At 66.5% G+C, this 57,671-nt stretch carries 43 protein-coding genes, 2 pseudogenes and 1 other annotated feature (2 of these 46 running past the window's edge); of the genes and pseudogenes, 16 read left to right on the top strand and 29 right to left on the bottom strand.

Annotated features, from left to right (window positions below):
* From GA0070624_RS16090 to GA0070624_RS34040, 8 genes and pseudogenes are all read right to left on the bottom strand, one after another.
* On the bottom strand, positions 1 to 261 hold the 5' portion of the coding sequence (locus tag GA0070624_RS16090; RefSeq protein ID WP_176731716.1) for an AAA family ATPase. The gene continues 3,039 nt to the left of window position 1, outside the view; the window shows 261 of its 3,300 coding nt (coding positions 1-261); the start codon lies at positions 259 to 261; its stop codon lies beyond the left edge, outside the window.
* A gap of 19 nt (positions 262 to 280) precedes the next feature.
* On the bottom strand, positions 281 to 1,435 hold the full coding sequence (locus tag GA0070624_RS16085) for an exonuclease SbcCD subunit D (protein WP_091341960.1): 1,155 nt from the start codon (positions 1,433 to 1,435) through the stop codon (positions 281 to 283).
* Positions 1,436 to 1,457: 22 nt separating this feature from the next.
* The gene (locus tag GA0070624_RS16080; RefSeq protein ID WP_091341958.1) at positions 1,458 to 2,774 is read right to left on the bottom strand and encodes an AAA domain-containing protein; all 1,317 of its coding nucleotides are present in this window, start codon (positions 2,772 to 2,774) and stop codon (positions 1,458 to 1,460) included.
* Entirely contained in the window at positions 2,765 to 4,249 is a 1,485-nt protein-coding gene (locus GA0070624_RS16075) for a hypothetical protein (protein ID WP_091341955.1), read from the bottom strand. The genes GA0070624_RS16080 and GA0070624_RS16075 overlap by 10 nt, the downstream gene beginning before the upstream one ends.
* Entirely contained in the window at positions 4,246 to 5,352 is a 1,107-nt protein-coding gene (locus tag GA0070624_RS16070; protein WP_091341952.1) for a hypothetical protein, read from the bottom strand. The genes GA0070624_RS16075 and GA0070624_RS16070 overlap by 4 nt, the downstream gene beginning before the upstream one ends.
* 38 nt (positions 5,353 to 5,390) lie before the next feature.
* Positions 5,391 to 6,176, bottom strand: a complete 786-nt coding sequence (locus tag GA0070624_RS16065) for a hypothetical protein (RefSeq protein ID WP_091341950.1) — start codon at positions 6,174 to 6,176, stop codon at positions 5,391 to 5,393.
* Positions 6,177 to 6,388: 212 nt separating this feature from the next.
* Positions 6,389 to 6,722, bottom strand: a pseudogene (locus GA0070624_RS16060) (zinc-binding dehydrogenase); the annotation flags it as partial.
* A 131-nt stretch (positions 6,723 to 6,853) separates the two neighbouring features.
* A complete protein-coding gene (locus GA0070624_RS34040) occupies positions 6,854 to 7,888 on the bottom strand; it encodes an HIRAN domain-containing protein (RefSeq protein WP_141715042.1) in 1,035 nt (344 codons plus the stop codon).
* Between the two features lie 668 nt (positions 7,889 to 8,556).
* Here GA0070624_RS34040 and GA0070624_RS34035 point away from each other — a divergent pair.
* The 4 genes from GA0070624_RS34035 to GA0070624_RS16050 all read left to right on the top strand — a co-directional run bounded on the left by GA0070624_RS34035 (position 8,557) and on the right by GA0070624_RS16050 (position 11,173).
* A complete protein-coding gene (locus GA0070624_RS34035; RefSeq protein ID WP_141715041.1) occupies positions 8,557 to 8,736 on the top strand; it encodes a hypothetical protein in 180 nt (59 codons plus the stop codon).
* On the top strand, positions 8,733 to 9,074 hold the full coding sequence (locus GA0070624_RS16055) for a hypothetical protein (RefSeq protein ID WP_091341948.1): 342 nt from the start codon (positions 8,733 to 8,735) through the stop codon (positions 9,072 to 9,074). Before GA0070624_RS34035 ends, GA0070624_RS16055 begins: the two co-directional genes overlap by 4 nt.
* Positions 9,075 to 9,172: 98 nt before the next feature.
* Positions 9,173 to 9,328, top strand: coding sequence for a hypothetical protein (locus tag GA0070624_RS34770; RefSeq protein ID WP_176731715.1), 156 nt, complete (start codon positions 9,173 to 9,175; stop codon positions 9,326 to 9,328).
* Between the two features lie 264 nt (positions 9,329 to 9,592).
* Positions 9,593 to 11,173 (top strand): pentapeptide repeat-containing protein, encoded by a 1,581-nt coding sequence (locus GA0070624_RS16050; RefSeq protein WP_176731714.1) that lies wholly within the window; start codon positions 9,593 to 9,595, stop codon positions 11,171 to 11,173.
* 103 nt (positions 11,174 to 11,276) lie between these two features.
* Here the strand turns inward: GA0070624_RS16050 and GA0070624_RS16045 are convergent, their stop codons facing one another.
* The 3 genes from GA0070624_RS16045 to GA0070624_RS16035 all read right to left on the bottom strand — a co-directional run bounded on the left by GA0070624_RS16045 (position 11,277) and on the right by GA0070624_RS16035 (position 20,471).
* Entirely contained in the window at positions 11,277 to 15,773 is a 4,497-nt protein-coding gene (locus GA0070624_RS16045) for a sacsin N-terminal ATP-binding-like domain-containing protein (protein ID WP_091341944.1), read from the bottom strand.
* Positions 15,770 to 18,802 carry a helicase-related protein gene (locus GA0070624_RS16040; protein WP_091341942.1) on the bottom strand — a complete coding sequence of 1,011 codons (3,033 nt, stop codon included), beginning with the start codon at positions 18,800 to 18,802 and terminating at the stop codon, positions 15,770 to 15,772. The genes GA0070624_RS16045 and GA0070624_RS16040 overlap by 4 nt, the downstream gene beginning before the upstream one ends.
* Before the next feature lie 187 nt (positions 18,803 to 18,989).
* Positions 18,990 to 20,471 (bottom strand): ADP-ribosylglycohydrolase family protein, encoded by a 1,482-nt coding sequence (locus tag GA0070624_RS16035; RefSeq protein ID WP_091348935.1) that lies wholly within the window; start codon positions 20,469 to 20,471, stop codon positions 18,990 to 18,992.
* Between the two features lie 278 nt (positions 20,472 to 20,749).
* Between GA0070624_RS16035 and GA0070624_RS16030 the strand changes: the two genes are divergently transcribed.
* Together GA0070624_RS16030 and GA0070624_RS16025 are read left to right on the top strand one after the other, a co-directional pair.
* Positions 20,750 to 22,033 (top strand): vWA domain-containing protein, encoded by a 1,284-nt coding sequence (locus GA0070624_RS16030; protein WP_091341940.1) that lies wholly within the window; start codon positions 20,750 to 20,752, stop codon positions 22,031 to 22,033.
* Positions 22,034 to 22,571: 538 nt separating this feature from the next.
* Complete coding sequence (locus tag GA0070624_RS16025; protein ID WP_091341938.1) at positions 22,572 to 23,567, top strand: hypothetical protein; 996 nt, start codon at positions 22,572 to 22,574, stop codon at positions 23,565 to 23,567.
* Between the two features lie 311 nt (positions 23,568 to 23,878).
* Here the strand turns inward: GA0070624_RS16025 and GA0070624_RS16020 are convergent, their stop codons facing one another.
* Entirely contained in the window at positions 23,879 to 26,197 is a 2,319-nt protein-coding gene (locus GA0070624_RS16020; protein ID WP_091341935.1) for an AAA family ATPase, read from the bottom strand.
* Between the two features lie 337 nt (positions 26,198 to 26,534).
* Between GA0070624_RS16020 and GA0070624_RS16015 the strand changes: the two genes are divergently transcribed.
* From GA0070624_RS16015 to GA0070624_RS35750, 6 genes are all read left to right on the top strand, one after another.
* Positions 26,535 to 27,467 (top strand): type II toxin-antitoxin system Phd/YefM family antitoxin, encoded by a 933-nt coding sequence (locus tag GA0070624_RS16015; protein WP_141715040.1) that lies wholly within the window; start codon positions 26,535 to 26,537, stop codon positions 27,465 to 27,467.
* 242 nt (positions 27,468 to 27,709) lie between these two features.
* Positions 27,710 to 29,008, top strand: coding sequence for a hypothetical protein (locus tag GA0070624_RS16010; protein ID WP_141715039.1), 1,299 nt, complete (start codon positions 27,710 to 27,712; stop codon positions 29,006 to 29,008).
* Positions 29,005 to 31,008, top strand: a complete 2,004-nt coding sequence (locus GA0070624_RS16005) for a phospholipase D-like domain-containing protein (RefSeq protein ID WP_091341927.1) — start codon at positions 29,005 to 29,007, stop codon at positions 31,006 to 31,008. The genes GA0070624_RS16010 and GA0070624_RS16005 overlap by 4 nt, the downstream gene beginning before the upstream one ends.
* Positions 30,996 to 33,806 (top strand): DEAD/DEAH box helicase, encoded by a 2,811-nt coding sequence (locus tag GA0070624_RS16000; protein ID WP_091341925.1) that lies wholly within the window; start codon positions 30,996 to 30,998, stop codon positions 33,804 to 33,806. The genes GA0070624_RS16005 and GA0070624_RS16000 overlap by 13 nt, the downstream gene beginning before the upstream one ends.
* A gap of 488 nt (positions 33,807 to 34,294) precedes the next feature.
* Positions 34,295 to 34,552, top strand: coding sequence for a hypothetical protein (locus GA0070624_RS35755; protein ID WP_245718816.1), 258 nt, complete (start codon positions 34,295 to 34,297; stop codon positions 34,550 to 34,552).
* Positions 34,530 to 34,784 (top strand): hypothetical protein, encoded by a 255-nt coding sequence (locus tag GA0070624_RS35750; protein WP_245718815.1) that lies wholly within the window; start codon positions 34,530 to 34,532, stop codon positions 34,782 to 34,784. Before GA0070624_RS35755 ends, GA0070624_RS35750 begins: the two co-directional genes overlap by 23 nt.
* On the opposite strand, the pseudogene GA0070624_RS36845 reads toward GA0070624_RS35750, so the two are convergent.
* From GA0070624_RS36845 to GA0070624_RS15950, 9 genes and pseudogenes are all read right to left on the bottom strand, one after another.
* Positions 34,766 to 35,230, bottom strand: a pseudogene (locus GA0070624_RS36845) (IS3 family transposase); the annotation flags it as partial. The gene GA0070624_RS35750 and the pseudogene GA0070624_RS36845 sit on opposite strands and share 19 nt — an antisense overlap.
* Positions 35,168 to 35,269 (bottom strand) — a sequence feature (AL1L pseudoknot). Its footprint overlaps the pseudogene before it by 63 nt.
* A gap of 10 nt (positions 35,270 to 35,279) precedes the next feature.
* On the bottom strand, positions 35,280 to 35,546 hold the full coding sequence (locus GA0070624_RS15985; RefSeq protein ID WP_091341922.1) for a transposase: 267 nt from the start codon (positions 35,544 to 35,546) through the stop codon (positions 35,280 to 35,282).
* Positions 35,547 to 35,624: 78 nt separating this feature from the next.
* Entirely contained in the window at positions 35,625 to 37,748 is a 2,124-nt protein-coding gene (gene brxL / locus GA0070624_RS15980; protein ID WP_091341919.1) for a BREX system Lon protease-like protein BrxL, read from the bottom strand.
* Between the two features lie 16 nt (positions 37,749 to 37,764).
* The gene (pglZ, locus tag GA0070624_RS15975; RefSeq protein WP_091341917.1) at positions 37,765 to 40,263 is read right to left on the bottom strand and encodes a BREX-1 system phosphatase PglZ type A; all 2,499 of its coding nucleotides are present in this window, start codon (positions 40,261 to 40,263) and stop codon (positions 37,765 to 37,767) included.
* Positions 40,256 to 43,729 (bottom strand): BREX-1 system adenine-specific DNA-methyltransferase PglX, encoded by a 3,474-nt coding sequence (gene pglX / locus GA0070624_RS15970; RefSeq protein WP_091341914.1) that lies wholly within the window; start codon positions 43,727 to 43,729, stop codon positions 40,256 to 40,258. The genes pglZ and pglX overlap by 8 nt, the downstream gene beginning before the upstream one ends.
* Entirely contained in the window at positions 43,729 to 47,190 is a 3,462-nt protein-coding gene (gene brxC / locus GA0070624_RS15965; protein WP_091348932.1) for a BREX system P-loop protein BrxC, read from the bottom strand. Before brxC ends, pglX begins: the two co-directional genes overlap by 1 nt.
* Before the next feature lie 5 nt (positions 47,191 to 47,195).
* Positions 47,196 to 47,795 carry a DUF1788 domain-containing protein gene (locus GA0070624_RS15960; protein WP_245718814.1) on the bottom strand — a complete coding sequence of 200 codons (600 nt, stop codon included), beginning with the start codon at positions 47,793 to 47,795 and terminating at the stop codon, positions 47,196 to 47,198.
* Positions 47,792 to 48,418 carry a DUF1819 family protein gene (locus tag GA0070624_RS15955; RefSeq protein ID WP_245718813.1) on the bottom strand — a complete coding sequence of 209 codons (627 nt, stop codon included), beginning with the start codon at positions 48,416 to 48,418 and terminating at the stop codon, positions 47,792 to 47,794. The genes GA0070624_RS15960 and GA0070624_RS15955 overlap by 4 nt, the downstream gene beginning before the upstream one ends.
* A gap of 86 nt (positions 48,419 to 48,504) precedes the next feature.
* Positions 48,505 to 48,705 carry a helix-turn-helix domain-containing protein gene (locus GA0070624_RS15950; RefSeq protein WP_091341912.1) on the bottom strand — a complete coding sequence of 67 codons (201 nt, stop codon included), beginning with the start codon at positions 48,703 to 48,705 and terminating at the stop codon, positions 48,505 to 48,507.
* Positions 48,706 to 48,860: 155 nt separating this feature from the next.
* Between GA0070624_RS15950 and GA0070624_RS34020 the strand changes: the two genes are divergently transcribed.
* On the top strand, positions 48,861 to 49,142 hold the full coding sequence (locus tag GA0070624_RS34020) for a hypothetical protein (protein WP_141715037.1): 282 nt from the start codon (positions 48,861 to 48,863) through the stop codon (positions 49,140 to 49,142).
* 427 nt (positions 49,143 to 49,569) lie between these two features.
* Here GA0070624_RS34020 and GA0070624_RS34765 read toward each other — a convergent pair whose 3' ends face one another.
* From GA0070624_RS34765 to GA0070624_RS15940, 3 genes are all read right to left on the bottom strand, one after another.
* Complete coding sequence (locus GA0070624_RS34765) at positions 49,570 to 49,710, bottom strand: hypothetical protein (RefSeq protein ID WP_176731713.1); 141 nt, start codon at positions 49,708 to 49,710, stop codon at positions 49,570 to 49,572.
* 263 nt (positions 49,711 to 49,973) lie between these two features.
* On the bottom strand, positions 49,974 to 50,264 hold the full coding sequence (locus GA0070624_RS15945) for a hypothetical protein (protein WP_245718812.1): 291 nt from the start codon (positions 50,262 to 50,264) through the stop codon (positions 49,974 to 49,976).
* A gap of 73 nt (positions 50,265 to 50,337) precedes the next feature.
* Positions 50,338 to 50,535 carry a hypothetical protein gene (locus GA0070624_RS15940; RefSeq protein WP_091348924.1) on the bottom strand — a complete coding sequence of 66 codons (198 nt, stop codon included), beginning with the start codon at positions 50,533 to 50,535 and terminating at the stop codon, positions 50,338 to 50,340.
* A gap of 365 nt (positions 50,536 to 50,900) precedes the next feature.
* On the opposite strand from GA0070624_RS15940, the gene GA0070624_RS15935 reads away from it, so the two are divergent.
* A complete protein-coding gene (locus tag GA0070624_RS15935) occupies positions 50,901 to 51,959 on the top strand; it encodes an ATP-dependent DNA ligase (RefSeq protein WP_245718811.1) in 1,059 nt (352 codons plus the stop codon).
* Positions 51,960 to 52,611: 652 nt separating this feature from the next.
* On the opposite strand, the gene GA0070624_RS15930 is transcribed toward GA0070624_RS15935, so the two are convergent.
* The 5 genes from GA0070624_RS15930 to GA0070624_RS15910 form a co-directional block, all read right to left on the bottom strand.
* A complete protein-coding gene (locus tag GA0070624_RS15930; protein WP_091341910.1) occupies positions 52,612 to 52,803 on the bottom strand; it encodes a helix-turn-helix transcriptional regulator in 192 nt (63 codons plus the stop codon).
* An 831-nt stretch (positions 52,804 to 53,634) separates the two neighbouring features.
* Complete coding sequence (locus GA0070624_RS15925) at positions 53,635 to 54,177, bottom strand: phosphatase PAP2 family protein (RefSeq protein WP_245718810.1); 543 nt, start codon at positions 54,175 to 54,177, stop codon at positions 53,635 to 53,637.
* A gap of 95 nt (positions 54,178 to 54,272) precedes the next feature.
* A complete protein-coding gene (locus GA0070624_RS15920; protein WP_091341908.1) occupies positions 54,273 to 54,794 on the bottom strand; it encodes a hypothetical protein in 522 nt (173 codons plus the stop codon).
* Complete coding sequence (locus GA0070624_RS15915) at positions 54,791 to 56,032, bottom strand: MAB_1171c family putative transporter (RefSeq protein WP_342672747.1); 1,242 nt, start codon at positions 56,030 to 56,032, stop codon at positions 54,791 to 54,793. The genes GA0070624_RS15920 and GA0070624_RS15915 overlap by 4 nt, the downstream gene beginning before the upstream one ends.
* A 100-nt stretch (positions 56,033 to 56,132) precedes the next feature.
* Entirely contained in the window at positions 56,133 to 56,582 is a 450-nt protein-coding gene (locus GA0070624_RS15910) for a helix-turn-helix domain-containing protein (protein WP_218105158.1), read from the bottom strand.
* A gap of 703 nt (positions 56,583 to 57,285) precedes the next feature.
* Here GA0070624_RS15910 and GA0070624_RS15905 point away from each other — a divergent pair.
* Both GA0070624_RS15905 and GA0070624_RS34005 read left to right on the top strand, forming a co-directional pair.
* On the top strand, positions 57,286 to 57,576 hold the full coding sequence (locus GA0070624_RS15905; protein ID WP_091341903.1) for a hypothetical protein: 291 nt from the start codon (positions 57,286 to 57,288) through the stop codon (positions 57,574 to 57,576).
* Positions 57,577 to 57,598: 22 nt separating this feature from the next.
* Positions 57,599 to 57,671, top strand: the start of a protein-coding gene (locus GA0070624_RS34005; RefSeq protein WP_141715033.1) for a hypothetical protein. The gene runs 824 nt beyond the window's last position; the window shows 73 of its 897 coding nt (coding positions 1-73); the start codon lies at positions 57,599 to 57,601; its stop codon lies beyond the right edge, outside the window.

Raw genomic sequence — 57,671 nt, 5'->3', positions numbered from 1 at the left:
GCGCGCGGCGACGTACCGGCTGGCACCCACGTCGAAGACCAGGCGCACGACTCCCCTATTCACCGCGGGTGACAGCGCCAGCGAGACGGTTCGCCGGTCGTCCCAGCGTGGCACCGATCCATACAGTGCGAAGGTCATCGCGTCGATGACGGTTGATTTGCCGGCGCCCGTTGGGCCGACGAGGGCGAAGAAGTCCGCGTCGTTGAAGTCGACCGTCGCCGGCTCACGGAACGATCCGAAGCCTGTCATCTCCAGAAGCACTGGCCGCATCACTTGCCCCTTATGACTCGGAGGTTGCGTCGTGCAGGCGCGCGAAGAGTGCCGCCAGCCGTGGGTCGTCCATGTTCTTGGTGGCGCAGTACTCGGCGAACAATTCCGTCGGGGTGCGCTCGATGCCGCTGCTCGCCGGCCGACTGGTGGCGTTCCGGGCGGCGAAGGCCGGATCAATGCGGATGTCGAGAGCGTTTGGCAGGAGGTCGCGAACCTCCTCGAGCAGACCGGCACGCGCCGGCTCCTTGATCTGAACGCGGAGGAACGCATCGCCGGCGCCACGCGCCCGGCTCTCAATCTCGGCGAGTGTGCCCCGGAGCGTCATCAACCGGCGACCGCTTTTGATCGGGATGTCGGTGACCTTCGCCGGCGCCGACGGTGTCGCCTCCACCAGGCACACGACACTCTCATTGTCCTGCTCTCCGAAGTCGATCGAGATCGGCGAGCCGCTGTAGTGCACCGGACACGGCGCGCCGATCGCCTGCCTGCGGTGCAGATGCCCAAGCGCCACGTACTGCGCCTCAGCCGGGAACGCGCTAGCCGGCACGTGATATTCGAAGACTGACTGGGAGTCGCGCTCACCGCCGCCGAACTTGCCTCCGGTCACGGTGAGGTGTGCCATCAGGATGTTGACGGCATCCGGCCGGAAAGCGCGGGCTAAGACCGTCAGCATGTCTTCGACGCGTTGGGCGTAGCTGATGGAGTTCATTACGGGCGTGTTGGCGATGAGCTCGGCTGCGCGGATGACGGTGCGCTGGGAGACGAAGGGCAACGTCGCGATCACCGCGGACTCGCCGGTCGAGCGGGCGGTTATCTCAATCGCTCCGTCTGAGCCGGCCCCGGGGGTGCCGACGAGGTGGATGCCGACCTCGCCCATCAGCGGTCGGTACGCGTCGAAGGTCGGAGCGTGGTCATGGTTGCCGGCGATGGCGATCACCGGCACCCCGGAATTGCGGATCTCGAGCAAGGTCCGGACGAGAAGTTGCTGAGCCTCGGCCGACGGCGCCGCCGAGTCGTAGATGTCGCCCGCGATGAGGACGGCATCCACCTCGTACTGCCGGACAACGCCGACGATCTCCTCCATAACCGCGCTCTGCTCGGCCAGGCGGTTGTGGCCCTTCAGGGTCTTGCCGATGTGCCAGTCGGAGGTATGCAGGAACCTCATGTCCGGCTCCTTTCAAGAGATGTCAGGCCACGACGCGGTGCGCGTACAGGTGATTCATGACGGTCTGGTTGGCCGCCCATCCGTCCGGGAATTTCACCGGCTCGTGTAGATGAACCGGCTCGCTGGATGGATGTGCGTCGAGCAGTTCCCGGATGCCGGCCCGCCCGACGACGACGCAGGCCTGTCGATGGCGGGAAGTGAGTACGCACAGGCGTCCGGCCTCGAGATGGAACGCCGTGGCGTCGCGTCGTCCCGACAACGGATGCAGTACCACGGTCAGGTCGTATTCTCGGCCCTGCAAGCGATTCGCCGTGTCGACCGTGACGTCCGGCAGGTCGGACAGCGCTTCGCGAAGGGCGGCCGCTTGATCGCGATGCGCGGCGCCGACCGCGATTCGCTGCGCGGTGATCGGCCGAGAGTCGTTCCCCGACCGCGCGATCGCTCCGCGTTCGAGAAATCTCCGAACCACCTCGGCGACCGTGGAAACCGCTTCGGCGTCTGTCCGAAGGGTGTGTCGCGCGGGCAGTTCGTAGAAGCCCCAGCCGGTGGTCGCCGCCTCGGCCAGCAGGGCGTCCAGGGCAGAGCGCCCGAAGGCGCGGGTGCCAAAGGTGAGTTCACGGTCTCCCGGTTCGGCGCCGGTCCGAAACCCGGTGTACGGGTAGAAGGCGGTGGCCACGACCTTTTCGGCGCTCGCGGGCAGCCGCCACGAGACGGGCAGCCGATGAACCGGCAGGTCGGGGTTAGTGCGCAGCAGCCCGGCCACCGCGCTCTGCATCGGGTCCCAGCTGAGCCCGCGCCAACGGTCGTTCTCGACCACGGAGAATGGATCCAGCTGGCCCGGGTCGCCGACGAACAGGGCCCGCTCGAACCGCGGGGCAATGGCGAGCAGGGAGTCCGAACGCATCTGGTAGGCCTCGTCGACAATCGCCCACGGCCAGCAGCGGTCCTTCACGTAGGCCCAGCGGGCGGCCGTCGCGATGACGATCTCACAGCTCAGCAGGTTGCCGAGATCCTTGTCGAACAGCACGTTGGTCAGAGCCGCGAGGCGCGCGGGCCGCACGTACGTGGAACTCGCCAGCCGTCCGATCATGAGACCGGTTGGCAGGGCGGCGGAGAGGTTGGTGGTCAGGTCGTCGACCTGCTCATTGGTTTGGGCGACAATTATCAGCCGCTCGCCGGCCGAGGCGAGCGCGACCGCGGTCCGGACCACGAGGGTCGACTTCCCCGCCCCGGGTGGGGAATCGACGACCACGCCACGGTGCCGGCCGGATCGGAAGTCGGCGAGGATCTCGGCGATAACGCGTTCGGCTTCGGCTGCTGGGTCGATGGTCATTCCCATGCCTCCTGGGCGTCGTCATCGGTCGGTACGTACGGTCGGGGCGGTCCGCCGTGGGTCCACGGTGTTTGGTCGGTCGGCGGCAGGTCGGGCGCGCGGATCGCGTCAGGGTAGACGCTGGTGTAGGTGATCTCGTGGCCAACCTCGGGCACGCTGCCCGGCGCGGGAGCCGCCGCCCGGCCCATACCTCCGTCGAGCTCGAGGCTGACCAGCACACCGTCAGCCGATCGTGCGATTTCGGTGATCCGGGCGTTCTGTTTCATGCGCTCCGGCGCCCGTAACGCCTTGCCGACCGGCAGATGCACAGGATCGCCGGTGCTGACCACGATCAGTGGCCGGGTGACCCGGCGGCCCTTCTCACTCAGGATGCGCCGATCACGGTCGACCGAAACGACGGTCCCCTGGAACGCCTCGCCGTTGACCCGGTAGCTCGCCATGACGAGCGGATCGTCCAGGGCTCGGCTGGCGTCGTAGGTCGTCTGCTCCCGCTCGAGGGACTGGAGTCGCCGAGCCGCGGCCACCGCGCCGTCCCGACGGGCCTGCGGACGGCCATCGGTGGTGAGGTAGTCGTGGTAGCGGCTGAAATCTCGGCGGTCCGCTGCCCAGCGAGTCTCGACCGTTGCTGCGGCCGGCAACTGCCGAAGAACCTCGATAGCGCGCCACATCAACCGCCAGGTTGGCTCCAACTGGCCACGGAGCTCGCGCTCGAGGGTTTCCACCGCGCGCAGCCGTTTCGGGCTGTCGGGCGCAGCGCTCTCATACGCCCGGATGGCGGGCGCCAGCACCTCGTTGTCGAAGGCGGGGTCGGTTGACGGGCCGGCTGGCGGCCAGACGAGCGGATCCTCGGCCGCAAGCGCGGCCTCCGGCCCGGAGACTCCCTCGGGCGGGTCGATCCAGCCGAGCAGTGCGGCCAGGTTCGCGTCCTCCACAGCGCTCTGCCCGCTGGCCCAATGCAGGTTCAGGGCCTGAGTCATCGCGAGCATGGTCGAGGAGCCGGGGTGCTCGGATCGCTCGCCCAGGTAGGTCAGCCACCGGCCTAGCAGCGGCACCCCGTGCGCTACCGGGAACGGCCCGTGGGTGCGCCGGAAGCGGGTGGATCGGCCGAGCAGCTTGACGAAACCGAGGCCGGCCGCGTTCGGAACCAGCAATTGGGGAGCATCGAGGAACACCTTGTTCGCGCCGACCACCTCGAACCTCGCAGTGCAGGAGCGCACATAGGCCAGCACGACGTCGGCCAACGAGGCGGCGAAGTCGAAGCGGAGGTCGCGGTTCCGCGGCTGGGGCACGACCAACAGGGCCGGGTTGTGCTGGTCAGTGCCGATCATCGCGGCCAGCGGCGCATTTGCCTCGCCCGCCAGCGCCAGCGGGACTAACACCAGCGGCCGGTCGGACAGATGGACATGGCGACGTGTTGCGATCGGAATGGCCCTGCCAGCGGCCACGGCCAGCGCTTTGGCGTACGAGGAGATGGCGCTCATGCCGCCACCGAGCCGAAGATCTTGGCGGTCGTGCGGAGCATCGCCGCCGCTTCGGCCTGGTCGTCGCTCGCCACCAGGGTGCCGTCGGCCAGGCCGAGCGCCTCAGCGACGGTCTCCACACCGCCGAGCTCCTCGCGCACGCTAAGTCCTAGAGCCGCGGTGCAGCCAGTAGCCTCGTGCCGGCAGAAGAAGGCCATCTCGCATTTGGCGAGGCAGTCGGGTGCATAACGCGCCTCGATCTCGCCGAGTGCGAATATCACGTCGGCGGCCGGGCGGCTCGGTCTGCCGTCGTCGTCCGGCGCGAGGTCGAGCGTCAGCGTCGGCGGCAACGCCGCGAGTAGGCGCTCGATGCGGATGAGCCGGGACAGCTGATGGTTCAGCACGATGAGCTGCTTTCGGACGTCGACCTTGGTGGCCACCGGCTGGTTCGAGAAGTCCTTCGGGCAAACCAACACAACCTCGTCGGCGACCTTGTCGTCGCCGAGCAGCCGCCGAAGGGCAAGCACATAGACGGCGGACTGCGTGGCCGCAGCGGCGACCTTCCGGGCATCGGCCTGATCGTCGATCACCGCGAACGACTTGATCTCGACCACGTGAAAAACACCGTCGTGGTGGAAGGCGACCAGATCCGGCTCGAGGTAGACCTCGTTCCCGCCGACATCAAGGCGCAGGAGTGGGTGGTCGTAGAAGGTGGCAGAAGCATTCGGGTCGGCCGCGGCGCTGGTGAGCTTCCGTCGCGACCGGGCGTGCCGGACCTCCTGCCCGGTGTTGCCACCGACGTCCTCCAGGTCGATGCTTCCGACTTCTTGGATCTCGAGGCCCAAGGTCTCGCGCAGCAGGCGGAGCAGTTCGGCGTATCCGTTCGCCTTAACTTGAGCCTCGAAGGCGTTGCCGCGGGTGATCGCGAACTGGGACTGGCCGAACTTCGCCGGGAATCCGACGTGGCGCGCCAAGGCGTCCTTGTCGACGCCGGCGGCGTCGAGCACGGCGCGGCGTGCGCATCCGGGGTTACCGGTCAGCGCGGCGACCGTACGGGCGTTGTGGCGTTTCGCGGCGCCGGCGCCGCGGATACGGCGCAGCCGGTCCTGGGTGTCGTTGTCCATCGAGTCGTCCTTCGCGGAAGACGAAGTGCTATCAGGGGTTAAGAGCCGGCCGCGGAGATGCTCCGCAGCCGGCTGCCGAAGAGCTGCTCGACGTCGTCGAGCTGCTCGCGGGCCCGCTTCGCGGCCGCTTCGCGGTGCGACCGGTCGGCGTCCCGGTGGATCTCGAGCTCGGCCTCGGCCGCCTCGGCGACGGCCGCAGCGGTCATCGCGTCGGCGCTGGCGGCGGCGCCGGGGATGTTGGCGGCGAACCGCCACAGCAGCCGCCGGGCTTGCGGACCGGGATCGGGGATCCGGTCCAGATGTTCGGCCAGGCGGGTGGCCGAGGTGAGGAAATCAACGCGCGGGCTCAGCGGCCCGATCACTCGGGTGACCATCGGCCAGGTGGAAACGGCGAGCAGGCCGCGGGCCGGCGCGAGCAAGTCGGCGGTCAGGGCAGCGCAGAGATAGTACGGCCGGGAATGCGGCGCCGAGCGGAAGGACCGTTCCTCGTCGCGACGCAGGCTGGTGAGCCGGGCCGGGATCATCTCCCCCATGTGGAACGCCTCGTGCACGGCGATGATCAGCTTCGGTGCGGCGGGCGCACCCAGCAGGTTCAGCGCCTGGTGGACCTGCTCACGCAGCGGCAGGAGCGGGCCGGTCTGCCGGCGGACCGCGACGGGCTGCTCAGCGAGCTCGTCGAGCACCTCCTCCCACTGCCGCTCGGCCTTGCGCAGCTCACCGCGCAGCACCTTGGCGCGCTCCCGTTCCCCGGCGGTCACCGCCTTGCGGACGGCGGCGCGCAGCTCGTCGATGCGGCGTTCGAGGGCTTCGGCAGAGGAGGTCACGGGAGCATCTTACGGCATTCCAGCCTCTTCCAGCAATTGCCAGTTTGTGGCATCGTTGGTGGCGAGGACACCCATCACCTTTCGGCCCCGGGAGAGGCAGATGACCAGGGATCAGGCACTACCTCAGATGCGAGCCGTGCTCAGATGCGAGCCGTGCTCGCCAAAGGCTGACCGCCGTTACTGGCCGACATCCTGCGGTCCCAGCCTCTGCGTCAGATGGTGATGACCACTTTGGCCCGCCGGTGTTCGGTTTCGAGGTACTGGATGGATTCGGGCACGTCGTGGAGCGGATAGGTCCGGTCGATTACCGGGGTGAGGCGGTCGGTCTCGGCGTGGGTGCGGAGCGGGTCAAGGTGTTGCCGGCTGGGTGCCGTGGTGAGAAGTGACGATGGGGTGTGGAACGAAGGATGCCAGCAGCCGCCCGCGCGCGAGTAGCCAGATCGGTCCGATGAGGCTACCGCCGCTGTAGACGCCGCCGACGGAGAGCACCAGGGTCCCGGTCGGGGCCAGTGCCCGCCGGAGCGCGGTGAGTGAGCGGTGCCGTACGTGGCCGCCCGGAACCTGTCAAGATCGTTGAGCTGGTGCAGCTCGGCTCGGCGGCTGGCGTTGCTGGACTTCGCTGCTATACATCGGCGCTCGCTCGGAGCCTGCAAAGCGACGCCACCATCCGCCCGCCTTCACTTCCAGACCGGGACCCACCATTGCCACCCATCCGGCGCGAGTGGCCAGCTCGGGTCCGGCTGCCAGCCGGCTGGCGGAATCCAGCCTTCGGGCGGTGACGGCCAACCAGGGGGAACCTCGAACTTGATTCCACTCGGCGGTGGAGGGATCGGGCCGTGCGCTCGCGGCGCTGCCGGGATGACCGGAGCCGACTGATCAACCGGATCGGTCACGGGAACCAACGGGGCGGCGGTGGGTCGAGACGAAGCGGCGTCACCGAGCCAGCTCTCCGGGAGTTCATGTGCTCGCGCGACGTAGAGGACTACCTCGGTCTTGATTCTGTTGCCCTTTACGACGGCCCGGGCCGCCGCGGTGGCGCCTTGCTGCTCGAGGTGCCGCATTGCCGGCAGAAGCTCACTGCTCATCTTCGGAGTGAGCTGCCCGACGCAAGCACCGTCGATACGGACCTCCACTACCGTCCGGGTACTACGTGCCAACTGCTCGACGATCTCGTGAAGGCTGACGTGCACCCAGCATTCGCCCTCGGGCCGCAGGAAGGGCGCCAGGCTAGCCAGGTACTTCTCCTCGCCCGTCACCTGGATCGCGTTGCCGGTCGGCAACATCCGGCAATCGCCACTCGGCGGCATGTTGGCTGGGACAAGCATGTGTGGTTCGGCGAGGTCCAACCGGACAGACCCTTGGAAGGTGCCCGGTTTGCCGTCATAGTCGGACCACTCCGAGCCCCATACCGTCGCAGAGACCTGCGGTAGCCAGCCTTGGGCCGTGAGTGCCGAGAGAACTGGCGCGTACCGGACCGCATCCTCGCGCGGTAGGTAGCCAATCTGGGCACCGCCCACCCAGACGCCGACTGCGTTGCGATCGTGCTTGTTGCGCGGCTCGGGTATCAGGTGGGCCGTCAGTACGACCTCGGTGCCGCTCGCCGTAAAATCCTTGCCAAACAGTCCACGAATCGCGCGTCGGTAGTGCGACTCGCCAGCCACGTCGACGCTGGCCCAACCGCGCTGGCCCCAAAGATCAAGCGGGATCGACATGCAGACAAGGTAGCCATGCCGGGCAACCTAGGTGACTACCCGTATGGCTTGCAGGCAACGCCAGCAGCACAGACCTCCGGGCCGATCGGACCTAGTAGTACCGAGGCTGACGTTATGTAGACCCTCGTCGGGACCCGTCGCCGAGGTGCGCGACAAGCTGGCAACCGTGCTGCGGGCAGTGACGTCGCCGCCGTGCTCGCATACCTACGCCGGTGGCTGCCCACCGCGTCGCCGGGTAGACAACGGGACTGTGGACTCAACGGCTGCTCTCTTTCTCAAGCGGTTCGGATCAGAGAGTCTCCGTTAGCGAGGTAACCCCTCACCATGGGCTGCGGCGACGCCTGCCCCGTCTTTCCGGCAAGCGCTACGAGGACTGAAAGCTCGAAGGCCCCGCCGGCAAGGGCGTCGAGGCCGTCCGCCCAATCGCGACCAGATCCGCTCCCGGGTCGAGAAGCTGCTCACCGAGCTGCCACCCACCGCCTGACCCATCCTCCAAGCCGCCCGCCGGTCCCTACCCGCGGGCCAGTCGGGCCAACGAATGTCGCGAGTGGCCGAGTGCCACGAACCCGCACATCGTTTTGCATCTAGTTCGGACACAGTGGTTGCCGAGCCGTGTGGGGCGGTCCCTGATGCGCGGCGGAACTCGACGGCCCCGATCTGCTCGGCTGGTGGATGCGGCAGCGGAACCGGCGGGGCCGCCTGCGGACGCGGCGCCCGGCAACATCAAATCCCTGGGTATCCGGTTCGCCTTCTACGGCCGGATGTCGACCTGGGAGTTCCAGTATCGGTTGTCGTCGGGCGGTGGCAGCGCGACTTCGCCGAGGACCTTCTCGACGGCCGGGGCATGATCGTGGCCGAGTTCTTCGACGTGGGCTACTTGCGGCAGCTGCCGTGGCCACGTCGCCCGCAGGCCGCGCGACTGCTGGCAGCGCTCGCCGACCCCGGCCGCGGATTCGACGCGGTGGTAGTGGGAGAGTTCGAGCGAGCCTTCTACGGCAACCAGTTCCGCGACCTCGCTCCGCTGTTCAAACTGTATGGCGTCGAGCTGTGGCTGCCCGAGCTCAACGGCCCGGTCGACGCCAGCAACGACTCCACCTGTCGCTGCTGGCCCTGCTCGGTGTGCACTCCAGACGAGAGGTCCAGCGCTCGCGGTTTCGGGCTAAGGCGGCCATGTGCGCCCAGGTGATCGAGCAAGGCCGTCATCTCGGCGGCCGGCCGCCGTACGGGTATCGGCTGGTCGCGGCAGGGCCGCGCCCGAACCGGGCACACGCTAGGTGGGGACGCATGGCCCGTCGGCTGGAGGCCGACCCGTTCACCGCGCCGCATGTGCAGTGGATGTTCGCTCAGCGCCTCGCCGGGCGCAGCATCGCGGGGATCGCCCGTGACCTCAACGAGCGCACCATCACGCCGCTGCCCGTCCTCACGGACCAGCCGACCTGACCAGGGTGTTGGACGGGTTGATCGGCTTTTGCGGGCGGAGCACATCCGGATGGAAAGCCTCTACAAAATCCGGCGCGGTTCACTGATTGTCGGATCAACGTCTTGCCCAGCACTCTTGTGCCTCGTCAACTGTCGCCGAACACTACATGGGACAGTCGAAAGCCCCTCGGGTCCGGGAGAGCTATGGCAGAGCGACGGAAACGAGTAGTTCGAGCGTGGCTTTGGGGCCTTTCCGGCTTCGTTGGGGTGCTTCTACTCCTGTTCGTGTTTGTCGTGGGCCCGTGGCTGTTCACGCGGCATCCGCAGAGGGGCTTGGACCCAGACCAGGTGCTGAAGGCCAGGAACGATGTCCGCACCACCCTTGTGCAGGCCCTCGCTGGACTCGCCGTGGCTGGCGGCTTGGTGGTCACCTACTGCACGTTCCGACAGAACCAGACTGAGCAGGACCGGACCTACGCGCTGCGGCAGAATGAACAGGTCAACGAGCTCTACACGAAAGCCGTTGAGCAGCTGGGCCATGACGAGGCGCCGGTCCGGCTCGGTGCTCTGTACTCTCTCGTGCATCTCGCTCAGGCCAACCCTGAACAGCGGCAGACCGTAGTCGATGTGCTCTGCGCCTACCTGCGCATGCCGTACACGCCTCCGCGTGCTCCCAAACCGGTTGCTTCGAAGCGCGATCCTACTCAAGAGCTTCAGGTCCGCCTGACCGCCCAACGGCTCCTCGGGGACCATCTTCGTCGTCCCAGGGGCGTCTCTGGAACGGACGCCCAGCGGCTCCCGCCCTCGCCGGACGAGACCTTCCGGCCGGGCATCCACCTCGACCTCACCGGAGCGGTGCTCTTTCAGGGACTTCATCTGGAGCACACGTCCGTCACCTACGCCCTGTTCGCTGAGGCGATTTTCGTGGACGGTGTCTGGATGGAGGGGGCGACCTTTAACGAGGATGCTGTCTTCCATGGGGCGACCTTTTCTCACGACTGCAACTTCAACGGGGTTACCTTCAACAGCGGCGCCATCTTTACTGAGGCGAGCTTCCACGGCGACGCTTGGTTCCGAGAATCGACGTTCACCGGACGGGCCTTATTCGATCAGGTGACCTTCGAGGGCGACACCTCGTTCGCCAGCACGACCTTTGCAGGCGTCGCCACCTTCGGGGACGCGACCTTCGGCGGCAACTCCTTGTTCCGCGAGGGGGCCTTTACAGGGGATGGCACATTCACCGGCGCGACCTTCCGCGGCGACGCGGTGTTCAACGATGCGAGGTTCACCGGCTCTGTCATGTTCGATGAGGCGACCTTCACCGGCCACGCCTCGTTTAACCGCGTGACCTTTGCCGGTGGGGCCGAGTTCAGCAGGGCGCTTTTCGGCTCGATTGCCAACTTCGATGAGGTGACCTGCCCCGCGAGCGCATTCTTCGTCGGAGCTGCGTTCGCATACGTCGCCCAGTTTCGAAACTCGACTTTCGCGTTCGCTGTGTTCAACGGCGCCAGCTTTTCCGGCGGTGCCTACTTCGGTAAGACTTCCTTCGTCAAGCTCGGCTCCTTCGGTGGAGTTACCTTTGGTCGCGACGCCGTTTTCCGCGAGACCACCTTCGGCTATTCATTCTTCGACGAGGCGCGTGTGCTACATCTCCAGAACTCGGCACATCTTCTCTGGCCGGAAAAGTGGACAGTCCAGCCAGATGCGGATGACCTAACCCGAGGGACACTGGTTTATCAATCCTCGGGCAACTGGGAGGAGGATGGATTAATGTCCATGCCATTCGACGATGAAGAGATTCCCCCTGAGGTTCTCCTACCAATTTTCAGGGCACAGTCCAAGCTCCAGGAAGAAGCAGGGGAATGATGGATCACGAGCCGAGGCTTCGCGCCGCCTGGGGTATGGCCCTCGCCTCTGAATCCCCGCACCGCCCTGTGGTAGCAGCACGAACACACTGGGCCAGGTTCGATTAGCCCGCAGTCGCCCCCGTCGCCACGTAGAAGTCCACCATCTTCTTGAGGTGCGGCGGAAGCGGGATATCGAGGTAGATGTGGTCGATTCGGTAGCCGATCTTGAGCATTTCGGTGCGTGAGAAGGGTGAGTGCCGGTGCACCTTCCAGTCGGCGTCCCAATACTTGGACGCCCACAGGTCGTCTCCGGGTTCAAGCTCCGCTAGGTCGACGAGCCGTTCTCCCTGCTCGACAGCATCCATCTTGATCTTTCTGAGTGAGATCCAGCCATGGCAGCCGATCGGGGCCGGAGAGGCGGCCACGGCCAGCCTGTGCAGGCTCTCGCCCCATATTTTGAGCGTATGGTTGTAGAGGTAGCCCATGTGCCGCTCGACCACGGAACCGCCGTCGGTTGGCGGACGGGCTACAGAGATCGCCTCGCGGGTGTGGGGGTTGTCAGGGCGCGGCACGAGGTTCACGATCACCGGCACCCTCGCCTCGGCCCGATTGTCAGCCTCGACGACATCGGTGAACTGCTCGACGCGTGCCAGAGCGTCCAGCACGAAGCCCCTCATTGCAGCCAGCGAATCGTCCCGCACGCCGAAGTTCGCCGGATGCGGCGATTGGACCGGTGGGATCACCACCATCTCGTGCGCTGGGTCGTAGGCGATAGGACCGTAGACCCGCGGATCCCGTTTGAGCGCCTCCCGTGCTGCTGCATTCCGCATCGCAGTACGCTTCCGGTTCGCAGCCGCGCTTTTCTCCCGCTCCGCGTCTCGTTTCGCGGAATACGGATGTAGATCGGCGACGGCCGCCGCCTTTTCTGCGTCTGTGTCCGCCCAGCTTCTGTAGCCGCATGAGCACTCTACGAAGTGAAGCTTGCTGCCGCCCGCGCTTGCGGTGATGACCTCGGCGACATGCGGCCCCTCCGGCTTGCCCTTCCACATGAGGGATGGCGGCCGTGGCTCTCGCCGCACATGAGCGTCGGCGTACGCGAAAGCTTGGTCGGCATCGTCCAGCGGCTGGCTCTCCAATCCGCAGGAGCACCGGACTAGGTGGAGATGGCCGCCGGCGGCTACGGCGATCACCATCTCCGTGACGTGCTTGCCGCGGGCCGGGCCCGGAGCCCCTGCTGCCGATCGGGGCTGAACGAGGTGTTCCGGCGCCGCCGGGCGTTCCACCGAGCTCTTGCTGGGTGCCGCTGGGCGATGCGCACGCCCCGACGAAGGCGGCGAGGCGGTTGCGGGACCCGGGGCAGCGGAGGTCTGAGCCGATGTGGTTGCCACGCCTCGTAACACGTCGGGTGGGAGCGGGCCCTCCGGCTCGTCGTCCTCCCTCTGGACGCCTTTCGTTGCCGACAGCGCAGCCTGGAGGTCGATGGCGTGCTTGCCGACGAAACGGATCATCGCGGCCTCGCCGGCGAGCATCAAACCGATGGTGATGCTGCTTTGTCCGCCGACGGGGTGGGCGAGCAGTGCTGCCCGCAGGTCTTCCAGCGGCATGTCCCGGGCGTGGCGGTACATGGCCGCGCACGTCGGGCACAGTGCGAGGCGGTTCTCGTGCAGGTCGCGGGTGCTGTCCTTGACGAACTGGACCGCCTCGAAATAATAGTCGCCGCCGACCTTAAAGGGCATGGCCGAGGTGCACACCTGGCAGACCATGACGCCTTCGTCATTGGTGTACATCTGGGTCAGGTAGGCCCTCGCGGCACTCTGGAGGCCCGGCACCTGGATCTGGACGGTGCGCATGCGCTTCTCGGACCGGCGCTCAGGTGCATCCGCCGCGTTCTCGCCCGCGCGTCGGGCCCGCTGTTCCGGGTCGGCCGAGGCACCTTCCGGCAGTGTCAGGTTTTTCCGCTCACGTAGCCAGGCCCGCATGCTTTCCGGGTCCGCCTGGTACGCCTCGGCGATCTCGAGCAGAACGTCGACGGATTCGAAGCCGAGTGCCTTGGCTTGCAGTTCGCGTTCTCGGCGTTCCTCAACGGCGATAGCCGCGTTCCTGCCGAAGCCGACGTGCTGCAGCATCGGTGAGGCGTCGGGAACGATAAGGCCTTCCGCCAGTTCGTTGACGGTGATGTCGGTGGGGAGCCGAAGGTTGCCGTCGCTGTCGAGGACCCACGGTGTGTGGCGCAGGCTTTGCAGCAGTTGCGACTCGAGGGCGTAGCGGGGGCTGGTCATGTTCGCCTGGAACTCGGCCTCTGCGAAGGATGCCTTGGCGAAGACGACTGTCCGCCAAAGGGAGCGCAACAGGTCCTCGTCCTCGGTCGCGACGATCAGTTCGAAGTTGGGAATCTGCCAGTCCCGCGCGACCCGGGTATACGCCCGCTGTCTGCTTCGCGACCACGACTTCTGAAATTTCGGGTTGTCTGAGATGTCTGCGGGCCTGACCGAGAGCCCGCGCATGACATCGAGCGAATCGGCGAGGCCTGTGACATCGAAGTTCTCAGACGCGTACGCGGGGTCGAGCCGGCCGGGTGGGGTGCCCCGGTACTGATGCGATTGATAGAGGGCGGCGAGGCCGGACGCGATGAACGGTTGGTCAAGGTAGACGTCGCGGGGTGCTGCCCAGTAGCGTTCGCCGTCGCGCCGTACGGCGACGAGGAAGGCAAGGCCTTCGAAGGCCTTCGCCTCGACGACGTCGTCGTCGAGCAGCCGCTTCAGCTGACGCAGGTCGTCGACGTGTCGTGTGGTCACAGATGCGGGATGGAGGTCGTAGGCCTCGAACCGGGCCCGCAGTTGGGCTGCGGCATCCCATAGCTGGACCTCGGCATGTTCATAGAAGTCGCGCAGGGCTCGACGCGCACCCTTGGTCACGTCCTTCGTCGCCTCGTCGCCGTCATCGTCTGGAACCAGCAGCGAGTCCGGCACGAGGCCGTCAACGTGCAGGCCCGGCGCCGTAGGGAGATAGGCTTCTTTGCCTGGCACGTGCCGGGCCATGGCGCCGTCCCGAACGCGGAGTAGGGGCGCCTTGGCCAGCGTGAGGTTGTAGGGGTGGCTCGCCTTGAGCCTGGCGGCGAGGGTGCCCAACGCGATGTAGAAAGCCCGGAGCCGCTCATCGGGCTTGGCTTCAATCCACTTCGTCCAGCCCTGCCACGTCTCGTACTGCTTCACGAGGTGCCACGGCACGTTGCGGAGGTTGGAACCGTATTGAGCGGCGTTCTCGTGTGCGCGAGCTGCTCGGCCCAGCGCGTGTGAAAGCTCGTAGGGGCCGAAGTCGACCGCATCGAGCGAGTCGAGGAACGCCCGTGCTCTACCCTCCCGGGCTAGCATCCAGCCCGTGATGGCCTCGTCGTCATCAAGTGCGGCAAGACTGAGAAGGAAGCGCACGTCCTTGACCGTGAGCGCTTCGCGAAGGCTGCGGTCCGACCTGAGCAACCGCTTCCCCGGCGCGTGTCCGCCGCCGGCCATCGGCGTGAGCGGCTCGTTGTCGAACGCCTCGATGATTCGCTCGCGCAGGACCTCGTACCGCGCCGGCAGATCATCGTCAGCGTTCGGGAGCGCACTGAGCAGGCCGTCGGTGAGCAGGGCGGCATCGCGCATGGCCGGCAGTGCTTGTGCGATGAGGCTGCCGATCCCGTCGATGAGAGCGTCGTTACCCGGATCGTCGCGGACACTGTCGCGGGCGACGGTCGAGGCGAACGGTGCGTGAAGGTGAAATCTCAGCCCCGACGTCTCCTTGACGGCGGGAAAGTAGATCGATACCTGGCCGTCGACCGGCGCCACCGCGTAGCCCTTGGACCGTGTCTTTGGCTTCTCTGCGGTGTCAGGTTTCGCGGGTGGCGCCTCGAGAGCGAACGCCCCCGCTACCGGGAAGGAGCGTCCGTCGACCTCGACGTCGCCGGCGATTCGGTACCATCGCGCCGGCCCAGCCATGTCGTGGGAGCTGGCGATCTCGATCACGTTGCCATCGATCGCACGCCGATCAAGGCGCAGCGGTTCCTCGCCGAACACGGAGCTGGCGATCGACGTGATGTTGTTCAGGAACAGCAGCGTCGTCCCCGACAGCTCGCGCAGCGCGTGCGCGACTTCGGCCGCCGCACGGTCTGCCGGCTTATCGGGACGGTCGAACGGGAACCAGAACGTGGTCCACCCCGGCCGCCCGCCACCGGGTACGACGACGGGGACGAATAGATCGCGAATGGCGAACGAGTGCATGCCCGAGTGGATGACGGGTGTCTGCGTGTAGGCGAAAACAGCCTTGAATCCGACGCCGAACTTGCCGATGCTCGTCGCGTCGTCCGCCTTCGTCGACTGTCCGATGCTTGTGATCGACTCGATGTCACGCAGATCGAACAGGCGGACGCCGTCGTGCTCGACAAGCAGGCCATCACCTCTTAGATCGAAGACCACGTGGCGGGCGCCGGCGTCCTCCGCGTTCTGCAGCAGCTCGTAGATGAAGTGGGCGTTGTCCGGGTAGAGGTCGGCGAGAAGCCGGCGCAGCCCTTCCTCGAATCCGTTCTCACGCGCCGCCACCACATAGGCGCTGCGCCGCGCGGACAGCGCGTCGAACGTGGTCACGGTGCTTCGACATCCAGGGCCACGGTTACCAGATGACGGGTGATGAGGTCGGCGCCGCTGACCGCACGTTCGTGCTTTGCGATGAGCCGGTCGAACCTGTCCCTGGCTGAGATCAGCTCGCTCTGGCGCATCTTCACGATTTTGGGTTCGCTCACCTTGTCGGCGTTTTCCTGGATGGCGCGAAGCTGCCGGTCTCGCTGCGCCCGTAGTGATGCCACCCGCTGGGCGCCGGCGGTTTTCGCCCGAACAACATGCTGCTCGCGGGCCACCTCCCACTCCCGCTGGTGCCGCTTCTCAAGCGCATCCACATCGGACTCATGGGGGGCCAGGCTCCCGTCGCCGTCGACGGCAAGCGCCAGGAGGCTGTCCGCGGCGGCCTCCACAGCCGGATCCGTGCTGATGTAGCGGAGCGTGAGGCTGTCACGAGCGTCGAGTCTCGTCCAGGCGTGGACCGCGATCGGGTACCTGCCGGGTGGCACGACGTCGGAGCGAACCCGCAACGACGCCATCGGTGCGCCCGGCAGCGCCGCGTGCTGTGCGGCGAGTAGCACCAGTGGGTGAGTCGCGCTGAGCAGCTCCACGTCAGTCTCGTCGGCGGCCAGCTCGGGATCTGTGGTGGCCCGTAGGACCGCCGGTTTGCGGCGCAGCTGCCTCTCCAGTCGGGCGTCGCCGCCGACTGCGGCATGAAGGTCGCCGCTCACGCGGGCCGCGGCGTTCTCGTCGAGGCGCACCACGGCGACCTTGCCGGGCCTCAGTGCCAGCCGGCGGCCAGGTAGGACGGCCTCAAGGTAGGCCCGGACGAGGTCGCCGATCTTCTCGTCGGAGAACCACTCACTGCTCGCCTCCGCGACCCGCGATGCGAACGACTCGGTGGTCAGCCCGAGCAGCGCTCCCTGTTGGTCCTCGAGCCGCTCCAGCTCCTGGATGCGCGCCACCTCGTTGTCGGCGATCTGGCGTAGCCGTTCCTCCCGGTCTGCGGCGGAAAGAGACAGATCGTCCGCGATCCTGCGCAGCTCGGTTGTCAGGTCACCGAGGATCCTCTCGCTGCCTCCGAGTGCGCGGTGGAAGACGCCGATACGCAGTAGGCAGCGGTCGTAGATCTCCGCCTCGACGGTCCCCTCGGTGAGGATGTTGATGATCGCGACCGACTCGCTCTGCTGCCCACGTCGGTCGATGCGGCCGATGCGCTGCTCGATGCGCATCGGATTCCACGGGATGTCGTAGTTCACCAGGGTGTTGCAGAACTGGTAGTCCAGGCCCTCGGTGCCGACCTCCGAGCAGAGCATCAAGTCGATCGCGTCAGGATTGCTCTTCGGCAGCTTGAAGCGCCGGCGCAGTGAATGCCGGTCCTGGTCCGGGACGGCCCCGTGGACCACACCTACTCGCACACCCCACGCGCTGGCCTTCTCGTGGAGGTAGCGCAGCGTGTGACGGAAGGTGCTGAACAGCAGGACCTTGTTGTTCTCCTCCGCCTGCTTGTCGGTGACGAGCTGCCGGAGGACGTCGACCTTTGGGTCGGAAAGACCGTTGAGGCCCTCGGCCAGCTGCCCGATGGCGCGGATCTCCGCCCGGAGCTCGCCCAGCGACGAGGGGATGTCGTCCGGCGTGTCCTCACCGATTTCGGAGAACTCGACCTTGTCGAGCCGGTTCTCTAGCACCTGCTCTACCAGCGGCGCCAGGCCACTGATCGAGCTGGCCGCCTGGCGCCGAAGCATGGACAACAGGAAGGCCACGGGCATGCCCGGCGTCTGGAGCTCGACGATGCGCCGTCCCAGATCGATGACCGCGTTGTAGACGACCTCCTGCTCGGGAGTGAAGGACACAACCGGCGCGCTGGGCTTGCGTGTGGTGAACGTTCCGATGTCGCGCCTACGGGTACGGCTGACGATGGAGGAGAAGGTGTTGAGCTCCTCAAGCGTGCGCACGACGCGGACGCGTGCCCGCGCGTCCACGGGGTCTTCGGTCAGCAGTTCACGGAGCAATTCCACTCGCGGGTCCACCGCCGTCACGGCGCGTCCCCATGTTGTGAAGAGCGCACCGTCGAGGGCTTGCCGGGCCTCGTCCTGCCATCCGTCCTGCCCGCCACGGGCGGCCTCGATGGCCTCGTAGAGGTGGTGGTTCGGCTCAAGCATCTGGGCGAAGTCGCGCTCGGTCGGGACAAGGTCGTCGCGTAGCAGGTTAACCAGCGTGAACAGGTCCCGGCTCTGCGTCTGCAGCGGTGTGGCGGAAAGCAGCACGACCGCCTCGGCCGACCCGCTTAGGCGCTTCACGTTCTGGTAGGCGAAGGTGGCGCGGTTGCGGATGTGGTGCGCCTCATCGACGATCACCAGGTCAAATCGCGGACCGGGGGCAAGATCAGCAAGCCCGGCCTGCCGCAGCCGGCCGTTGGCGTCATTGCCCACGAGCAGGCGCTCGTCGAGCAGTGAGTAGGGAACGATCGCCTTCGCGAACCGAGCCGGCCACTCCCCTTCGCGCAGGGCCTCCTCGATACAGAAGCGTAGGTCCGAGCCGTCAAGGTGCACGAAGTCCTCGTCGAACCGCTTGAGCTCGTTGCGCCACTTCTCATCGACCACCAGCGGCTTCGGACAGATGATCAGAACCGAACGGACGCGGTGGCGTGCTTGGAGCTCCTTGAGAATGAGGCAGGCCTCGATCGTCTTGCCCACGCCGACGTCGTCGGCGATGAGGATGCGTGGGCGGTCCGCCTGCACGATCTTCAGAACCGGTCGGAACTGGTAGGGCTCGTAGTCGATGCGTCCGACGTTGCGGGCGTGCAAGTAGCCGGTGTTCTTATCCCGGATCAGCTCAGACGTCAGACCCGCCCGCAGAGCTGCCGCGGAGATCGTCTGTTCCTTCGAGTTCTGCAGCACCACCTCGATCTGGGAGCCGAAATAGCCGTGCATCCGGTTGTCGTGAAACACGTCGTAACGAAGCACGCCGCCGATCTCCCGGGAACCGGTGATCACGCCGATCACATCCGGCCGTGCAAGAAGTCGCACCGTGACTCCTGGGGCGAACTCCGTGGTCATGCAGCTGACCCCTCCGCTGGGTGGCGCGAGCCTGGAAGACCGGAATGGTCACGAAGTCCACGCACTCCGCAGCGCGGGCGAGCGACGGAACGAGAACAAGCCCCCTTAATGAGGCCTGTGCAGCTACCGTGTACGACCGGCAGTGGAATCGGCGAGTATCGGCGAGCGGGAGCCGTGGCGTGACATGTCATAGCTCTTCGACGACCTGCCGCAGTTGCGGGTTGAGCGTCCAGCCGTGCGTGTCGAGCAGTCCGCGCAGCTCGGCCAGCGCGGAGCGCGCCGGGATGCCGGTGGTCAAGGTCGTGTAGCGGGCGGCGACCGCCGGCGTACGACTCTGACCGGCGGCGCAGTGCAGCAGCACTACATGGCGCTCCTTGCGCAACTCGACCAGCATCCGGGCGGCCTGATCGACCACGAAATGCGTGTCTGCGTTGGCGCCGGGCTGGTCGACCAGCCACACCGACACCCGGTCGGCTACGGCCACGTCGTCGAAGTCGTCGCAGCCAACCCGGCACAGGGATACCACCGCGGTGGCGCCCGCCGCGGCCACGTCGGTGTGAAGGTTGCCGAGGAGCACCCCGGGATCGTGCGGATGCGCCAGCATCAACGGCGCAACCGCAGGTCGCGGTGCGCGGGCGCAGCCCGGCCAACCGCCCTGGCCGGCATGGCCGCCTTGGGCCGTCAACAAGGCCAGGCGGATCAGGTCCGCCGCGCGCCGCCTCGGCCAGCCGTGCACGACGCGCTGCCAGGGCAGGGGCACCGCGGAGGAGCCCCACCGGGCGCCGAGCAGGGCCCCGGCTATCGCCGCGACGGTGTCGGTGTCGTCGCCGACACGGACCGCCGCGGTCAGGGCGCGTTCGAGATGCTGGCAGGGGAAACTGCTCTGGCCCGGGTCGTGGTCCGGGACGTCGGTGTGGTTGATCGCCGACCAGGCGGCCTGCAACGCGGCGACAACGAACCCGTTGGGACGGAACTGCTCCGGCGGCTTGGACTCCGCCTCGGCCAACCAGCCCGACCATCGGTCACGGCGTTGCGCGGGCAGCAGGTCCAGACCGTCGCGCACCCCGTGGAAGGTCCCGTCGAGAACCGCCCGGCGGATGCCCGCGCACCACAGCACACACGCGTCCCCGGCCAGCGGGTCGTGATGGGTCAACTCACTGACCGCCCGGGCGGCCTCGGCGAGCGCGTCCGGCTGGCCGAGATAGGCCAGCGCAACCGGCGCGGTGCGCATCAGGGACCCGTTACCCGCGCTGCGGCCAGTCCGCCGGTGCAGGTCCGCGGCTGCGTCTCGCATCGCCGCGGCGGCGCCCGCTCCCCTCACCTGTGAGACCGCGTCGAGGACCTGCCGGGTCTGGGCCCCAATATCGCTGGCGCCCTCCCGTCTCCACCGGAGGAAGTTGCCGGCGATGCGGTCGAGGGCGTCGCTGCTGCGCAGATCCGCCCCGCTGGCGGACACCTCCGCGATGCACATCGCCATCTGGGTGTCGTCGCTGTACTCACCCGGCGCGTACGGGCCGAGCCCACCACCGCGCATCTCAGGCTGCTCGCTCGGCGAAAGCGGCGGCCCGAACTCGTACGGCACGCCTAGCGCGTCACCGCACGCCGCTCCGAGGAGAACACCCGCAGCCCGGTCGCTCTGGATCGCATTCAACGGCACAGTCGCTGCCATCAACTCCCCCACCGTCGCCAACTTCCCACGCCCGCATCGGCCCGGGCCAGCCCGACGACCATACGGCGACAGCACGGCTGCAGCATCCTCAACCCGGCCGGGTTGCCGCCCGCCGAACCGGCACTGCCGCAGCCGTCACGCTCAAATCGCCGCCGAGTGTTCGCCATGGGAGGCGCCGAACCTCGGCAGCGACCATCGAAGTGTCACACCGCGGTGATTCACTACCGTCCGCGAGGCAAGCCCTGCTGGGTATATGCCGTGCCGCTGAAGGAGACAACATGCACATCTCTGCACATCTGGATGTCGACGTGCTGGCACTCGAGACCGACGACCAACTGTCCGTGCTCGTCGAACTGACCGCACCCACGGCGTCGACCCGCGACGCGGCCCGCCCAGCATCCACACTGCAGGTGGTGCTCGACCGCAGCGGCTCGATGCACGGTGGCCGCCTCGACGGCGCGAAGACCGCACTGCTCGGCCTGATCGACAAACTCGATCCCGGCGACAACTTCGGGCTGGTCGCCTTCGACGACCGGGTCGAGGTAGCGGTCGCAGCCGGCCCCCTGTCGGACAAGCCGGCGGTGAAACGCGCGATCGCCAAGCTCGACGCGCGTGGTAGCACGGACCTGTCCGCCGGCTACCTGCGCGGCCTGCAGGAAGCCGCCCGCGTCGCCGGCCCGGCCGGAGCGACCGTGCTGCTCATCTCCGACGGGCACGCCAACGCCGGCGTCACCGACCCCGACACACTGGGCGGCATCGCCGCCAAAGCCCACGCCGACAACATCACCACCTCCACGCTCGGCTACGGACTCGGCTACGACGAACGGCTCATGTCGGCGATTGCCCGCGGCGGGGCCGGCAACGAACACTTCGCCGAGGAACCCGACACCGCCGGCGCGCTCATCGCCGGCGAGGTCGACGGCCTGCTATCCCAGACCGCCCAGGCGGCGTCGCTGCTGATCCAGCCCTCCCCCCACGTACGCACGGTCCAGATCGTCAACGACCTGCCGGTCACCACCACCGGCGACGGGCTACTCGCCGAACTCGGCACCTTCTACGCCGACGAGACCCGCAAACTGCTGATCACCTTCGACATCCCCGCCATCGCCACCCTCGGGCTAGCCCAGGTCGCCACCTGCCAGTTCACCTGGGTCGAACTGCCCACCCTCGCCCAGCACTCGCTCACCGTGCCCCTGCACGTCAACGTCGTCCCCGGCGACCAGGCCGCCGGTCGGGTACCCGACCCGACCGTCCGCACCGAACTGGCCTACCTTCACGTACAGCAGGCTAAACGCCGCGCTTCCGGCCACCTCAGCGCCGGTGCCCCCGACGCAGCGCTCGCCGAACTCCGTCAGGCGCAGGACGCCCTCTCCGACGCCCTACCAGTAGCGCCGGCCCACCTGCATGACGACCTGGCCGAAGAGGCCACCGCCCTGGCCTACCTTTCCGACCAGACACAAAGCGGAATGATCGCCCGAGCGGCGAAATACTCCTCCATGGACGCCGCCTACAAATCGGCCAAGCGCGGCCGAACCCGCCCACCGTCAAGCGGACCGAACTGACCGCAGACCAGCCGCGCATCGGCGTAGAGCTCACCACCGAAGGCAACCAATGTCGATGCCAGCGGGGATGGGATGGAACTGGGCGAGCGGGCCGCGCACTGCGGCTATCAACCGATGGCCGCGATGGCCACGATGTCGTCGCTGCGCCAGTCTGCGCGCCGTTCTTAGGCCACCGCGTGACGGGCTGCGCCGGTGAGGTACCGGCGGCGCGCAGCATTTCCTGCTACTGGCCAGCTACGGCAGACCCCTTCCAGACCAGGCCCCCAGCCTGCTACCGGGCCTTTTGGCACTACCCGGACCGGACCTTGCGCCAGCCGGCGATGAGGTTACAACCTGCGACAACGACGACACTTACCTCCAGGTCCGCTGGGCCGTACGAAAGGCCGACCTTCAACTGCCGCCGCTCATGATCCACCGTCCGGCGGATGCGTTAGAACCTGTTGGCGGGCACGGCAGCCTCCAAGGTGGCGGTGGACCAGACTCAGAACAGCTGCGAACCGGCCGAAAGCCGGGAGCGAACCTAAGCAGGGAGAACGGCATGGACGGCGAGCTCGTGTATGAGATTGCGCGCTACAGCCCCCGGGGCGAGGAAGAGCGCTTGTGCGAGCGGGCGCAGGTACTCCGGAGAGGGGAGACGCTGTGGCGACGCGGCGCCGACGGGTTGGAGGTCGCCTGTCCTGGCGGTGAGGTAGCCGCACTGATCAGCGCCGACCCATCCCTCGGTGAGGTCCACCCGAATGAGGTCACCCGGGTCCAGGCAAACCAGGAGGCGCTGCGGAACTTGCCGCTGGTGCTTTCTGCCCCCGGTGGCGGGGAAGCCGTTGACCGGAGCCTGTGGTCCGACGGCATGTGGGAGAAGCACATCGAAGAGGCCGAGAGCGCACAGGAGAGAGGAGTGCACCGTGTGCTGTACGTCAACGGCGCTCGCTGGCCTGTCTTCTCCACATCCGAAGGTGAGCGGTTCCTGCCCGAGGACCCCGACTGGTGGGGAACGGAGCCGCTTCTATCCCCCAGGTGGGGCGAGTTGAGGTTCACCGAAACGGACAGTCGAACGTCCGGCACCGATCGGACAGCGATCGGGCTTGTTACCCCCGGCGTCGTGGCCTGCATTACTCGGTTTGACGAATCCCAACCCGAGGACGTCGAGCTCGCGCGACGCGGTGACGACGCCGCGGCGTTCGTCGGCTGGCTCTTGGACGGCTCACTATCAACGAACTTTTCTGTTGGGGAGGAGCTGCTGGCGCAACTGTTCGTCGAGGCGAGTACAGGGGGCCACAACGGCGAGGCCGTTCCTGGGAGCCGGCTCGTCGAGGTTGACCAGGAGAATCCGATCTTCGGTTGCTACGACAGCAGCGAGTGGACGCTACAACTGGAGCTGGAACCGCCGATGGTGGATGCCATCCTCGACGTGCTCGCCGACCGTAGCCCCCGAATCGCGGAGATCGTGGAGGCTGCCCGCAATCCCGAATCACCCGCTGGCCTCGCCAGGAAAGCCTGGCTGGAGCAGTGGGAGCAAGATCGCGAAGCGGCTTAGCAGCGTTGCACTTGCCGAAAACCTCGTCCGCGCAGGTCACACAGCTGGTTCGTACTCGTGGAGGGCGTCGCCGAGGCGGTCGCGTCTTCAGATGTCGAGGCGGGCCAGGTTGTCTGGATCGGCGACCTGCGCGGGCGATGGGTACAGGGGCGGCGTTAGCGATGCCTTGGCGCGGTGCCTGTTGTAGAACTATTCGAACTCGCGCCGGGCGTGGAGCAGGCGCCGAGCGTTCCAGAATCAGGGTCTGGTCAACAATTGCTTCTGCCGTCTGCACCGCTGACGCGTCCTTCCGACGCCGTGGATGGCATTGCTCAGTGAGCGGGCCCGGCCACGGGCTGTTCTGGCCACCGCCCGGCGGCGGCCTTCCGCTCCACCTCACGCACAACCTTCGTGAGTTCCGCGCCGGCAGGAAGGCCCTCCTGGACCATCCGCTCCACCACCTGGCGCACCCGGTCGGTACGTGTCAGGTCGACGCCGAACCTCTTCTCCAGCCACGGCTTGAAACTCGGTCGCTCTGCTGGGGGCTGCGCTTGTCGCAGATGCCCACTGACCGCACCAAACTCGCGCGTCACCGTCGTCCAGCCAGCAAATCCGGGCTCGTCGACGCGAATCGCGTCCTCGTTGAGGTACGCGACGACATCCGGCCGACTCAAGCCGAAGTAGGTCATCGGGCGTCGGTTCTTCCGACAGGCACGGCGTAGGTGTCGTAGCGCCTGCTCTTCCTCGCGGAGCTCACTCGTGGGTATGCGGTTGTCGTCCACCTTCTCGAGACGGGTGAAGTCGAGGAGGACACCGATCGGCACGTCGAGGTGACGTTCGATGAAGTCCATCTGCACGGTCGCCAGCAGGTTGCGCGTGCCATGCATCCGGATGATCGCTACACCCGCGTCGTGGAGGCGAGCCCCGTACAGTTCCTCCAGCAGGAGACGATCGTGTTCGCCCTCGACGATCAGCAGGAATGACACCCGGGTCAGTAGCTCGCCCCGAGTGAGTCCCATCTGACCGGCCAGGGCCTTGCGCGCGTCGAGGTCGGCCGCGGCCAGCGTAGACATGGTGGTGCCCTCCGGCGTGCGTTGGACGTGCACGAGCCGCCAGTCGGGTAGATCCAGGAAGTGGGGACTGTGCGATGCCAGCACGACATTCTCGCCGCGCAATCGAAGCCGGTCCAGCGCGACCGCGATCGTGCGCTGCGCCTGCGGATGAAGGTGGCTTTCCGGTTCATCGAACACCCGCACCACCGTCTGGGGACGAAGGCTGGACAACCCCGCGCTCTGCTCGGTAAGGCCACGGCCGAATGAGCTGTCGTCCTCCGACAGCCTCCCGCGAGCGGCGGCCAACAGTTGGCCTTCCAGGGCACTCAGCAGGCGCTCCTTCGCTTCCGCCGTCCAGAAGCCCGCCTGGTCCACCAGGCTTTGCACCGACTCGCTGACCCCGACCAACGACTCGATCACCATCGCCTCATCAATCTCGGGCAGCAGTATGCCCTGCCACTCTGCCCTGGCAGCGAACCGGTCCACGGCCCGGGCTGCGGTGGCCAGCGCCTCGTCCACCCAGCGGCGCTCGCCCGCGGAAAACCGCTCCAAGGCGTCAGCGGCGCGCGTATGGCCAATGCAGATCGGCTTCTGGCCGCGGATATCGAGGAACTCGAGGTCCGCGTCCTCCCCCGTCAGCTGAACCCGAACATGGTCGAGCGTGACGGCCAGCTCTGCGGACGCGGCCTCCGCCGCTACCTCATGCGCCCACCAGCGTCCGTCTGGATCGAAGTCGCCGACAGCCGCCGGCAGGTCCGCCAGACTCGCCGCGAGCCGCTCGGCCGGCTCCTCCGCAGCCTCCATCCGGGAACGTAGGTGCTCGTACACCTCCCCGCTGCGCCGGCTGCGTGGCAACCACTCAAGCTGCGCCGGCGGCTCGGTGGCGTCTGGCAACGCCAGGATGTCGAGGTACCCGTCCGGTCCAGTCGGGGGCGCTGCCAGGGCGGTGCGGAGCGGCGCGAACACGTCTGGCAGGCGGTCCGCGAGGCGTTTCACGACCTCCGGCGGGGAGAAGCCCATCAACGTGCGCGAGAATAGCCGCTCCACGCGGATGGCGATCGGATCACCATTCTCAAGCCGGTCCGTGACCTGAAAGGCGAACGAGACAAGCCGGTACCGGATCACGGGGCGGGTGCACTGGGACTCCAGGAACTCGCGAACCTCGGCCGGCAGAGCGAGTTCGCCCAGGCCCGCCATGAAGCTGTCCCCGCAGCCGACACCGATCGCCCGCCACCAAGCGGCGTCCTGCCGCCCTCGTGAAAGCACGGGGAGCCGGCGCGCAAGCTCGGATGGAATAGGCAGGTCCGCCGGCGGAAGCGTTGACGGCGCCCAGGGCAGCTCCTCGGCAGACACCTTCGCCACAATCCCGAGGTCGTTCGTGGTGACGGGTGCCAGCCGTGGGTGGGCGAGAAGCAGCGTCTGGTCTGTGCCGAGCAGGATCGCCAGTGCCTCCAGAAAGTTCGTCTTACCGGCGCCGTTAGGGCCGAACAGCGCTATGCCGTCAGCCCAGTCGAGCCACTGATCACGCAGGTTCTTGTAGGCGCCGACATGGACTCCCAACAGCTCAGGAGCCAACTCGAACCTCGCCAACTCGCTCACCCTGCCTTCGCGCTCCGCCCCTGGTCGCCCGCCGCATCGGTATGCAGGGCTGGACCTGCGGCCGAGGTGGCAGGTCCAGCCCGCATCAGTGGCCGCACCAGCTTGGCCGAATCCGCGGTCCCCGCGCAACGGAAAGTAAGCCAGGCCTGGGAACGCTACCCAGCGGCGACTATCGCCGGCCTATCCATCGGATTGACATCACAACAGGCCAGCCCGAGGCCAGGATCGGGGTGGGACGTGGCTCAGCATCGCGGCCGACCGATCCACAGTTGACCTGGTCAGGCCTACCACTTAAGGTGTACACCATTAATGTGCTCACCTCAATTGCGGAGCTGGCATGAACATCGCTGAGACGCTGTCGGTGCGAGACGCAAGGGTGCGGTTACCAAGCATCCTCGAGCGGTTCCGAGCCGGCGACGGTGCGCCCGTTGCCCTCGGCGCGCATGGGCGCGCTGAGGCGGTGCTGATGCCGGCTGGGCTGTTCGCCAAGCTCACGGCTGCGGCTCCGGCGGACTCGTTCGTCGCGGCACCCGTGGACCCGCTCGTCGCGGCGGCCGCTGCGCTCCGGATCGAGCCACGCACACGACGGTGGGCACACCTGAGTCTGTGCATCCTCGACGCCGTGTACTCGATCGGCCAGCGGTACGAGAAAGTCGTCGAGATCTGCAACCGGTACGCGGAGATCGCCGGCCTCAGGGACCGCTATCTCTCCATCGGTAGATCGTCCAACGTGACGGGCGAACAGGATCTACGCAGCTTCCGGGATTGGGCTGTCCAGCGGGGAGCCGATCGCCTGGCTGAGGAGGACCTGCAATGCCGCAACAGGACACACCGCAACCGGCTTGCGCCCTACAAGAGCGTCGCGGTCACCGCGTATGCCGACGTGCTGTGCAGGCACGGGATCACATCGTTGCGGGAGGCGGCTGAACTCCTGACCGACGACGGCCGCCTGGCAAGCGTTGAGGCTGACCTGCGACGGGTGCCCGGCAACGGGCTGAACGACGTCCGGCTCGACTACTTCTGGATGCTCGTCGGCGACGATCAGCGAATCAAGCCCGACACCATGGTTCGCCGATGGGTCCGTGACGCATTGGGCCTTCCGTCGCTGCCAACAGCGGCTGACGCCCGCGCACACGTTGTCGCCACAGCAAGCAAGATCGGCTGCACCCCGTGGGAACTCGACCACGCCATCTGGCTGCATCAGCGGCGGACCCCGCGTCCGGCCGGCCGAGGGAAATGGAAGCGCACCGACCTTCGCGGCAACGCGTAGGGCCCGCTCCGGACCGCTGGGGCCCTTCGGGCAGTACCGGCATATCCGGCCCCGAGACGAGGCTCGATCCAAGGTCCCGTGCCCCCAGCAGCGACAAGCCACTGCCGCCGTTGGGGCCGTCCGACCAGCGACCCGGGCTGAGGCCTTGGGCGCGGTCATCCGCCGATTGTCGTAGCTCACAGATAGATTCGTGACGAGCCGCCCTGGCAGAACCGCCCGCATCCATATCCGTCCCCCTGGGGGTGATCCTCGCGATGCCATTGATGGGACTCACACTTCCGGCGGCGTCCGCCTACGACCCGCCAGCCTCCGGTGAGGGGAGTCTCGACCCGATGGGTCTGAGCGCGATCTCCGATCGGCTCGCCGAGGTGCTGGTGCCGGGGCTGCGGGCGCGGATGCGCTGGGTGCGGTTTACCACCGCGATGGCGGTCGGGGCGGTCGCGACCGAGTCCTTGGCCGATGAGCAGCCCCACGATGGCGTCTCGACACCGGCGATCTGCTTCGAGTGGCTGCTCATCGAGGCGTTCGTGCGCCGGATCGAGCGAGGCCTTCCTGCCGACGTCCCTGGCAGCCAGAAGACGCGCACCGCGATCAACCGGGGCGAGCGGCTGTCGCGACAGACCTACCTCAACAGTCCGCGGGTTTTCGGCTTCTACGGCGTCTACAAGCCGTTTGCGGTTGACGCGGGTGTGCTGACCCAGGATCTGGCGCCGGCCGAGCGGTGCGTCGAGCTGGTCCGGGCGTGGGAGCACGACCACGGCCTGACCGGCTTCGCCGACGAGGTCCCCGGCACCGAGGGCGGGGCGATCCGACGGCGGGTCCACGAGGAGGTGCGCGCGGCGCTGCAGAAGGGGAGCCTTACGGTCGCCACCGGCGCGCAGCTACTCGGGCGGCTGGCCGCCACGCTGCGCCCCGACAAGGCCGGACGGACCGAGGCAGCGGTGCTGCGCCGGCTTCTCACCGACCCGAGGCACGAGCACCGCGCGGAACTCGCCCTCCTGCTGGCGGACGACGACCGCATCGCCACCGAGCCGCAACTGCTCGCCGCCGCGCGGAAGCACGCATCTCAAGAGCTGGGCCGGATCATCGACGCGGTGGTCAGCTACGAGGAGCTGGCGGTCCTCGTCAATGCCGCCTTCCGCCTGCTCTGCAGCGTGTCGTACTCGCTTGGCGGCCAGCCGCTCACCGCCTCCCACGTCGCCGACGACGAGACGCTCGACTGGTGCGCCCGCGAGATCCCCGAGCGCTTCAAGCGCGCCGCCGACCGCGTGGCCGAGGTAACCCATGACATCGACCTGGAACAACGCCTCGGCGAGTTCGTCTACCCCCGCTCGCCGAAAGACCTTGCAGAGTTCGTACTTCACCATCACGAACAGGTCCAAGCGGGCAAGCCCGGCGGAAAGCGCAGTTGGTTCGAGCCGTTGCGCGATGGCTGGGTCGTCCGCCCGCCCTACGGCAGCCCTGAACGACCAGACCTCAACTACTTCGTTCACCCCGTACGCGTTCACACCCTGCGCAGCTTCATCGGTGCCACATCATGACCGTACGGCTGCTTGAGCACTGGTCGGCGCCGCAGCACGCCGGCCGACCCCTGGCATGCCTGGCCACCACCTTCACCTTTGACGCCGACTTCTTCGCGCAGGACTGCCTATCCCGCTTCCTGTCGCTCTCGACGGGCACCGGCGACGGCGATCGGATCTCCACCATCGCCTCGCTGCTCGAGGAGGAGGACCGACTTGCCGAGACGCAGGTGACCGTGCTCGCCGACCGCAGCACGCGCACCCAGAAGCGCAACCTGCGCTGGGATCTGCTCCCGGTCGCCGTACCAGGCGATGGTCTGTTGCATGCCAAGGCCGCACTTCTGCTCTGGGAGCGCCACTGCCGGGTACTGCTCGGCTCGGCCAACCTCACCGCCGCCGGCTACCGGCAGCAGGTCGAGTTCGGCCTCGCCTTGGACCTTGACAAGCACTGCCAGGTACCACGGACGGTCTTCATCGAATTGCACGACGAGCTGCGCAACCTCGTCGACCTCGCTCCCGGGCCGTCACAGCTCGGCCCCAAGGCGCGCGCACTGGCCACCCTGGCCCTGTTCCGGCAGCGCGTCGAGGCCGCCGACTTGCCCGCCTGGCCAGCTGCGGGTATCCACATCGCGCTTGCGTCCGCCCGGCCAGGAGTCAATCCGCTCGACCGTCACGAGGCGGTTTGGCGCGGGGGCAAGCCGCTGCGCGCGACCCTGCTTTCGCCGTTCTGGGACGACGGGACGCCCGCGCCCGGCATTGACGCAGTACGCCGCCTGCTCACCGGGCGGCCAGCGCAGGAGCGCCAGCTGACCATCCTCGCCGACATCAGCCCGTTCACCGGCAAGGTGCAGGGACCGCCATCCCTGATTGATCAGAACGCACCCGTGTCCGGCTATGCCAGGCCTGACAAGGAGCGGAGGACACTGCACGCCAAGCTCGTGCTCTTGGAAAGTGACACGTGGGTCGCGGCGATGGTCGGCTCGTCGAACATGACAAGGTACGGCCTGGGCCTACACCCAGGCGCGCACCGCGAGCTCAACATGTGGATCGGCTGCGAACTGAACTCGGCCGAAGGCAAGGCGCTGCGGGCCCTCGCCGCCAAGGGCGACCCGATCGTGTCCGACGCGCAGGAGTGGGAGACGCCGGCCGACGAGGACGAGGCGACCGGGCACCAGTTGCCGCACGGTTTTATCGACTGCCTCCTGCACCTGCAACCCGAGCCAGCCGCAACCCTCACCCTCGATCCGACGACGCTGCCCGCCAGCTGGCGGATCCTCGACCCGGCAGGTCACCCTCTCTACGACAGCGCGACCTGCTCGGCATCCGTCCAGCCTCAGGTACGGGTTCCGCTCGCGCCGGGCACGCCGCTGCCGGCCTACCTGCTGGTCCGTTGGCACATCGACGGGCAGGAGGTTGAGTCGACCTGGACCGCGAATATCGACGACCGCGGTGCTCTGCCACCGCCCAGCGAGCTACGGGAGATCCCCGTCCACGCCCTGCTCGCCGCGCTCGCCTCGACGCGACCGTTGCCCGTCGCCGTCGAGCAGGAGCTACGCAAACTCGAGCGGGCCGCAGAGGCTGGCGCGGACACCGGGCTGGATCCGCTGACGCGCTACAACAAGGCATACCTGATGCAACGCGTCCGGCAATCCTCGCTCGCGCTGACGCGGCTGCAGGAACGGCTCGCGCGGCCGGCAAGCAATCTCGATGCGGTGCGGTGGCGACTGCACGGGGCGCTCGGCCCGCTCACCCTTGCCGAGAGCCTGGTCCGTACGTCCGAGGAGCAGATGGTCAACGGTGAGAAGCATTTCATGCTCGCCGAGCTCGCTCTCACCATCGCGGCCGTGGACTGGTCGGCCGTCCGCAATGTCGACGAGCGAGGTGAAATCAGGCGGGAGGTGACGGCGGTGCTGGAGCAAATCCGGGAGCAGACGCAGCGCCTGCCCTCGTCGCAGGACCCCACCCTTGACCAGTATGTCCGCGATGCGATGGAGGAGGCCCTGGCGAAGTGTGGCCACTGACACCTGGGATCAATCTCGCTACGGCTGGTCGGGTATCCACCCAGGACGCCGCGCGGCAGCTGCGTACAGCCGACGCCATCCTGCGCTCCCTGGCCGATCAGCCCGGCGTGGTGCTCGCCGACGAGGTCGGTATGGGCAAGACCTACGTTGCCCTCGCAGTGGCGGTCTCCGTCCTGGAAGCAACCGGGCGGGCCAACCCCGTCGTCGTCCTGGTCCCAGCGGCGGTCGCCGAGAAGTGGCCCCGCGAGTGGCAGGTCTTCGCCGAGCACTGCCTCCCGCCCGGCCACGGGCTGCGCGGGTCGCGGCCGGTCAAGCGAGGCAGTGACCTGCTCAAGCTGCTCGACGACCCCCCTGAGGAGCGCCAGCACCTCATCTTCGCCACGCACACTGCGCTCACCAGCAGGCTCACCGACCCGCTGATCCGGCTCGCCCTGCTGCGCCAGGCGACCCGCTACGACCGCGATCGGGACAAGCACCGCCGGGTGCTGGCCAAGCATGCCCACGCACTGCTGCGGGAACGCCGGTTCCGGGGTGCGGCGGGCCAGGCCTTGGTGGCGACGCTGCTCGAGAAACAACCGGGCCGGTGGAAGCAGGTGTGGGACCGGGGTCAACCCGAGGATCCGCTCGACGACGACCCCGTGCCTGCGGCACTGCTCGACGCCGTATCCGGGCTCGACCTCGAGGACCTTCGGCAGGCGCTGGCCGCCGTTCCTGTCTACCGCACCGCCAACCTGGAAGAGCGCCTCAAGGTCGCTCGGGCACAGCTCGAGTGGGCACTTGGCGAGGTCTGGAAGGGGGCCCTGCAGCGCCTGGATGTCCGGCTGCCGCTGCTGATACTCGACGAGGCCCACCACGTCAAGAACAGGACCCAGCTCGGTGACCTCTTTGCCAACACTGTTGACGAGCGCGGCGCGCTGGGAAACATGTTCGACAGGATGCTGTTCCTCACCGCCACGCCGTTCCAGCTTAACCATGACGAGCTGATCCGGATCTTGCGTAGATTCCATGGCGTGCGCTGGTCGTCGCAGGCGGCGCGGGAGCGGTTCGACGACCAGGTTGAAGAAATCCAGAACGGGCTCAACCGAAGTCGTGCTGCTGCGCTGCGGCTGGAACGGGCCTGGTCGCGGCTCGAGGAGTCCGACGCCCCCCAGGTTGCCTCCGTCGGCACATTCGAAATTGAGGAAGGGCAATCTGAGCGGGTCCGTACGGCGATCACCGCCGCAGCCGCAGCGCACGACGAGCTCCGATCGGCCGAGAAGCTGCTGCGCCCATGGGTCATCCGACACACCAGGGCCAGCCGGACTCGGCGTCGCGACTACCACCCCGGCCGGGCGATCCTGGACGGACGTGACACGGGTTCCGGCCTGACCGTCGAAGGCGACGCAGTTCTGCCGTTTCTGCTCGCCGCCCGCGCCGAGGCGATCGCAAACCTCCACAACGCGGGCAAGGCCAGCCCGGTGCGGGGATACTACGCCTACGGGCTCGCCTCATCCTTCGAGGCCTACGCCGACACGAGAGCCCACCGGATCGCCGAGCTCGACGACCTCGAAACACCCGACGGCTACACGCCGGACACGTCCGCCACCGCCGCGGAGGACCAACTCCGGTGGTACGTCGAGCGCATCAAGACCGCCCTGCCGCACGACACCGTCGACGGCTGGGCGGCGCATCCGAAGGTCGCCGCGACTGTCAGCCGCGTGGTCGACCTATGGCGGCGCGGCGAGAAGGTCCTGGTCTTCTGCTTCTACCGCGAGACCGGCCGTGCCCTGCGCAATCACATCTCGCGCGCCATCCGTCGGGAGATCATCGACCGGGCCGCGCAGGCCCTCGGGGGGCCCGCCGGCGACGACGTGCTAGCTGAGGTCGACGCGATCGCCGAGCGTCTGCTACGCAGCGATGTCAGCGGGTACGACGCCTTCCGGGAACGAGTCGCCAGCTACCTCAATGGACTCGATGACGAGACGGCACAACGGGCGCAGGACATCGCGGTCCGCTTCATGCGTACGCCCTCGTTCCTGACCCGTTATGTTGACCTCTCCCCCAACCTGACCATCGAGGGGCTACTCGCTGGCCTGGACCGCGGCGCGGCTGGCGCCACCTTCGCAGACCAGATCAGTGCCTTCGCCGCCGCCCTTGCCCAACAGGTCGACAAGGAGCGCGACGACGTGCTCCACGCGCTCGCCAGCATCCAGACCGGCGGCATCCGCGTCACCAGCGAACACTTCGACACCTCCGAGCACTCCCACGACCGCGAGGTGCTTCTACCCAACGTCCGCCTAGTCAACGGGGAGGCGAAGCCGGCCACCCGCGAAACGCTCATGCAGACGTTCAACACCCCATTCTTCCCCGAGGTACTCATCGCCAGCAGTGTCATGGCCGAGGGCGTCGACCTCCACCACGCCTGCCGCCATGTCATCCACCACGACCTGGACTGGAACCCCAGCACACTGGAGCAGCGCACCGGCCGCGTCGACCGCATCGGCTCCCGAGCCGCCCGGGTCGGCCAGCCTGTCGTCGTCTACGAGCCGTACGTCGGCGGCACCCACGACGAGAAGATGTTCCGGGTCGTCAAGGACCGCGAACGCTGGTTCGGCATCGTCATGGGCGAGTCCCCCGACAGCTCCGAGTGGGCCACCGAACGTCAAGCCGCCCGTATCCCGCTCCCCCCAGCGCTCGCCAGGGCCCTCACCATGGACCTGGCCACCCCGGGGGTCCATGACCATCGCCGCCCCCTGGAGCCGGAGCGCCCCTGCCGGAGGCGCCGTAACCCGAGCCCACGCGGCGCGCCAGCGCGCTAACGCAGGCGAGACCCTGTGCCTGCCGAGAAATTCGTCCGGGCTGCTCAGAGGCTGTTCGGGCCTGGGAACCGGTCTTGCCTTTCCGACGCGGGTCCTCCTTGCCCATCTCCGTTGATGGCTGCGCGATGATGCCGTGTCATGCTGCGGCGACTTCCGTACCTGGGCCTCACGAACGTCGCCGCACTACTGCGGCTGTTGCCGGGCAGCGACCGGGACAAGGACGCGGAGATCCTCGCGTTACGCCACCAGCTCGCGGTGCTGCAGCGCCAGCTCGACGAGCGACGCGTCCGGTTCGAACCAGCCGATCGGGCGTTGCTGGCCGCGCTGCTACACCGCCTCCCGAGGCCCACGTTGCACCGTCTGCGGCTGCTGGTACGTCCCGACACAATTCTGCGGTGGCATCGCGACCTGCCGCACGTCGCCACGCGGCGGCGTCGCGGCCCCGCCGGCGAGGCCGGCCGCGCACCGTACGCTCGATCCGCGCGCTGGTGCTGCGCGTGGTGCGGGAGAACCCGTCGTGGGGGTATCGGCGGGTGCACGGCGAACTGCTCACCCTGGGAGTGAAAGTCGCCGCGTCCACGGTCTGGGAGATCCTGCGCGAGGCGGGCATCGATCCCGGCCCGGACCGGGCCGCCACCGCCTGGACGCAGTTCCTGCGCGCCGCAGGCCGAAGCGCTGCTGGCAGCAGACTTCATCGAGAGGATGACGCTCACCGGCACGAGGATGTACATCCTCGCGGCCATTGAGCACGCCAACCGCCGCATCCGGATCCTCGGCGCGACCGCGCACCCGACCGCCGCCTGGGTGACCCAGGCCGCCCGGAACCTGTTCATGGACCTGCAGGACGTCACGTCGAACGTTCGATACCTCATCCGCGACCGGGATGGGAAGTACCCGGCGCTGTCCGCGCGCAGGTGGGTGGTGAGGGCCCAGCCGACCAGGCGCCGGGAGTACACGTCGATGACCAGGGCCAGGTAGGCGAAGCCGACCCAAGTTCGGATATAGGTCATGTCGCATACCCACAGCTGGTTCGGCTTCGCGGCGGTGAACTGCCTCTTGACCAGGTCCGCGGGCCGAGTAGCTGCGGTATCGGTGACGGTGGTGCGTTTGGGCTTGCCCCGGCGCACACCGGCCAACCCGAGCTGACGCATCAGCCGACCCACCTGGTCGCGTCCGATCTGCACACCATCACGGCGCAGCACGGCGTGCATCTTCCGCACCCCGTAGACCCCGTAGTTCGTCTCGTGCGTCTGCCGGATCCGCTCACCCAACACGGCGTCGGCCATGCTGCGGGGCGATGGCGGCCGGGTCTTGGCCGCGTAGTAGCCAGACACGGACAGAAACCCGGCATCAGTACCCCGCAGGACACCGATGATCGGCTCGACCCCGAAACGATCCTTGTGCTCGTCGACGAAGCGGATCATCTCGGCCCGGGGCGGTCGAGCTCCGCGGCGAAAAACGCGCTCGCCGCCTTCAGGATCTCGTTCGCCCGACGCAGCTCGGCGTTTTCCCGCCGCAACCGCTTGAGTTCTGCGGACTCATCCGGCGTGGTCCCGGCCGTTGGCCGGCGTCGACCTCGGCCTGCCGGATCCACTTGCGCAGCATCTCACTGCTGACCCCGAGCTTGTGCGCCACCGACGTGATCGCCGCCCACTCGGTGTCGTGCTCCGGCCCGGCCTCCGTCACCAGGCGCATCGCCCGGACGCGGAAATCAGCTGAGTACTTGCTCGATCGTGCCATGACTCCATCTCCTCACGGAATGGAGCCTCCACGAAACCCAGGGCGTTTCACACCGCACCACAGGTACCTTCAGCTCGGTCACTCGCTCTCGCGGATGAAGGTTATCCCGAATGCCTTGACCTGGCGGAACTCTTGGAGCTTGGTCGCGAGGTCAAATGCGTCACCAGTGACGTATTGGAAGATGTCGAGGCCGCGGCCGAGGAGGATTCTCCAGCCGGTGTCCGTGACGATCGAGCGATCGTGGATTGTGTTGTCGAACGCGACGTCAAAGTTTACGCCCCCGACCGCCGCACCCTGCTTGATCCTGAGGAGGAACTCAAGCTGCTTGCGCAGCTTGTCCGCGCCCCCCTCGATGTTCTCCGCCGTGATCAGCTTGACGTGGACTTCGTCCGCTGCGTCCTTCGTCCTGGCGATCCCCTCGATGAGTTCCATGAGGTTGCGGGCCTGATGGAACTGACGAATGTAGGGGTCGATGATCGTGATCTGCCCCGCACCGCGCAGGTAAGGGATGACGAGCGTGTCGAATGAGACGCCACGCTGGTTTTCCTGGAAATCCCGGTGCCCCTCGAACAGCGGCGGCTCGGCGACCGGCGCGGGCTCGCGCTGTGCTTCTGCCTCCGCGATCGGCGCCGGGCCACCTGGCCTCGGTTCGCCTCCATCGTCAGCGGTCTCGGCACCCTCGCGGCGCTCGCGGTAGTAGTAGGCCGGGTACTCGTCCTCTTCGAGGGTCGAGACCGAGTGCCAGACTCCACCGGTGTCCAGATAACCGAACTTGACGTCGACCATCGTCGAGTCAATGCGCAGGATCTGGTCCTTGACGCGCTTGCGGCCCTCGATCGCGAACCGGAGGATCTCCTCGATCTCCTCAGGCGTGGCCTCCCCGTTTGGGTAGAGGATCTTCATCAGCCCGGAGAAGGTCTTGTGGATGCCGTCACGGTCACGGGTTGAGATGTCCGACGAGAGCGTGAAGTGCTGTTGGTAACGGTCCGAGTAGTCCGCCGAGCGCATCGACTTGAGCACCTCGGCGATGTAGTCCACGACGAACCCGTAGCCGCTGGAGAACATCTCCCCGCGGATGGTATCGACCTCCCAGCCCGGAATGTAGTGGTGCAGCCGGTCGAGGTAGGCCGAGTCGTGGTAGCTGTCGGGCAGCTCGTCGAACAGGTCGGAGTGCTTGAGCATGTACGGCACGGTGTGCGAGGTGTTGCCGACGAACACCATCGACGCCTCCGCGCCGAGGGTCTCAACGCCGCGCGAGAACGACTTGTTCGCCATGTAGTTCTTCATGATGTCGACGAGCGCCCTGTCCGCCCGCTTCTTCTTGCCTGCGAACTCGTCGAAGGCGACGACATCCCAATAGCCGACCAGGCCGATGCGCCCGTTGGCGTTGTTGACGAACAGCTTCGGGACCGTGACCTCTCCGCCGGAGATGAGCATGCCGTGGGGCGAGAACTCCGAAAAGAGGTGCGACTTGCCGGTGCCCTTGGGACCGAGTTCCACGAGGTTGTAGTTGCGCTCGACGAATGGGATGAGCCGCACAAGCTGGATGAGCTTGGCTCGCCGACCGAACAACTCGGGGTTGAACCCGATGGACTGCACTAGCAGGTCGATCCACTCGTCGGTAGTGAACTCCCGTCGGGCAACCAGGTAGCCCTGGAAGTCGAATCTCGACAACTGGATGGGTTTGATTGAGCCGAGAATCCACGGCACGGCTCGCGCATCGTCGCTGTGGAAGTACTCGATGTCGCAGATGCACCAGACGCCGCCGACGAGCAGCTTCGGATGGGCCTTGATCGTCGCGGGTTCGACAAGCACGCCCTTGATGCCGAGGTTGGCGAACTCCGCCTCGTACACGTCGGCCTTTTCGTTGAGCGTGGCGGTCACCTTGTCGATGATGCGGTGCCGCCCTCGTTCGCGGATCGTAGATTTCACCAGCTCGGACTGGTTCCGGTGCACATAGTGATCGGCCAAGATCTTGCGCACCGTGTCGATACCCGCCTGGATGGTGGCCTCGTTGTCGGAGGCCGCGTACTGCCCGAGCAGGTACTCGAGGACGTACGACGGCACGATGGCGTTGCCCTTGACGGCCTTGACTAGGTCCTTGCGGACGACCACGCCGGGGAACAGAAGATTAATCTTGAAGTCGAGGTCGCTCTGCTGTGGTGCGCCGGCGTCGGGCGCCTCGTTCTCGGTCTCGCTCATCCGAGCCTCCTTCCCCTCAGAAGTCGAAGTCCGATGCGAACGAACGCTTCAGCATGTAGATCGCCTTCGCGTAAACGCGCCACTGGTTGGTGTTGGGGATGCGCTCCTCCAGGCGGAACTCGACGGCACGATTGTTGTAGTCGTTGGCGTCCTGGCTGAGGAGCATCTGTGCGCTCTGGTACCGGTCTCGCTTGTCGGCTGAGATCTGGTCGAAGGTTAGGTGGGCAAGATTCGAGATCAGGGCCTCGCCGACGTAGAGCCCGGCCCGGAGCGTGCGTGGCTGGACCTTATCGGTGACTGGCTCAGACTGGAACAGTCGAACGACGACCTGCCCTGTCGTGATCTTGTCGGACTCGGGCCACACCTCGACGTTGACCAGTCTGGTGTCGCTCTTGCGCTTCTTGTTCACGGCCAGCACGGGAACGACGATCTCCTGGAGCGTCGCCCCACCGTGGACGAACCTTGATCCCCCGCCGGCAAGGCGGAGTCGATGGATCGACTTGGGGATCTGCACCTCAAGGTCGCTCTGGAGCCCGAGATGAGCGGCATCGAAGGTCGCGAGGCCGTTGTCGACCTTGAGGCCGCGCCCCAGCACGTACCGTCGATTGACGACTTTGATGTCGTCGCCCTGCGGCCGGGTCGACAGAAAAAATGTCTCGCCCAGGGCCTCGTCCTGGAACAGGAAGCCGTGGTCAGCCGTGATGAAGATGTTTGTAGCGTTGGCGCTGGCCAGCTTCTTCACGAGGTCGACGAGGTCACGGAGCGTGTCCTCTACGGCCTCGAACACCTGCCGTTCGGTGCCAGGCTTGTCGCCGGTGGCGTCGATTCGGTTGTGGTAGACGTACAGGACTCGGTTGGCCTTGTAAAGCTCACGCCGCTCGTCGGCGTTCAGGGCCTTGAAGTCCTCGGCCTGGATAGCTGCGCCGCCGACGCTTTCGAGGACCTTTCCACGGAAGGCGGTGCCGTTCGTCGGCTGGCCGTCCGCGAGCACCGTCTTGGCATCGGCGGAGTGCTTGAGCGCCGAGTGCGGCAGAAGCGCCGCCATCCCGAGCTGTGTGTAGCTCGGCAGCACCCCGAGGACGGCGTCAAGCGTGGCGTCGAAGCGGTCTTCCTTCCGAATGCGTGAGCGGAGTTCGTCGGCCACCTCATAACGGAGCGCGTCAGAGATGATGACGACGCCCTTCTTGTCGCCGTCGCGCACAAGCGGCTCCACGTAGCCGGCGTAGAAGCCCGTCTGCGAGCGAAGTGCGGTCGAGCGCCACCTGTCGACCTGATCCACCTGCTGCTGCCAGGCATTGCCCAGCTCGTAGACGAACTTGTTGGTGTAGCGCTTCTCGACCTGCTCCCGCAGTGCTTCGAGCGGCTTCGGGTACTCGGCCGTACGTGCCGCGTAGACGAACTGCCGGTAGAGCTGGTCGATGCGGAACCACTTCCGACGGTAGTTCTCCAGCCCGTCGTCGAACGATTGCATCCCAAGATCCAGCGAGGCAATCTCGCCCAGCAGTTCGGAGGCGTTGGCGACCGCCGTGTAGAGCCGCCGGTAACCGTCGATCCACACGCTGCTCTGCCGCGCCCGTACGACCTCGGCGACCTCGTGCGGGGTGATCATCTGCGCGGCCACTGCATGCGACAGGTCGCTGATTATCTTCTGGTCGATCTCCTCGAACAGATCCACGGCCACCAGCTCACGGAAGCTAACATCCTCGATCATCGAGGTGTAATCGAGGTCACGTGCCGCGCGCTTGGCGAGCGTGGCGAGCGCCTCCTGGCTGCGCCGGTCGTTGCGCAGGCTTGCAAAGTCGAGCTGGATGTTTTGCAGGCCACCCGGTCGGTCAGACTTGAAGCCCTCAATGGCCTTGCGGAAGATCCACAGCACCAGATCGTCGATGCTCGGCGAGCCCGACTCGTAGCCGTAGATACCAGCGACGCCGCGCCAGTAAAAGTCGTCGAGGCCGTAATCGACGAGCGCGTCGTACTTCGTGTGGAGCCCTCGAGCGTTCTCCGTGAGCAGCGTGCGGGTGATCTCCAGCAGGCTGTGGGAGTCCTTGAGATTAAGCAGCACCGCGGTCATCTTGGCGCGCAGGTCGGTGGAATCGTCCTCGGGACTCAGCCGAGCCTTGAGGCTCTGGACGCGTTTGGTCGCGTTGAAGAACTTTTCGTGAGTCTGAACGACCTCGTCGATGCCCGTGCCAGTGAGGCCGAGATCCTGCGCAACGAGGGTAGTGTGATCGGCTGTGAAGACTCCGTAGGCAAGCTCGAGGTCAAGCAGCCAGTTCCCGATGCCCGTCGGCACCTGACCGGAGCGGTACACGAGGAACTTGCTCGTCGGCTCGTCGTGCAGGAGTCGGTTCTTGATACCGAACTCGTCGTTGGCAACGCGGATCGTATGGACACCCAGCAGCTCGAGATCCTCCAGGTCGGCGGCGTACTGGCCGTCCGGGTCGCGCCAGAAGACGACCCGGCGGGTCTCGAACCACCGCTCCAGGTGCGGGCGGACCGTGGCAGCGTCACTCATCGCTTGCCGCAAGGCCGGGGATCTTCTTCAACGCGGCGCCGAACTTCGGGTAGTTCACCTTCACGCCGTCGTCCAGGTCGATCGAGAGCTGCCGAGACGCCAGCGGGTACAGAACATCGTGCTCGTACTCCCCGAGCTCCAGCAGCACCTTGCGGAGCCGGTCAGCCTCCTTCTGGGCAGCCGCCTGCTGACGCGGCGTCCCGCCACCAGCGGCGAGACGCTCCTGCCGCTGCAGGCTGGAGGTCAACTTGGCCGTGAACTCGCGCAGGTACTCGTTGAGCACCGTCGAGACCGTGGAGGGCGTATAGCGGTGCATGTAAATGAGCGCGCTGAACGAGCCCTTGGGGCTGCAGAAGAGCCAGTAGATCGGGCGTTTCTTGTACCGCTGGACGTGGTCCTTGTAGAAGGACTTCACGAAGTAGTCACGGATGTCCTTGACGCCGAGAGACTCAGTGACAAAGTGCAGGTTCTCCTCGAAGTGCTGCTCACCGAAGGCCACACGGAGAAACGCGCGGAAGCGCGCAACGATGTCGTCCTCGAACCAGTCGCCGTCCACGATCGGGATGACGTTGTCTGCGTCCGGCATGAACGTGGGGTTCGCAACCCTGCTGAGGAAGTCCTGCAGGGTCGCACCCTGGTCGGCGAGCATGAAGCCTGGCTCATCCAGGCTGTAGCGGCCGAACAGGCAGCCAACGGCATAGGAAACCAGATCTTCCACCAAAAGTCGACGAACGAAAAACGCGTCGTCTCGGTTGAGCACCTTCCCGACGCGGTACTCAATATTGTTCACCAACGCCCTAGGTGAGGCGTACGAGGGGCGATATTCCAGTATGCCGTACTCCGCCGATACCAGCTCGTCGATTCGCGCCTCGCGCGCGATCACCTCCTCGCTTCCCTGAAATATCCTCTCAACCTCGTCATCAACGGCGTTCCGAAGTAGCGACACCCCCGTAGACGTCAACGGACTACCCGCGTAGCCCATTGATATCTCCAGCTTATCCCAGTCGCCTTTCGACCACGCCACATTCGCGCCTACCAGCTCAGCCAATTCCTTGTCATGCAGGAGTCGATCAGACACCGGGACATTCTTGACGTCCTTCAACTGGATATGAGAGGTGGGATTCAGAAAACCTAGGGCTTTCCACGAGAACCCGGAGTTCAGGACACCGAGGACATTGAGGTAACGCGTCCCGTCGGAGAGGAACACCACAGGCCCGGACATGTCGAAGGTTCCACCCTCGGGAAGCCACCGGAATCCCGACCCGCTTGTAGAAATATCCGTCCATGTGATGCCGGGCAGGTACCAGAACCGCTCGTCCACGATACGACAACTAGCGTTCCTTCGATATTCCTCCCGCGCCGACCGGGACCAGTCGACTACGTACTCCACGTTTCCGTACCAACGTCTGAAGGGACCGCCCTTGGCGTATGGGATCCACCTCGCGTCCTCGCCCAGCGCCGACCGCGAAACTTCCCACGATCGACGAAGATACCGATCATTGTTCGCGGTCTTGTTCTGCCCTTCCGTTATGACGAGTCGACCGAGGAGCGGCGTCGCGAAAGACTCCCTCAGTGGGACGTCGATCCAGTAAGCAACCGGCTTTCCTGGCAGTGATGCGAAGTCGTCCGTTGCCACTCGGAATCGGTACGTACAGTCTGGGTCCGTGAGCGCAGAAAGATACCCCGCGCGTTTTGCGGACGCCGCCACGAAATCCACCAGCCGGATGTAATCTCCAACAGCATTCGGAACATGAACGTTTGAGATGACGAACGCGGTCGTCGACACGACCTCCCCCGACAATCCCTCGAACGCACTTGGCCCCAAATGTGCCAGGAGGCGAACCGTCTTGCGCGAGAGTATTGATTCGCGCAGTGGCTCGAAAGTCGACAAGAACATCCAACTTTGCATGGTTATCATGGCGACGCACCCCTGCGGAGAACAAAGCTGCATGCCGCGTTCCATGAACATCGCAAAAAAGTCGAATCGACTGGTCGGCCAGTGCACCTTGGACCAGTCCGCAAGGTCTCCAGTCATGTTCTTGGATCCCATGTATGGCGGGTTCGTCACCACGACCGCATATTCTGGAGACAGTGCCTCAGCCTGACGGAGGACTTGCTTCGCTCGCCTGACGACATCCGACGCGAGCAGGTCGGCCTCAACACCGACCACCTCAACGTGAGCGCGGAGGGTGCCGATCAAACTCGCATCGGGCCTGATCAACGAGCCATACAAGTCTGCTCGCGCGAACTGATTCCAGAATGCGATCTCTTCATGCCGGTCGACCGAGGGTGACAGGAGCAGGTCGAGCTCCTGCGGCGTGAAGTGGATCGGCTCAAGCGCGCACACGTTCGGCTCGACTTGCTTGTTGAAAAACGTCCGTTGCCTGGCGCGAGCCTTCATGCTCAGGGCGAAGGCCGCGAGTGCCCCGGCGCGCGGGTCGATCTCGACGCCGTACAGGTTGTTGGTGAGGATGAGTCCGGGGATCTCGGCCGGCGCATAGCCCTCTTCCTCGTAGATCGCATACAGGAGGTCGAAGGCGTAGGTGAGCATGTGGCCCGAGCCGCAGGCGGGGTCAATGACCTTGAGTTCTTCGGGGCTGCTGATCTTGAGGAAGTCGGTCTCCTCGTCGACCGGGGCGATGTAGTACTCCATCCGTTCGGCGAGGCGAGAGGACGGCCGATTGAGCATCCAGAGGCGGCCGAGCGAGTTCTCGACGAGGTAGCGGACAATCCAGTGCGGCGTGAAGAGCTGGGTCGCTGCAGGAATCTCGGCAGCACCGGCCTTCTTGTTCTTCTTGAAGCCGGCGAACACCTCGTCCTTCCGCTCTGAGATGTAGAACTGGTAGAGCCAGCCGATGACCTCGACATCTCGGCAGACATCAGTGGTCAGGACCTTGACACCGCGGTTGAGCACCGAGTCGTCTGCCAGCAAGTTCGCGGGTATCAGCAGCTCGGTGAAATCGCCCTCCCGTTCGAACATGAACGGCATGGCACGGTTCCAGTAGCGGCAGTAGTCCGCGAGCAGCAGGGCGTAGGCCTCGCCCTGCGGGTCTTCACTGCGACGGGTGCCGTTGAGGAGACCCGTGACCGTCTCGCGGGTCTTGGTGCCGATGACCGTGACGTCGATGTTGCCGCGCTTAGCCTCGGCGAGGATCTCGGGCTGGCCGCTCTCGATGCCGGACTGCGGGGAGACGACACCGATGCCGGTATACCCGTTGGCGTCCATGAACCTCAGAGCAATAATGCGGTTGAACCAGGTGTAGGCGACCCGGTCTGCGACTGCTGTCTTGCCGCTTTCTCCGCCGCCCGCTGCGTCGACCGCCTTTTCCAAGGCTTCAACAGCCCTCCGCTGCTCCACCCGCTCAGGCGAGGCGGGAGCCAGCACCACGGCTACGCGAGCGGCGACCTCGCGGATGAGCCCCGTGCGCGCCCACGTGGCGAACGACTTCAACGGTGCGGTTTCCATCAGAGTGAGATTCGCTTTCCGTCGTTCAGGGTTTGGATGAGCACATTGCGGAGGGCGGCGAGGTACCGGTCGACGTCCTCCTCCGTCTCAAGAACCGCGCCGACACCAGTAGCCGAGATGGTCTTGACGGACACGGTTTGCTTCGGCGGCGGCGCGTCGTCGCCCCCGCCCTGCTGCGAGACGGCCAGCTGGTCGAGCAGACCCGGGTAGACGGTCTCCTCGAAGCTCGCCCCCAGCTCACGGATCAGGGCGATCTGCTTCTCGCCGCGGACGCGAGAAATCGCCTGGTCGACTCTCCGGATCACGCTCTTCTGGGCGTCCGTAGTCGCCTTTGCGTAGAAGGCGCTCGCTTCGAGCTCGACCTTGCGCCCCTCGATCGCCTGGACCACGTCGGCCCGGTTCGATGCCACCACCTCGTCGATCTGGGCGCGCAGCTGGTCGGTTGCCTGCTTGAGCTGCGCCATCCGGTTGCCACGGAAGGCGTTGGAGTCGACCAGTGCGCCCCGGACGGTGGCGTCGCTGTCAGGTAGCAGGTAGCCGAGGTTGCTGCTGTGGGTGGCCAGCAGGTCGGCGGCCTCGTCGTAGATGACCCGCTGTCCGCCGCTCAGGAACGCCTGGATCGGGTCGATGACGCTCTCCTTGGCGTCAAGCAGGTCATCGCCAAGATTGAAGTCGGTCAAATACCAATCGTCGGGCTTGCCGACCACGTGGTCAAGCAGCTCGATCGGGGCGGAGAGCTGACTCACGAACGGGTATTTGGAGCCCGCGGCGGTGGCCTTGAGCTCGTCGCGCTTGCCCGTCAGCTTGTCGGCACCGTGCCGCGCGAGCTCCAGCGGGTCCGTGGGGGCGTTGGGCTCGTCGAAGAAATCGGTGCAGAACTTGCGGAAGGCGGCGACCTTGCGCTCGTCGAACGTCTTCTGCGGGGCCACCACGGCGTGCGCGTGCTTCTGGGTGTTACGCAGGGCGGTCGCGACCTCGGAGCGCTTGAGAAGGTTGCCGTCGACCGTGAGCGTGACCTTGGACGTGCCGATCAGGAAGGCGATCAGGACCTCGATCGAGGCGAGGTCCCACCCGTAGGGTTTGGCTTGGAAGGTGTCGACGATGGCCTTGACCGTGACCTGCTCCCCGAGTCCCCCCTTGCGAATGACGAAGGACAGCACTTCCTCGGCAGGAAGCTTGGTCAAGGTGCCGGCTTCGAACAGACCGTTGTCAGGGTTCGCGGCCGAGGCGACCTGCTGCTCGCTGAAGGTAACACCGCCGAGCAGCTTCAGCTGGGTGTAGGTGCGGCTGATGAGGTTGTGGAAGCCATCGGCCACCCGGGTCAGTGCGTCCTGGGAGCTTGAGGTGATGTCCGCGGCGTTGATGACCAGGGTGGCCTTGCCGACCGAGCTGCGGACGCGCTCGATAAGCTCCTTCTCCCGCTCGATGTTCTGCGCGCCCTTGGACCGCAGGATCTGGTCCTCGATCGCGGAGATCGAGGTGCCCTGCTTGCGCTTGATGTACTTCTCGGTCTTGATCAGCAGCCGCAGGTCCGACAGCACCCGGGCGTCCGGGTCGAGGATGACGCGCAGCTCATCCTTCCCCGCGCTGTGCATGCGGATCTCTTCCGGGGAGTGCGGGTACTCCGGCGAGATGAAGTGGACCGCCAGCTCCCGCTGGGCACCATGAGCCTGGTCGTCGAGCTTGAACCCGAATGGGAAGTCCTGCCCGTTCTTGGCATAGCGGATCTTGTTGCTCTTGATGACATCGCCGGACAGGATCTTGAACAGTCGGGCGCTGACCTCGGAGGCGTCGATGTCGACGTTCTTGATCTCTTCCTCGATGACCTGCTCGTCGTTGGTCAGGTACTCGTACGCGTTGGCGTTGCGCCGGATGTAGGTCTGCGACTCCAGCAGGGTCAGCGCTTCCTTCACCTGGTCGGACAGGGCGGGGAGGTCGAGGCCGAAGCGGTCGTACACCAACACCGTGAGGTTGCGCGGCGTCGCCTGAAAGCTCTCGACGTACTTGACGAGGAAGAGCGCCTTCAAGAGCCGGACCGCCAGCTGATTGTCGAGGTTGCGCTCGGCAACGTCGATCGAACGCTGGGCGGCGGACTTCAGCGACGCGCGGATGCCGGCGAACATGCTGTCGAAGGTCGCGAGCTGGCCGACGTCGACGTTGCCGATGTCCTTGGCGACCTGCTGGACGACGCCGAGCATGGACCGCTCACCGACCGAGCTGTTGCGTCCCTCGAAGACGTTGTGTTCTGAGATGCCCTCGATCGCGGCCTGGAACAGCGGGAACTGGTAGCTGACGAATGGGTAGGTCCCGACGAAGTGCGCCTCGTCGGTGTAGTTGCGGTAGGTCTTGGCCCCATCGACGAAGTCAAAGAGCGTCTTGAAGTTGGCGTGCTGGTCTGCATAGATCTTGCTCAGCGTAGCCACACCCGCGTTGTTCTTCTCCAGCAGGCGCTTGCGGATGACTTCCTCAACGTCGGCGCTGGTGAGCTTCAAACGGGTCTTGAACCGGGCTTGGATCTTGGAGAAGTCGTTGCCCTGCTGCCTGGTGCGGTCGCCGATGACCTTCTCCATGTCCTCCTGAGAGGTCACGAACACCCACGAGCGGCCGGCGCACTTGGTGTTGAGCGACTCCGCAATGGTCTGCAGGTTGAGCATCAGCTTGGTGTCCGAGCCGATGAACTGGCCGACCTCGTCGACGAAGAAGTTGAGGCGGAAGTTCGGGGCGCCCTGCTTGTCGAGCCAGGCCTTGACCTCGTCGGCGAAGTCCTCGATCGAGACCGAGTATGAGGCGCTGTACTGCTTGATGATGCCGTCGGCAGTCGCACCGTTTACCTCGGCGAAGGCCCGGTCGATGCTCGGGCCTTCCAACGCGCTCTGCTCGCGTCCCTGCGTCCAGGGGATGCCGGCGATCCGCTCGAACGTCTCCTTAAACGCCTCGTACTGTCCGCGGTTGTCCAGGTCGCGCTCGAAGCGGGCGACGTGTCCCTGGTTGCCGTAGTAGCCGCGGCTCTCGTCGAAGACCTTGACGAAGACCTTGAGCAGGGCGTCGGTCTGGTCCTTGCTGATCAGGGTGGCCTTCTGGTCGATATTGAACAGAAGGCTCTTGGCCGGGATGCGGTCGGCCTTGTCGAGCAAGCCGGGCAGGAAGGCATCGGGCGTCTTGGCCCGGAAGCTGTCGGAAGCGTTCTGGCGCCGATAGCTCTGGCCTTCGACGTCCCCTAGCAGGTGGGCGAGCATCTTGAGCATGTGCGACTTACCGGAGCCGAAGAAGCCGGAGATCCACACGCCGTTGGCATTGGTATAGGAGGTGTACTCCTCGAGCAGATCCTCCAGGCCCGTAGCCGCCTCGTTGGTCAAGACGTACTCGTCGACCTCGGTGCTCAGGTGTGCGACGTCATCGGCCTTGATGACGCCTTCGATCGGGCGCTGGATATTCTTGGCGAAGATCTCATTGAGCTGCATCGAGCTCACGCCTCCTGTTCCAGGATGTTCTTGGCTCGGTAGTACTGGTCGTCCTTGAGCCGACCGAACAAAACAAGCGACGAGCCCAACGTGTCGGACTGCTCGTAACGCCCCGGGAAGAACATGAGCATCGGTTTGCCCTTGACCACCGACTGCAGGTTGTTCAGCACGTTGTGCGAACGGATGTACGGGAAGACCTCACCGATCCCGGTGAGGAAGAAGACGTCGAAGTCCACCTGCGCGAGCCGGTCGCGGATCGCCGAGGCGATATGCAGCTGCGGGTCAAGCATCCCCTGAAGCATCTCGCGAAAGTCTGCCTTGTCCTGATCCGGCTCGATGGCCAGGACCCGGCCCCAGACACCCCGCTCCTTGAGCAGCTCGACTGACAGGTCGTAGAGGTTGATCTCGAAGACGGCGACGCCAGCGTTAGACAGCCGGTTCTTGATCCGCTTCTTGGCTGCCGCTACGGCGAGCGCATCCTCAGGCGCATATGGGTAGATGAAGAACGGGACCTCGTTGCTCAGGCCCTCCATCTGCAGGAAGCGTCGGCCGCGGAGCACCGCGAACAGGTGCTCCTCCTGCTCAGGCAGAGTCTTCGGGATCACAGCCCGCCCCCCAGACCTTCGGTCTGCTGGGTCGGGAAGAACCGCAAATCACTCGGTGTGCGAGCGCTGAGCTCGGCGGCAACTCGCTCGGACAACACGGCAGGCATGATGAAGCGCGCCTCCGACAGCAACTCGGCCTCCTGCAGCATCTTGAACACGTTTGACCTCAGCTTCTGCAGCGTCGAGTCCTTGATCTGGGCCAGCTCCTCGTGCCACAGCGCCTTAGCCCGGACAAAGCTGTCGAAGTCCTCGTACGTGAGCGCCGAGGTCAACAGGAGGAACCGCTCGCGCACGACCTCCTCGGCGAACTCGCCGATCAGGTCGTAGCGACGGCAGGCAGCCGCCCACAGCAGGTATCCACGTTCGGTGGCCGACGCCTCGATGAGCAGCTCGATCTCGTCATCGGCGAGTACGGCAAGCCGCTGCACAACCTCGCGTGCGAAGCGCTGCCCCGACGCAACCGTGCGGGCTTGCAGGAGGTTGTCGCCCTCGATCAGCGCACGCACCTTTGACCAGTGACGTTCACGCAGATACAGCGGTGCGGCGATCATCGCCTCTCGCATGAGAAGAGCACCGCTGGTGAAGGAGAGCCTGTAGCGGGTAGTAGTGGCGGCCTCACCCACGGGCACCTCCTTCCAGTTCCAGGCAAGTCGTTCAGGATATGGCAACCCACCGGCACTTCCGGTGGTCGACTGGTCGCGCCAAGGGGTCAGTCCGGTCGCGTATCGGCACCCGACGAGGCGGCGCCACCGCCGCGCACCCACTCATCGACGTCGCTAGCTTGGAACTTCCAAAGCCGGCCGAGCTTGTGGGCTGGCATGCCCTTCTCGGCAATCCATGCGTAGACCGTGTCTTTCGTGACGCCAAGGTGGGCAGCGATGTCGTCGGCGGACAGCCAGGGTTCAGCCAAGGTGAAACCTCCAGTCGGCAGCCAGCGATGAGCGCATCGGGGACGCCTACCCTATCCAGGGGGAAGAGAAGGGTCCACACCCGGTCTGACCGGGTGTAGCCGGATCAAGCCGTGCCGCTCAGGCGACTCCCAGCTCTTTACCGGGAAGGAGGGGTATGGAATATGCCCCCGGTCCCGCAGCATTCCCCGGCAACATTGGCAGCAGAGCCCCGACCACGCACGCTGGCGAGGGCTGGACCGTGCTCGCCGCCGTCGTAGGAGTGCTGCGTATCGACCCGCCGGGATCTGCGCGAGCCAGGCCAGCGCAGGCGTTACGCCTATGCCGACTGCGCTCCGCCGCCCCGCCGTCGCGGTACCACAGCGGCGGTGGCTTCGGCGACGTCGACACCCACCGGTTCGCCACGAAGTTCGGCTCCTTGGTGGTACTGACGGCGTGAAACAGCTCGGGAAGGACTTGCCGTAGAACTTGGCGGTGAAGTGGGGGCTGGAGTGGGTCGGTCCCGCACCGGGATCCCCCTTGATGGCCCTGGCTCCAGGGTCCATCACGGCCTAGAAGCTGCTTGACCTCGCATCGCCCGAGGCCGTCGAGGAGGCGGCACGACGTGGCGCTTGGGCTCTCGGACCAACCTTCGCCGGATCATCCCTGATGAACGCCGACGCCGACCTAGTCGTCCCGGCGGTGACCCGAGGATGACCGCCTACACCTCGTCCGGGGTAGCCATCAGCCACCACCCCAATCCTGCCATCACAAACACCGCCACTGCGCCCGCCGACCCCACCCAGCCATCCGAGTACGCCAACGCGAACGCCGCCACGAACAGGCCGCCCCTCCACAACACCCGCACCCACTGTGGCATCACTGGCTCAGCGGTCAGCCGCCGTCCAGACACCCACCACCAGGCGCCCTGCGAACAACGCCGCCATGACCAGCATCAGCAGCGCGAAGAACCCGACACCGCCCTTCGCCGCCTCCGACAGGTCCCGTCGCGTCACCCAGTTGACCACTGCTACCCCTCCAGCGTCACCGAAGACGCCAGTGTGAGGCGCGTATGCCTGTGGTTGCCTCGCCCATCCGGGCCGGCGCCCTGTCGGGTAGACGACACGAGTCCGCCGCATTGAGTCGCACGGCTCAATCCGACGGCGGTCACCACACGGCGGCCCGGGACCTGTCCCGGGTGACCGGCCGGCCGGTGACCGCCGGGGCGAGCGGCCCGGCCAGCCTGCTCACCGCCACATATCGCGCGGCGAACCCCAATGTGATCTTGACATCACGAAGGTGCCGAGCCCGGGTGCCGCCCGGGGCGCTGCTCTCGCGGCTGCACCCCCGGGGACGCGGGGTCCTGTTCGCGCCACTGGCCTGCGGTCTCGGCACGCAGAAGACGATCAACCATGTGCAGGGCTTCCGGCTCCGTGTCGAACTCCCACCGCAGCACCTTCCCGGTCTCACTGTCGCCGGCGCGGGCGATCAGCTTCCAGCGTGTCTGGCGGACGAGCCACACGTCGCGGCGGGCCAGGCGCCCCCAGCACCCGTTCCACCACCTCCGGACCACCTCTTCCACGCGATTATCGTACGCATGTTCGATTAATGGGCGGGGCGGGGTGCCGAACAGACCTTCGCCGGAGCCAGGCGGGTCATTCGCAGCGGTCTTCGGTGCCTCGGCCGTACGGCTCGCAGCAGTCGGGGCGGTGCCGGTAGACCCGTAGGTCGCGGCCGTGGCGGTGGCCGTAGTCGCGGGTGATCTCGTACAGGCAGGCCTGCCACACGACGGTTTCCCCGCCGCCGGGCACCACCTGGCCGTCGCCGGGCCCGCCGCGCAGCAGCACGTCCACCCTCCGACCGTACGCGCCGACGAGCACGGGACGCGGCGTACGAGACTCTGCCGCCCGACCGAGCGGCGCTGCGGGCGATGACCGGTCGCCGCGACTGAACCCGCTGCGGGGCCCGCTCGTCGGTGGCCTGCGGCCGTAGCTGGTACCGCCTGCATACGGCCGGCCGGCCGGCGGCCGAGCGGTCACCTCGGCGACCGGTTCAGGGTCGCCGCCGGCCCCGCCGCCCGCTAGCGCGCCATGCTGCAGCCCCTCGCTGGCGCATTCAATGTCGCGGATCTCCTCCCGAGTCCACCCATGTATCTCGCACGATGACGTGGGGGGCCAAAGATGAACGCCGTACACGGCCGGTGTGGTGGGGGCTGGCGGTGACTCCAGCCCGCCTGCGGGCGAGCGCCGGGGCGGAACCGGTGCTGCGGCGGCCGGTCGCGCCGATGCTCGCGGCACCCGTCGACCTGGTGCCCGAGGGCCCCGGCCTGGTGCATGAGCCGAAGTGGGACGGGTGGAGGTGTATCGCCTTCCGCGAGCCCGACGGGGTCTACCTGCAGTCGCGGGCCGGCCGGAACCTGACCACCTACTTCCCGGATATCACCCGCGCGATCCGGGCCACCGTCGCGCCCCGGGTGGTGCTCGACGGTGAGCTGATCGTCTGGGAGCGCGGCCGCACCAACTTCGCGCAGCTCCAACGCCGCGTCACCGCAGGCCGCGACCTGCTACGCCTGGCGCGCGAATGGCCCGCCCACTACGTGCTGTTCGATCTGCTCGCCGACACCGGCGGGCAGGTGATCCTGGACCTGCCGCTGGCGCAGCGGCGGGCACGGCTGGAGCAGTTGCTCGTCAACGCGCCGGCCCAGCTGACCGTGACTCCGCAGACGGCCGACATGCGGCAGGTGGCGGACTGGCTGCTGCACTGGACCGTCGCCGCGGGCATCGACAAACGCCTGACCGGCCGGTACGAGCCAGGCCGGAGAGGCTGGTCGAAGTTCCGCACCCGGATCGTCACCGAGGCCATCATCGGTGGGGTGACCAGCAGCATCAGCCGCCCGGAGACCGTGCTGCTGGGCCGGTTCGACCGGCGGGGACGGCTGCGATACACCGGCCGCTCCCATCCACTGACCACCGACCAGCGTGCGGCGCTGGCCGAACTGCTCACGCCGCCACGCATGCCGCACCCCGGCACCGTGGCCCACCCGTGGCCGCAGCCGCTGCCCGCGTCCTGGTCCGGCCAGTTGGACCGGCCCGAGCCACTGCCCTACCTGCAGGTGGAACCGACCGTCGTGGCGGAAATTGCCGCCGACGTAGCTTTTGAACATGGACGCTGGCGCCATCGCGTGCGGTACGCACGCTTCCGGCCGGACCTATCGGTCTATGACGTGCCGCTGCTCCTCGGCGAGGGCAAGGACCCGTTCGGGACCACGATTGGCTAACGGGCGATGTTGCCAGTTCGGCGGGCACTGCCCGCGGGGAGGCTGGGGCGTGACCGGCTTCGCCGTTGGCGGTCCGCGCCGCACCCATGCGGCCATCATCGCAATCGCCAAGCTCGGACTGCTCGCGCTCGCCGTGGGGGCTCACCGGGATAGTCACTCTAACCACCGTTAGCTTCGCCTGCGGTCCACGGCCTGGCAGACGGGGTTTCACTGCGTCGAAGAACGGGAGCCCGGGTCCGGATACCGAGGGGAACAACCGGTCCGGGCGCTACCTTCCCCTATGGCCAGCTGGCAAAGTGCAGGACACCGCTGGCCCGTCCTAGGCGCTCCCACCGCCGCCGAGCAGCCTCCCGCTCGACGCCGGAAACCCGAGGAGCTTCGTGCTGCCGAAGCTGTGGGCTGCCACGAGCTGGACCCTGGCAGCGGCAATCGCGTTGTACAGGCTCGGCACAGTCATCACGAGCTGCCGTGCCGCGTACCTCGTGGCCATGAACGGGGACCCGAGGAAGTCGGAGATCGCCGCCGCGCAGACCCTGCGGAGGCTTGTGCGGCTCAGGGACGTCCTCGATGGCGCAACCGGTGGTAGACGCGCCGTACGCGTGTCCAGAGACTTGGCTTCACGTCGTATCCATACCAGGCCAAACGAGCGACGCTAATCCTCTGGACGCCTCTCGGCTATCCAACGCTCGACATCCTCGGCCAGCCAGACGTTCCCCATCTGGAGAGTCGCTACAGGCTCGGGAAAGTCCCTGCGGTTGGTGATCTGGTAGACGCGCTGGCGAGACACACCGCCGAGCATGACTCGGATCTCCGCCGAGCCCATCAGCCGCAGTCGCTTCGCCATGTCCCGAAGCTAGGCAGCCGTGAACTAGTCGTGTGCCAACTTAGCGCAGGACTACTGATCACACGCCCTAGTTAGTTACCCTTGACAGATGACTAGCCGACTCAGGTGGTTTCAGAGGCCAGACGAGCCCATCGATGTAGTCCAGGTGTCCAACTATCCGCACAGAGCAGGCGCTTACGGCGCTCACTGGAACGCTCCTACCGTCGCGCTTCCACGGAGTCGACCCCTGATGACCCTTGGTGGCCTCTGGCGGTCGTCGTTCGCACTCCGGAGGAACCGTCGTGGCTGACATCCCGTACCTGGTGCTAGTCGCTGGCTGGATGATCGACCTTCATCAGCGCCAGAGGTGCCCTCACTGCCGGCCCGATGGCACCTGTCCCCGAGTCCGGGACTCGAAAAGGACACTGCGAGCGTGGGTGGTCAGGTCCAGGACGGTCGGAGTCGTTGTTCGGTGCAGGTGAGTCCTGCGGACCCCTATCCATCGACGATCGTCGACATTTTTGCCGCCCTCCGTAGCCCTCTCAGAGCCCCTGCGGGCTCCTGGACCCCTCGGGGGTGCAACGACCCTGGTACGCCTGCGCACGGATCGCCACCGACTCGCCGCGGCACCAACTGCCGGTCCGTCGTCACCTGCGTACCGGCGACGGGGCGGTGCGGGATCTCGCGAGACACCCCGCAGGCGGCCGCAGCGGGTCGGCGGCGGCCCACTCCTACGACATCTCCACGTGGCTGACCTGGCCTCTGAAACGCACCTGATCCCTATTCAGGGCAGCAGGGAGAGCCGCGGGCGCTCGACGCGGTCCACGGCCGGCCCGGTCTCATGCCGTGACGTCAACGAACGATCGGAAAGACCACTCCGGCCGCCGCAGCGCCGAGCACCGCGCCGATAACGGTCTGGGTCACCGTGTGCTCTCGCAGCCGGACCCGCGACCAGGCGATCAGGCCGACCACCAGCCAGGCAAGGTGGAGCCACGGCCCGAACACGAGAACGAGCGTCGTAGCCGTACCCGACGCCACTGCCGTGTGGAAGCTGACTTTCCCCCACAACTTGGTCACAACGAGGGTGAGCGCCAGGCCAGCAAGCATCGCGACGACCAGCGCGACAAGCTCGCGTGGCGCCCGAAGCAGGATCATGAGCGCAAGGCCCACGCCGACGGATGCCGCCGCGAACAGGATCACCGCCGGCCGGCGTTCCCGGATCGACACGTGGTGATCACGGTAGTGACCTTTACGGACGCCGCGGACGATGTAGCTGAGCGGGATGCCGCTGGCGAACAGGGCCGCAACAATCCCCCAACCCATTGATCGGCTATGCCAAGCCACAGCGAGGGAGATGCCAGCGACGAGCACTGCCGGCGCGAGCGCCTCGGTCACGACGCGGGCCAGCCGGCCGGCTACGGAGGTTCGGGCGGGGTGGACGCCACCGTCCGGCACCGTCGTGGCCGATGTACCAGCTGCCGAGCGGTCCACTACGACCCTCCGCCCATGACCAGGGCAAGCCCGTCGATGATCTGTCGGGTGCCGTCATCGGCGGCGAGGCGCCAGGGCTGACCGCGGTTGATGCGGGAGCCGATTTCTGAGGCGAGCAGCTCGGCCTCCCGTTCTTCCGCACTGTCGTACAGGGTGCGCTCCAGCATCCGCCGCACCGTGGACGGATCCAACAGGCCGTACTGCGTCACCTTCTCGGCCATGGGGATGCCGCCGTGATCGCAGATGATGTGGCTCAGCTCGTGTAGGACGATGTGCTCGCGCAGCGGGGCCGGCGCGATGCTGTCGACACACACGTAGTCTGCGTTGGCGGTCGCGAGCCAGGCTCCGCACGATGCGGCTCGCGACGGTAGGTCGACCGAGATGATCCGGATCGGGCGGCCCCGCGTCGTGCTGAGCTGCGAGCAGAAGTGGTCGATCGTGAAGGGCGAAGGTACGACGATGCCCAGCGCCCGCAGCTTGGCGCGCGCCGTCCGCCTGGTCGTAACCGGCGTGCTGGTCATGTCGCGTCATCCACCTCCTTCCGCCGTCGTGCGGCTATCCCGGTAGCTAACCGCCGCGCGGCCGGCGCCGACATGGGCCGGCGTCCTTCTCGGCCGAGATTCGCGTACGCGCGTGCAACTTCAAGATGCCATCGAAGGCGGTCAGCATAACTCGGCGTTGTTTCCCGTGGGCCTTCGTCGGCCGGCGCCCGCGGCGCTTCCACCTGATGACGTCCGACCATGACGGCCTGCCGGATCAGTTCCGCCTCGGCGGCTGGATCTCGGTCTCCATCGGGCTGTTGCGATGACTGCGGGCCGGGGTGCCCAACGTGCGGTGCGTTCCGGCCGTGGAGCCGCAAGCCGTCCTCGATCTCGATGATCCGCCGGTTCAACCAGAACCGAACATCCACCACGAAGAGCGGCGGTCGGTTGAGCACGATCTCCGGCGCGGCTGTGGCAAGCGCGCGCCACAACGGGTAGAGCCGGCGATAGTCGCGCAGACCGGCCCGCCAGGCGTACGGAGTCGGTAGGCCAACCCGGGGTCCCAGTGCGGGGACGGTCGAGCCGAGCACGCAGAAGACGATAGCGGCGAACATGCACGAACGCCCTGCGGTTCGGATGTCAGCGGGAACGGACAGCCCCGAATTGCGCGCCACAAGATACGAGACCCAGTAGCACCAGTAGGCAACTCCGAACGATCCGCCAACGGCGATGAGATGCAGTCCAAGACGCAGGTGCTCGTGAGGGCTGCGGGCAGCGTAGCGCGCGACCAGCCGCACCATGTCACCGAGCAGGTAGTTGGCCGCCACCAGAAGGGTCACCCAGTACGGGACGATGTACGGTGCCTCGGCGTACACGGTGGTGAACGTCTGAGGGGCCTCCTGGTCGACCGGCGCCAAGCCGAAGAAGATCGCCATTGCCGCCACGCTGACGACAACCAGCGCACCGTGTGCCCAGGTTCGTCGGCGGGCCGCCGATCTCGGGTAGATAAGGAAGATCAGGATCGAGTGCGCCTGCCATGCTGCCAGCAGGATCAGGCTGTGCCCGACTAGCTCGGCGAGGTTGGGCACTCCGACGGCGCGGTCGAGGGCCCGGTACACCGTCGGGTAGAACACGGTCGCCGCCATCGCCAGAGCCATGATCGCCAACCACAGCGCTGTCCGCTGTGGACTCTGCGCTCCTCTGGGTAGGCGCCACGACCGGTAGATCACCGCTGCCCACAGCAAGACCAGCGCAGCGACGCCCACTGGCCCCGTCATCGCTCAGCCGTCGCATTGCCGGAGAATGATGGCGAACCAAACTGACCCAGCCGGGGAAGTCTTCCCGTGCTCACTCCCCCGCTGTCGGCCATCATGTCGGCTATTCCTTGCTCTGCCGCTCGCCGTCTTGTGGAACCTCGATCTCGCGGATCACCTCGACGATCCGCGCCAACTCAGCGAGGCTCCGCTCGGCCTCGGGCAGGAGCGTGCGTCGCAGTGCGACCGTCTTGATCTGCAAATCCTTCAGCGCGGTGAGCGTGCGGAGTTCGCGATCGACATCGGCGGCGACGTCCTCGTTGGTGAAGTACTCCACCGGTACGCCGAAGAAGCGCGCCAACGCGCGCAGGTGCTTGATCGTCGGATTGTCCTTGTCACCCGCGCGCAATTGCCCGATGTAACTATGCGAGATCGGCTCACCGGCAGCCGTTACCGCCTCAGCGACCTCGCGATGGCTGTACTCGCGCCCGTCCGGCCGGCGTACCGACAGGAACAGGTTGTCCAGCCGCTGGGCCAGGGTTCGACCGGCGGAATCGTCTGCGCGGGGCGTCACGGGGAAACTCCTTCAACCGACACGCCCAAATCTACACACCGGATCCACCCGTCCACAACAGTTGACACATTCGCAGTCGGTCGGCGTACGATGCATGTCGATGTTTACTGAGGTTTCCACGAGACCAGTCGTCGGTGTTGCTGGTGTCCGGAGTCCCGGCTCCGCGGCCAGCCAGTCATCTGACCCGGGATGACTGACGGCGTCGGCAGCGGGAAGCGCGTGGCTGCGAGCAGAAGGTGACGGCTGTAGATCGGGAGGTGACAGTCTGAACTGCTGACGCAGTGGCAGGGGTCGATTGACCAGCGAACAGGAGGACTCTATGGCGCTACGCAAGCACCGGGCATGTCTCATCGCGCCCGTCATCGCAACGCTCGCAAGGGCCTGCGCCAGGTCGTCCCCGCATACCGGACTTCGCACGAGCTTCCGAGGAAGGCTGGGCGCGGCGAGGCGGCTGGCGCCGCTGGTCGGCGCCACGGCGGTGGCCCTTGCCGCGTGTGGGCCAGGAAGCGCTCAGCCGGTGCCGAGCTCGGCGCCGGCTGCGCCCGCCACCAGCTCGGCGCCCACACCACCAACCCCGAGCTCGGGTGCACAGGCGGCGACCGCTCTAGACGCATACCGCGGCATGTGGAGGGCGTACGTCGGTGCCAGCCGCATCCCAGACCCGCAGCACGCCGACCTTGCGCGATACACCCAAGGAGACGCATTGAAGGTGTTCGTCGACGGGTTGACCTCGATGCAACGCGACGGCCTTGTGGGCCAGGGCGACGTCACGCTGCACCCGAAGGTGACCACGGTGCGACCGAACGCGTCACCGCCGACGGTCGACATCAAGGACTGCGTCGACACGTCCAAGACGCGCTTGGTCAAGAAAGACGGCTCTCCCTACAAGGACACTCCCGGCGGCCGACAGTCGGCGAAGGCCAGCGTGTCCCGCCTCGACGACGGGACCTGGAAAGTGACCTCCTTCGCCCTCCAATCGGCCGGAACGTGCTGAGTTGAGGTCAAGCATGCTGCCAGTGACACGAAGCCTTGTCGCGGTCGGAGGTGCTGCTGTCGCCCTCCTCCTCACCAATGCTGTGGCCGCTCAGG

It is taken from the genome of Micromonospora rhizosphaerae (assembly GCF_900091465.1).
Lineage (GTDB): Bacteria > Actinomycetota > Actinomycetes > Mycobacteriales > Micromonosporaceae > Micromonospora > Micromonospora rhizosphaerae.
This window is presented reverse-complemented; position numbering and strand designations above follow the sequence as displayed.

What these genes read in the sequence shown, in the direction of transcription:
- GA0070624_RS16040 (WP_091341942.1), bottom strand. Translation starts at nt 18,802, where the DNA reads ATGACCACGGAGTTCGCCCCAGGAGTCACGGTGCGACTTCTTGCACGG.
- pglX (WP_091341914.1), bottom strand. Translation starts at nt 43,729, where the DNA reads ATGGAAACCGCACCGTTGAAGTCGTTCGCCACGTGGGCGCGCACGGGG.
- GA0070624_RS16030 (WP_091341940.1), top strand. Translation starts at nt 20,750, where the DNA reads ATGCACATCTCTGCACATCTGGATGTCGACGTGCTGGCACTCGAGACC.
- GA0070624_RS34020 (WP_141715037.1), top strand. Translation starts at nt 48,861, where the DNA reads ATGGAATATGCCCCCGGTCCCGCAGCATTCCCCGGCAACATTGGCAGC.
- GA0070624_RS16055 (WP_091341948.1), top strand. Translation starts at nt 8,733, where the DNA reads ATGATCGTGGCCGAGTTCTTCGACGTGGGCTACTTGCGGCAGCTGCCG.
- GA0070624_RS16025 (WP_091341938.1), top strand. Translation starts at nt 22,572, where the DNA reads ATGGACGGCGAGCTCGTGTATGAGATTGCGCGCTACAGCCCCCGGGGC.
- brxL (WP_091341919.1), bottom strand. Translation starts at nt 37,748, where the DNA reads ATGAGCGAGACCGAGAACGAGGCGCCCGACGCCGGCGCACCACAGCAG.
- GA0070624_RS15920 (WP_091341908.1), bottom strand. Translation starts at nt 54,794, where the DNA reads ATGACCAGCACGCCGGTTACGACCAGGCGGACGGCGCGCGCCAAGCTG.
- GA0070624_RS34770 (WP_176731715.1), top strand. Translation starts at nt 9,173, where the DNA reads ATGGCCCGTCGGCTGGAGGCCGACCCGTTCACCGCGCCGCATGTGCAG.
- GA0070624_RS34040 (WP_141715042.1), bottom strand. Translation starts at nt 7,888, where the DNA reads ATGTCGATCCCGCTTGATCTTTGGGGCCAGCGCGGTTGGGCCAGCGTC.
- brxC (WP_091348932.1), bottom strand. Translation starts at nt 47,190, where the DNA reads ATGCAGCTCAATGAGATCTTCGCCAAGAATATCCAGCGCCCGATCGAA.
- GA0070624_RS16035 (WP_091348935.1), bottom strand. Translation starts at nt 20,471, where the DNA reads ATGGCAGCGACTGTGCCGTTGAATGCGATCCAGAGCGACCGGGCTGCG.
- GA0070624_RS16070 (WP_091341952.1), bottom strand. Translation starts at nt 5,352, where the DNA reads ATGGACAACGACACCCAGGACCGGCTGCGCCGTATCCGCGGCGCCGGC.
- pglZ (WP_091341917.1), bottom strand. Translation starts at nt 40,263, where the DNA reads ATGAGTGACGCTGCCACGGTCCGCCCGCACCTGGAGCGGTGGTTCGAG.
- GA0070624_RS16080 (WP_091341958.1), bottom strand. Translation starts at nt 2,774, where the DNA reads ATGGGAATGACCATCGACCCAGCAGCCGAAGCCGAACGCGTTATCGCC.
- GA0070624_RS16075 (WP_091341955.1), bottom strand. Translation starts at nt 4,249, where the DNA reads ATGAGCGCCATCTCCTCGTACGCCAAAGCGCTGGCCGTGGCCGCTGGC.
- GA0070624_RS35750 (WP_245718815.1), top strand. Translation starts at nt 34,530, where the DNA reads ATGTACATCCTCGCGGCCATTGAGCACGCCAACCGCCGCATCCGGATC.
- GA0070624_RS16005 (WP_091341927.1), top strand. Translation starts at nt 29,005, where the DNA reads ATGACCGTACGGCTGCTTGAGCACTGGTCGGCGCCGCAGCACGCCGGC.
- GA0070624_RS15930 (WP_091341910.1), bottom strand. Translation starts at nt 52,803, where the DNA reads ATGGCGAAGCGACTGCGGCTGATGGGCTCGGCGGAGATCCGAGTCATG.
- GA0070624_RS15985 (WP_091341922.1), bottom strand. Translation starts at nt 35,546, where the DNA reads ATGGCACGATCGAGCAAGTACTCAGCTGATTTCCGCGTCCGGGCGATG.
- GA0070624_RS16085 (WP_091341960.1), bottom strand. Translation starts at nt 1,435, where the DNA reads ATGAGGTTCCTGCATACCTCCGACTGGCACATCGGCAAGACCCTGAAG.
- GA0070624_RS16015 (WP_141715040.1), top strand. Translation starts at nt 26,535, where the DNA reads ATGAACATCGCTGAGACGCTGTCGGTGCGAGACGCAAGGGTGCGGTTA.
- GA0070624_RS15915 (WP_342672747.1), bottom strand. Translation starts at nt 56,032, where the DNA reads ATGACGGGGCCAGTGGGCGTCGCTGCGCTGGTCTTGCTGTGGGCAGCG.